The sequence below is a fragment of the Rhodococcus sp. DT1 genome (genome assembly GCF_049844875.1).
GTDB lineage: Bacteria > Actinomycetota > Actinomycetes > Mycobacteriales > Mycobacteriaceae > Rhodococcus.
In genome coordinates, this window is sequence record NZ_JBNCLW010000003.1 from 412,009 (window position 1) to 469,679 (window position 57,671).

30 protein-coding genes (2 of these 30 only partly in view) are annotated in these 57,671 nt (G+C 65.2%); 16 read left to right on the plus strand and 14 right to left on the minus strand.

Annotation, left to right across the window (positions count from 1 at the left end; all coding sequences use genetic code 11):
* On the minus strand, positions 1–744 hold the beginning of the coding sequence (locus ACLQ3J_RS09660) for an alpha/beta hydrolase (protein ID WP_425902975.1). The gene continues 918 nt to the left of window position 1, outside the view; the window shows 744 of its 1,662 coding nt (coding positions 1–744); its start codon is at positions 742–744; its stop codon lies off the left edge, out of view.
* Positions 745–1,241: 497 nt separating this feature from the next.
* Here ACLQ3J_RS09660 and ACLQ3J_RS09665 point away from each other — a divergent pair, with 497 nt between their 5' ends.
* From ACLQ3J_RS09665 to ACLQ3J_RS09740, 16 genes are all read left to right on the plus strand, one after another.
* On the plus strand, positions 1,242–2,294 hold the full coding sequence (locus ACLQ3J_RS09665; protein ID WP_425902976.1) for a zinc-dependent alcohol dehydrogenase family protein: 1,053 nt from the start codon (positions 1,242–1,244) through the stop codon (positions 2,292–2,294).
* 159 nt (positions 2,295–2,453) lie between these two features.
* A complete protein-coding gene (locus ACLQ3J_RS09670; RefSeq protein WP_425902977.1) occupies positions 2,454–4,295 on the plus strand; it encodes a TerD family protein in 1,842 nt (613 codons plus the stop codon).
* A gap of 33 nt (positions 4,296–4,328) precedes the next feature.
* Entirely contained in the window at positions 4,329–5,981 is a 1,653-nt protein-coding gene (locus ACLQ3J_RS09675; protein WP_425902979.1) for an NERD domain-containing protein, read from the plus strand.
* Between the two features lie 188 nt (positions 5,982–6,169).
* Entirely contained in the window at positions 6,170–6,667 is a 498-nt protein-coding gene (locus tag ACLQ3J_RS09680; RefSeq protein WP_425902981.1) for a hypothetical protein, read from the plus strand.
* 161 nt (positions 6,668–6,828) lie between these two features.
* Entirely contained in the window at positions 6,829–7,353 is a 525-nt protein-coding gene (locus ACLQ3J_RS09685) for a hypothetical protein (protein WP_363741841.1), read from the plus strand.
* Positions 7,320–10,121, plus strand: a complete 2,802-nt coding sequence (locus ACLQ3J_RS09690) for a vWA domain-containing protein (protein WP_425902983.1) — start codon at positions 7,320–7,322, stop codon at positions 10,119–10,121. The genes ACLQ3J_RS09685 and ACLQ3J_RS09690 overlap by 34 nt, the downstream gene beginning before the upstream one ends.
* A 45-nt stretch (positions 10,122–10,166) precedes the next feature.
* On the plus strand, positions 10,167–13,736 hold the full coding sequence (locus ACLQ3J_RS09695; protein ID WP_425902985.1) for a tubulin-like doman-containing protein: 3,570 nt from the start codon (positions 10,167–10,169) through the stop codon (positions 13,734–13,736).
* A 16-nt stretch (positions 13,737–13,752) separates the two neighbouring features.
* Positions 13,753–16,455, plus strand: coding sequence for a magnesium transporter (locus tag ACLQ3J_RS09700; protein WP_425902987.1), 2,703 nt, complete (start codon positions 13,753–13,755; stop codon positions 16,453–16,455).
* Between the two features lie 15 nt (positions 16,456–16,470).
* Positions 16,471–18,480, plus strand: a complete 2,010-nt coding sequence (locus tag ACLQ3J_RS09705; RefSeq protein WP_425902988.1) for a hypothetical protein — start codon at positions 16,471–16,473, stop codon at positions 18,478–18,480.
* A gap of 2 nt (positions 18,481–18,482) precedes the next feature.
* Positions 18,483–21,218: a hypothetical protein gene (locus ACLQ3J_RS09710; protein WP_425902990.1), complete on the plus strand. Its 2,736-nt coding sequence runs from the start codon at positions 18,483–18,485 to the stop codon at positions 21,216–21,218.
* A gap of 46 nt (positions 21,219–21,264) precedes the next feature.
* Positions 21,265–22,257 (plus strand): hypothetical protein, encoded by a 993-nt coding sequence (locus ACLQ3J_RS09715; RefSeq protein ID WP_425902991.1) that lies wholly within the window; start codon positions 21,265–21,267, stop codon positions 22,255–22,257.
* Positions 22,254–23,417: a TRAFAC clade GTPase domain-containing protein gene (locus ACLQ3J_RS09720; protein WP_425902993.1), complete on the plus strand. Its 1,164-nt coding sequence runs from the start codon at positions 22,254–22,256 to the stop codon at positions 23,415–23,417. Before ACLQ3J_RS09715 ends, ACLQ3J_RS09720 begins: the two co-directional genes overlap by 4 nt.
* Positions 23,418–23,543: 126 nt before the next feature.
* On the plus strand, positions 23,544–25,217 hold the full coding sequence (locus tag ACLQ3J_RS09725; protein ID WP_425902995.1) for a DUF262 domain-containing protein: 1,674 nt from the start codon (positions 23,544–23,546) through the stop codon (positions 25,215–25,217).
* Between the two features lie 190 nt (positions 25,218–25,407).
* On the plus strand, positions 25,408–26,130 hold the full coding sequence (locus tag ACLQ3J_RS09730; protein WP_425902996.1) for a hypothetical protein: 723 nt from the start codon (positions 25,408–25,410) through the stop codon (positions 26,128–26,130).
* 469 nt (positions 26,131–26,599) lie between these two features.
* A complete protein-coding gene (locus tag ACLQ3J_RS09735) occupies positions 26,600–30,874 on the plus strand; it encodes an AAA domain-containing protein (RefSeq protein WP_425903174.1) in 4,275 nt (1,424 codons plus the stop codon).
* A gap of 185 nt (positions 30,875–31,059) precedes the next feature.
* Positions 31,060–31,428, plus strand: a complete 369-nt coding sequence (locus ACLQ3J_RS09740; protein ID WP_425902998.1) for a nucleotide pyrophosphohydrolase — start codon at positions 31,060–31,062, stop codon at positions 31,426–31,428.
* Positions 31,429–31,569: 141 nt separating this feature from the next.
* Here the strand turns inward: ACLQ3J_RS09740 and ACLQ3J_RS09745 are convergent, their stop codons facing one another.
* From ACLQ3J_RS09745 to ACLQ3J_RS09805, 13 genes are all read right to left on the minus strand, one after another.
* Entirely contained in the window at positions 31,570–32,457 is an 888-nt protein-coding gene (locus ACLQ3J_RS09745) for an HNH endonuclease (protein ID WP_425902999.1), read from the minus strand.
* 173 nt (positions 32,458–32,630) lie between these two features.
* Entirely contained in the window at positions 32,631–33,392 is a 762-nt protein-coding gene (locus ACLQ3J_RS09750) for an ankyrin repeat domain-containing protein (RefSeq protein WP_425903001.1), read from the minus strand.
* A 143-nt stretch (positions 33,393–33,535) separates the two neighbouring features.
* Entirely contained in the window at positions 33,536–34,588 is a 1,053-nt protein-coding gene (locus ACLQ3J_RS09755; RefSeq protein ID WP_425903003.1) for a 5-methylcytosine restriction system specificity protein McrC, read from the minus strand.
* A 392-nt stretch (positions 34,589–34,980) separates the two neighbouring features.
* Positions 34,981–36,795 (minus strand): McrB family protein, encoded by a 1,815-nt coding sequence (locus ACLQ3J_RS09760; protein ID WP_425903004.1) that lies wholly within the window; start codon positions 36,793–36,795, stop codon positions 34,981–34,983.
* A 148-nt stretch (positions 36,796–36,943) separates the two neighbouring features.
* Positions 36,944–37,840 (minus strand): hypothetical protein, encoded by an 897-nt coding sequence (locus ACLQ3J_RS09765; protein WP_425903005.1) that lies wholly within the window; start codon positions 37,838–37,840, stop codon positions 36,944–36,946.
* A 122-nt stretch (positions 37,841–37,962) separates the two neighbouring features.
* Entirely contained in the window at positions 37,963–38,847 is an 885-nt protein-coding gene (locus ACLQ3J_RS09770) for a GIY-YIG nuclease family protein (RefSeq protein WP_425903006.1), read from the minus strand.
* Entirely contained in the window at positions 38,844–40,934 is a 2,091-nt protein-coding gene (locus tag ACLQ3J_RS09775) for a DEAD/DEAH box helicase (RefSeq protein WP_425903007.1), read from the minus strand. Before ACLQ3J_RS09775 ends, ACLQ3J_RS09770 begins: the two co-directional genes overlap by 4 nt.
* Before the next feature lie 3 nt (positions 40,935–40,937).
* Positions 40,938–42,233 (minus strand): BREX system ATP-binding protein BrxD, encoded by a 1,296-nt coding sequence (brxD, locus tag ACLQ3J_RS09780; protein ID WP_425903009.1) that lies wholly within the window; start codon positions 42,231–42,233, stop codon positions 40,938–40,940.
* Positions 42,230–45,040, minus strand: a complete 2,811-nt coding sequence (gene pglZ, locus ACLQ3J_RS09785) for a BREX-2 system phosphatase PglZ (protein WP_425903011.1) — start codon at positions 45,038–45,040, stop codon at positions 42,230–42,232. The genes brxD and pglZ overlap by 4 nt, the downstream gene beginning before the upstream one ends.
* Positions 45,037–48,864, minus strand: a complete 3,828-nt coding sequence (locus tag ACLQ3J_RS09790) for a DUF6079 family protein (protein WP_425903013.1) — start codon at positions 48,862–48,864, stop codon at positions 45,037–45,039. The genes pglZ and ACLQ3J_RS09790 overlap by 4 nt, the downstream gene beginning before the upstream one ends.
* The gene (pglX, locus tag ACLQ3J_RS09795) at positions 48,804–52,406 is read right to left on the minus strand and encodes a BREX-2 system adenine-specific DNA-methyltransferase PglX (protein ID WP_425903014.1); all 3,603 of its coding nucleotides are present in this window, start codon (positions 52,404–52,406) and stop codon (positions 48,804–48,806) included. The genes ACLQ3J_RS09790 and pglX overlap by 61 nt, the downstream gene beginning before the upstream one ends.
* Positions 52,406–56,524, minus strand: coding sequence for a protein kinase domain-containing protein (locus ACLQ3J_RS09800; protein WP_425903015.1), 4,119 nt, complete (start codon positions 56,522–56,524; stop codon positions 52,406–52,408). The genes pglX and ACLQ3J_RS09800 overlap by 1 nt, the downstream gene beginning before the upstream one ends.
* Positions 56,525–56,865: 341 nt before the next feature.
* Positions 56,866–57,671 carry the 3' end of a DNA/RNA helicase domain-containing protein gene (locus ACLQ3J_RS09805; protein WP_169652706.1) on the minus strand. Its footprint extends 1,066 nt past the window's final position, so 806 of the gene's 1,872 nt are visible here — the last part of the coding sequence; its start codon lies beyond the right edge, outside the window — the gene reads right to left on this strand; its stop codon occupies positions 56,866–56,868.

Sequence of the window (57,671 nt, forward strand, 5' to 3'; positions counted from 1 at the left end):
GATCGGCATCATGGCCGGCCTACCGGTGACCGCACCGATCTCCTCCGGTGTCGGTCCGCCGGCGACGAACGTCCGGCCTTCGCGTCCGAGCGAGTCCCACGGTTGTTCCGACGCGTCGGATCCGGACCGGTCGGGCGACTGCGGTTGCACGACACCGGCTGCGGTGCCCTCGTCGACCACCTTCGCCGACCCGTCGGCGATACGCGTGATCCCGGCCGCGAGCAGGCCCTCGAGCGCAAGAAATACGACGGCTCCCACCACCACGACACTCACTGCCCGCGCGACGGGCACCGGCAGAATCCGCACGACCTGCCGAGTGATGAACTGCGCGACACGACGCAGACCTCGCCCTATGAGAAGGAGGATCAGCGAGAGGAACAGGGCTACGGCCAGCACGCCGGGATAGTCCCAGTTGCTTCCGCTCTCGATGCCCACGAGTTCGCGGCTGATGTTCTGCCAGCGCGACCCGAGCGCGAGGAACGTCGGCACCACCACGATCGCGACCAACGCGAGCAGTATCCAGAGGACCTTTGCGGCTTTCGGTGGCACTCGGACGTCGAATCCGCATTTGCGTATCCCCCATGCCACCAGGACGCCGATCCCGTAGCCCGTCACGATGCTGATTCCGGTGGCGACCCCCTGCAGATACCACGCACGCGGAAGTAGCGAGGGCGTGAGCGACCAGCAATAGAATAGCAACGCCACCACCAGCCCGAGGAAGCTGAACCGACTGAGCCACTTCATGATTCCATGCCGCATTCGCATGGGAAGGGAGACGCGTTCATGAGGCGCGGGGGCCGGAGTGGTGTCGGTCGTCGTCGTCACGGGCGGGTCGCTTTCGTCGTAGGACGTTCTGCCGGCGGGCTGTAGTTCGTCCATTCCGTTTCGACTTTTGCGCCGGAGCCACGTCGAGGGGACGGAATTCGATGCCGTGCGACGAAAACTAGCAGAATGAGGGGGTAATTCTCGGGAGAAGAGGCCATGGAATTCCGATCGACAGCGACGGTTTCCGGAAGGCGCGTCCCGGCACAGTTCCGCGCGGCGATGAGGACTGATCTCGTCCGCACCGGGTCGCTGCGTCTCGATGCGGACGGAAGCGGCATATCGGTTGCTCCGGACCGGATTCGGCGTGATCGGCATGCGTGCGGTCGCGGCGTCCGAAAGCCCGGATATGCCCCGGAGACGTCCCGGCCGGTGTCATTCTGGAGAGTGAATCGCCATCGATCGGCGGGAGGCCGAGGATGAAAGCACTGGTATTTCATGGTCCGGGACAACGCGCGTGGGAAGACGTGCCCGACCCCACGATCACCGAACCGACCGACGCGATCGTGCGCGTCGACGCGGTGACGATCTGCGGCACCGATCTGCACATTCTCGGTGGTGACGTTCCGGCGGTGACGGACGGACGAATTCTCGGTCACGAAGCCGTGGGCACTGTCGTCGAAGTCGGCTCCGGCGTTCGCAATCTCATGGCCGGTGACCGCGTACTGGTCTCGTGCGTCTCCGCCTGCGGCCGATGCCGATACTGCCGCGAGGCGCGGTACGGCCAATGTCTCAACGGAGGCGGCTGGATTCTCGGACATCTGATCGACGGAACCCAGGCCGAACTGGTGCGAGTTCCGTTCGCGGACAACTCGACCTACAAGATCCCCGAGGGGGTCAGTGACGAGCAGATGCTCATGCTCGCCGACATCCTGCCCACGTCGTACGAGGTGGGAGTACTCAACGGGTGTGTGCGTCCGGCCGACGTGGTGGTCATCATCGGCGCCGGGCCGATCGGTCTCGCCGCGATCCTGGGCACCAAGTTGTTCAGTCCCAGCCATATCGTGGCCGTCGACCTCGCCGACAGTCGCCTGGAAGCCGCGAGATCCTTCGGGGCGGACATCGCTCTGAACGGTGGACGCGACGATGTTGCGGCGATCGTGCGGGACCTCACCGGTGGGCTCGGAGCCGACGTCACGATGGAAGCGGTCGGCGTGCCGCAGACGTTCGAGCAGGCGGTGGCGCTTGTCCGGCCGGGCGGACACGTCGCGAACCTCGGCGTCCACGGTTCTCCCGCGACACTGCATCTCGAAGACATCTGGATCAAGGATCTGACCATCACGACGGGCCTCGTCGACACGTATTCCACTCCGACGCTCATCGGGCTCGTGGAGAGTGGACGGCTCGACACGTCGCCCATGATCACCCACAGGTTCAACCTCGACGACTTCGAAGAGGCATATGACGTATTCGGCCGGGCAGGGGAGACGGGTGCGCTGAAAGTGCTGCTCACGGCCCATTCTTCGACCTGAGTGGTGGTCGGTGGAACCACACATATCGACGGGATGAGCGACGGCGTTACAGCGCCGGCAGAAGTGCGGGGGCGAGTTTTCAGGCGCCTGATCCTCCGGTAAGAATGTCCGATCGGACCGAGTTTCAGCTCGGCCGGGAGGACATCCGGAGGGGTAGACGTGATCGATCTTCGTGCGCCGGCAAGTGGAACCGTCACGCTGCCCCGAGGGCATCGCTGGGTGGTGGTCGATGTCGAGACCTCGGGTGTGCGTGCAAACGCCCACCGCGTGCTCAGCGTCGCCGCGCTCGCGTTGCGCGAGGACGGTTCGGTCGAGCGGGAGTTCTCGTCGCTCGTCGACCCCGGTTGCGACCCCGGGCCGGTGCACATCCACAACCTCACCCGCGAGCGGCTCGCGGGAGCGCCGCGCTTCGAAGACATCGCCTCGGAACTGGCAGACATTCTCGACGGCGGCACCGTCGTCGCCCACAACGCGTCGTTCGACTACGGCTTTCTCGACGCCGAGTTCCGGCGGGCGGGAAGGACACTTCCGGTGCAGCAGCGGTTGTGCACGCTCGCGTTGTCGCGCCGCCTCGACCTGGACCTTCCCAACTACCGGCTCGCGACGCTCGCGGAGCACTGGCAGATTCAGCAACTCCAGGCACACGACGCGTACGACGACGCTCGTGTGCTGACCGAAATCTTCCTGCGCAGCGCCGGAATGGCACAGACACTGCAACTTCCGCTGCCCGTCGTGAACTGTCGGAGCAGCAAGTCGGTGTACCCGGCATCGGTGACCCGGGTTCCCTGCCGGTGGAAGAACCCGGGCAAGCTCACGGACACCGGTCTCGTGCAGGGTATGAAGGTCGTGATCAGCGGGTCGACCGCCACGCCGCGGACGGCACTCGCCGAGCGCCTCACCGAAGCAGGGCTCGACGTCCTCAACCAGGCGAGCCGGCAGACCAGTGTGCTGGTGTGCAACGACCCCGTCGTGCAGACCGCCAAGGTGCGCAAGGCGATGGCCGAAAGCATTCCCGTCATCAGCGAGCGACACCTCGACGACCTTCTCACCCGGGTCGCTCCCGGCGAGCCCAAGGTCGCCACCGTCATCGATGTCGTGCCGCAGGCACAGATCCCGGTGGAGACTCCGCAGGTCGTCACCGCCCCCGCCCCCGACGGCACGGCGCCGGCACAGGGCTGGGCGCTGCAGGGCCACAAGCCCAAGTTGTGGTCGGGCCGAAAAGTACTGTTGCTGGGCGGAACCCATCTCGAAGCGGTGATGATGCGGTCACGCATCGCGCAACTCGGTGCCAGGCCCGCCCTCAACTTCACGGCCGCGGTCACCGACGCGCTGGTCCTCGGCGGCGGCGAAAGCGACAAGCGGATGCCCCGGGTGCTGCAACGCGCGCTGCCCGTCCTCACCCCCGACGACGTCAACGCCGCGGTGGAGAAGGGTGTGATCCCACCGCACATGCGGACCGAAGCCCGAATGACGGCGCCGGTGCTGTCGCTCGGCGAGGTGACCGACCTGCCCGCGAAGATCACGTCCTGGTCGGTGAACATCGCGTGGAAAGCCGAAGCTGTCGACGACGAGTTCGACATCGACATCGTCGCATTCCTGCTCGGTTCGGACGAAAAAGTCGACACCGATGACGATTTCGTCTTCTACAACAACCCCGTGTTCGACAACGGGGTGGTGGAACTGACCATCGACGGCAGCAGTGAGCAGTGCGTCCGCGTCGACCTCGCGTCGCTGCCCGCCGAGTGCGAGCGCATCGCCATCGCGGCGGCTATCGACGGCGACCGTACCTTCGGTGACCTCGGCGCCGTCTCCGTCAGCGTCGACAGCGACGACGGCACTGCCGCGACCTTCGTTCTCGACGCCGGGACCACCGAACGCACGATGGTGCTCACCGAGATCTACCGCCGGGCAGGCAAGTGGCGTCTGCGGGCGGTGGGGCAGGGCTACGACGACGGCCTTGCGGCCCTTGCGGTGCGGTACGGGGTCGACGTCGATGCCTGAACGGTCACGGGTACTGCCGTCGCGAGATCTGCGATGAGCATTCGTATTCCCCAGGAGCCGAGGTTCGCGCATGTCTCCGAGGAAGTGGTGTGGCGGGCGCTGATCGACCAGCTCGGGCCGAACGACCTCGTGGTCGCGAACCAGCGCGTCACCGACCACGACAAGGACCACGAAATAGATTTCGTCGTTGCGCTCGAGGGCTACGGTGTGATCTGCCTCGAGGTCAAGGGCGGGGGAGTCTGGTACGAGAACGGCGCGTGGTATCAGCGTCGCCCGGGCGGACCCGCCGTCATCGATCCGGTGGGACAGGTGCGGGGCGCAATGTACGCGTTGCGCCGGTACGTCGACGACGATCCCCGTCGTCCCGTCGGCTACGTGCGCTGGGATCACGTGGTCGTGTTCCCCAACAGTTCGTTTCCCGCAGGCTTCGCCTTGCCGGAATGTCCCCGCTGGAAGGTGGTCGACCGCGACGATCTGAGCGGAATCGTCGGCAAGCTCATGAAGGTGCTCATCGATCAGCACGTCGCGAGAACCGGGATCGACGCGGATTCGATCCTCGAACTCGCAGATGTGCTGTCGGGGCGTGGATTGCCTCAGCGCGACGTGGTCTCGCGCGCGCTCGAGAACGAGGACGCCGGCAACCTGCTCACCCAGCAGCAAGCCGCGGTACTCGATGCGGCGCGTCTGCTTCCCCGCGTCGAGATCCGCGGAGGAGCGGGAAGTGGCAAGACCTTCCTCGCGATCGAAAAGGCTCGCAGGCTCACCAAGGAGGGCAAGCGTGTCGCGCTGGTCTGCTATTCCCACGGGCTCGCGTCCTACCTCGAACGCGTCACCAGGGCACTGCCACGGAAACAGCGTCCCGCCTATGTCGGTGAATTTCACAAACTCGGCCGACGCTGGGGTGCCCCGGAAGGTCCGCCGGAGAGCGTGCGCACGGAAGAAACCGTGGCGTTCTGGGAGCATGTGCTCCCGGCGCGGATGGCGGAACTCGCAGCCGAACTTTCGAACGGGCAGCGGTTCGACGCCGTGGTTGTCGACGAAGCGCAGGACTTCGCCGACGATTGGTGGCGGCCGGTTCTCGCTGTATTGAGAGATGAGGATGCCGGCGAGATCTACGTGTTCAGCGACGAAGGGCAGCGGGTCTTCGATCGGGAAGGTGTTCCCCCGGTTGCGCTGGTGCCGTTGGTGCTCGATCAGAACCTCCGCAACACCAAGCAGATCGCCGGGTGTTTCACACCGCTCGTCGGGCAACGGATGCGATTGCTCGGCGGCGACGGACCCGACGTCACCCTCGTTCCGTGCGCACCGGAAGATGCGCTCGATCGCGCCGACGATTCCATCGAGACGTTGCTCGAAAGCGGTTGGCGGCCCGAGGATGTCGCGCTCCTCGCGACCGGGAGTCGACATCCGGAGCAGGTCGAGAGGCAGCAAGCCGGGCCTGAAGCGTACTGGGAGAGTTTCTGGGACAGCGACCAGGTGTTCTACGGTCACGTCCTGGGATTCAAAGGACTCGAGCGTCGGGCCGTCGTGCTTGCCGTGAACGAATCGCGGCCGCAGGAGCGATCGCGGGAACGATTGTATGTGGGGCTGTCCCGGGCCCGCGACCAGTTGATCGTGTGCGGGGACCCGACATTCATACGGACGGTCGGTGGAGAGGAGTTGCTGAAACGGCTGGGCGGGGTGTGATATCCGCGCGCGGGTGTTCTGCGGGCAGCCTTCGGGGAAATACGTTTGCCGGCCGGAAGATATCCCGGCCGTGAGATAGCCGACGTCGTATTCGGATGTGAAAACGGTCTCGCTACAAGATGTGTAACAAAGGGGCGTCCGGTCCGATACGTAGTCGTATCGCTTCCCACGACTTTGGAGTCTGCAGAATGAACCGTCTTCTTTTCGGTGCAGTAATGGCGGTAATTCTGGTGGGGAGCGTGTCGGCGTGTGGAGCCGAATCGGACTCGGCTGCGGAGATGCTGCCCTCCTCCGGCGCGGTCGCGTCGACGACGACGACCAGCACCATCCCGGAGACCACGACTGTGAAGCCCTTGCCTGCAACGACTTCGAGCACTCCGAAGCAGACGCTCCCGCCCGTCGAAGCCGAGCCCGCCCCGGCCGCGGCTGTGCCCGCCGCGGCGCCCGAGGTGACATCGGTTCCGATGCCCCCGGTCGTATGCATGGATCTGCAGTCGGCGCAGAATCTCATTCAGGACCTCGGCGTCTTCTATTCACGCAGCGTCGATGCCACCGGCAAGGGGCGCAAACAGGTGCTCGACGCGAATTGGATCGTGGTCGGCCAGACGCCGGGCGTCGGAGTTCCGATCGGTGAAGGGGATGCGGTTCTCTCGGTCGTGAAGATCGGTGAACCGAACCCCTGCTGACACGCGCGTCGTAGCCGGAACGGCGTGGTGGACACTCTCTGCTCGCCAATTTGCGAGACCCCTGTAACGCGGTCGCTCCTTCCCCCGATTGACCGTTCGACATCATCGAAGATGATCTTCATCGTTGAGTGCGCGGTAGCGCCTGATCCTGAAAGTCGCCCGTGCATTCATCGTCCGATCCGTTCGATTTCAGCGAGTATTCGAGCTCGCGGGACGGCACCGACACCCCGCCGTCCGATTCACCGTGGTCCGCCGGACCACCCGCAGGCGGGGGATTCGGCATCCCGAACGACCCGTTCTCCGGGTTCGCCACGCAAGGCGTCCCCACAGGGGATTCCTTCGCGACGCTGCAGCAGCCCGCACGCCCTTCGGGTCTGGAGCAGGGCAGGACGCCGCTGGGATGGGTTCTCGGAGCGTTCGTCGTCGTGCTCGTCGGCATCGGCGCGACCCTGCTCGCCGTTGCCCTCGGGCCGGTCGCGTGGGCTTTCCTCGGATGGTCGATGGCAGGTCCCGTCGCGGCACTGCTGCTCGCACAGCACATGGTCGCGGATACCAAGGAGCGCACACTCCCGACCTATGATGCGTCGGCCTTCCTGCAAGGAACCTATTGGCTCTCGGTGGCATTGGCGGCCGTAGGCATCGTGCTCGGTGCATGGCAGATCGCGGAATGGGCGGGCCGGCTGTGAAGAAACTTGCGATACTCGTCGCCGTACTGCTCGGATGCCTCGTCTTGACTCCGGCGGCATCTGCGCAGCCCCGTGAGACCGCGATCGCCGATTTCGGGGGTTGCCTCGCCTCGCAGCGCGAGGGCGACCTGCTGTTGATGATCGACGAGTCCGGCAGTCTCCAGCAGTCCGATCCCGACGCGGCCCGCGTGTCCGCTGCCAACTACCTGCTCGAACAACTCCAGTCGTTCGGGGACTCCGCAGGCGTCGCGCTCGATGTCGCCGTGGCGGGGTTCTCCGCAGATTTCACCGTGCACGCGCCGTGGACCAGGCTCGACGGCACCACCCTTTCCACCCTGCAGAGCGAGGTCGGCGAGTTCCGGTCTCGCACCGCAGGTCTCGACACCGACTACTGGACCGCACTCGACGGAGCCCGAAGCACGCTCTCCGAGCATGCGTCCGGCGGACCCGCGTCGTGCCAGGCCATTGCCTGGTTCTCCGACGGCAAGCTGGACTTCACGGCCCGCGACGGAGAGAAGCCGTACGCACCGGGAGTCCCTCTCACCACCGACGAAAGTGTGCAGCAGGTCGTCGCTGCGGCACGCGAGTCGATCTGCCGTCCCGCTGGTGTTGCCGACCAGCTGCGTTCGTCCGGGATCGCGACCTTTGCGGTGGGCCTCGCGTCCGGTACCGCAGAGGCTGCGGACTTCGACCTGATGCGGTCCATCGCCACGGGTGAGCCCGCCGCCGGACAGGCATGTGGCGCACGGACCGTGCCTACGCCCGGTGACTTCTACCTGGCGCAGAACATCGACGACCTGCTGTTCGCGTTCGACGCCTTCAGCAGTCCCGGACAGGCGCCTCTGGAAACGGAGGCCGGCGTCTGTGCGCTCGAGGTGTGCGAGGCGGGACAGCACCGTTTCGTTCTGGACGATTCGATCGGGGCCGTCACGGTCCTCGGTTTCGCGGACGCCGAAGGTCTCGTTCCCACCCTCGTATCGCCCAGCGGTACCGAGCTTCCGATGCCGTTCAGCACCACCGCGGTGACTTCCGGGATCGGTGACGTCTCGGTCGACCACCGCTGGCTCTCGGACCGGTCGGTGTCGTTCACCATGAACAAACCCGATGCTGATTCCGATGACTGGCAGGGTATGTGGGCGCTGGTCTTCGTCGACGAGGACGGGTCCGATCCCGCGGCGCGCTCGAAGTCGAACATCCACATCTCCGGAAATCTGTTCCCGGCGTGGCTCGGACAGGACGTCACCGCCATCCACTCGGGCGAGGTCACCTCCGCGGTGCAACTGGGGATTGTCGACTCGGACCGCGTGGAAATCGATCCGTCCGACCTGCTGGGATCGGCATACCTGTCGGTATCGCTGACCGATTCGGCGCTGGTCGACCACGAGCTCGCGAGCGGTATTCCGAAAAGCGCTATCGCAGCTCCCGTCGAGCTCGACTTCACGACCGTCGCTCCCGGTGAAGCGACACTGCGTCTCGTCCTCGAGGTGACCACGGCGGACGCCACCAACAGCTGGGGTGGAACCATCGCTCCGGGAACCGATCTGGCGCCGCAGTACGTCGACGTCCCGATCACTGTCGCCCCGCCCATCGGTTATCCGACTCTGCCGAACCGGATCGACCTCGGAACCATCGAGGGCGCGGGCACATTCCCCGGAGAGATCTCGATCGGTGGACCCGGTTGTGTGTGGGTCGATCCGGCCGGCTCCGTCCGCATCGATGCGGCACCCGACGGCGTCGGCGACATCGCGCTGACAACCGGTGGCGCCGGAACGGCGGACAGCTGCCTGACGGTCGAGGAAGGCGCGTCGGCAGCATTGCCCCTCGAACTGACCGTCCCCGAAGCGGGCAACGGTGCACTCAACGGGTCCGTCCGCCTGATGATGTCGCCTGCCGGAGAACCCGACCGCGCGATGCCCGTCGACGTGCCGTTCACGGCCGAGTTGCTCAAGCCGCTCGACAGCGGCCGTTTCTGGTCGGTGTTCCTGCTCGTCTTCCTGCTCGGGATCGCCATCCCGTGCGCCCTGCTGTACCTGCGCAAGTGGCAGACGACGCGCATCCCCGCGGAGATGCCCGTCGCGCAGGAGTCCGCGGTCACCGTGTCCGACCGCGGACTCCTGCGCGACGGGCAGCCTTTCGTCCTGCACGACAACGACCTCACCGAGATCGTCCGCGGGCTGGACAAGCCTGCCCGGCGACTGAGCGTCGACGGTGCCGAACTCGAGGCCCGTACCGGAGGGTCTCCGGTCGGCAGCGGCTACGTGCTGGTCCGCGCGCCCGGCCTGCTGGGCGCGTCCGACGCGACACCTGCCACCGACCGGCGCAGCGGTGACGCCCGCCTCCCGCTGGCCGTGCACAACCACTGGGTGCTGCTGCACGACCCCGAGGGTCCGGCGGACCAGGCGCAACTGCTGTTGCTCGTCGGTGGCGGTGCATCGCAGGAACGGATCAAGCGACTCGTCGACGACGCGGGACGTCGCGCGGCGGGAGCGATTGCCGAACTGCGCCGACGTAGCGACAACGCGGACCACGGCACATCGTCGCCGACCGGAACACCGGTACCGGTACCCGCTCAGCGGGCCGCTGCGTTCGATCCGTTCGGGATGCCGAACTCGTCCCCCGCACCGACCTTCGGTGCGCCGGCCCCGTTCGGCGGCAACACGGCATCCGGCGGCAACACCGGCTTCGGCGGGGTGCCGGACCTCAATCCGGGCCCGGCTGCACCGGCACCCGGTCAATCGTTCGACCCGTTCCGGCCCCCCGGCTCCTGACGGTCGACTCGTCTTCAAAATATCTCTCGATGTGGAAGGACCGGCATGAGGCGGTTTCTCGTAGTGGGCTGCGGCGGATCCGGCGCTGTCACGCTCGCGTACATGATGGATCAGCTGCGGTCCGACCTCGCGTCGGCGGGCATCGACAAGATCCCCGGTGGCTGGCAGTTCGTCAGTGTCGATGTGCCGACGGCACCGGAGACCGGGCCCGACGGTCTCGGCAATGTGCGGGACCAGGGCGGCCGCTATTTCGGTAGCGGACCGCAGGGCGATTCGTACGCGGTGCTCGACAACGCACTGACCAACCAGCTTGCGGCCAAGGGCAGTCTCGACGAGATCGCCACCTGGGCGCCGCGCGACCCGTCGTCGGTCACCGTGCCCATCGGCTCCGGCGCCGGCCAGTACCGCGCGCTCGGCCGCATGATCACGCTGAGCAAGGCGGGCGGCATCCGCGACACGCTGCAGAACGCGTGGGACCAGCTGTTCACCGTGCAGACCGCCACGGAGATGTCCGCGCTCGACATCCCGGGCGGCGGCGGGTTCGAGCAGGAGGAGTCGCCGATCGTCCTCGTGGTGTCCTCGATGGCGGGCGGCGCCGGCGCGTCCATGGCATTGGACGTATGCCGTTTGCTCACCCTCATCCCCAAGCTCGACCCCCGCCTGATGGGCGTGTTCATGGTCGCACCCGACATCTTCGACGGGCTCGGGCGCAGCGCCACCACCGGCGTGCGCGCCAACGCCCTCGCGATGCTCGGCGAGATCGTCGCGAGCCAGCTGGGTTCCGCCCGCGAGCACGACGTCGAGATCCTCCGCGCTCTCGGACAGCAGCAGGGCGCGGGCGAGAAGGTGCCGTTCGCGCGCGTCTTCCCGGTGGGGCGACGCGTCGGTGTCGAGGGCGCACCGTTCGGCGACGGCTCGCAGAAGGCGATCTATCGCGGCCTCGCCCGCGGCCTCGCCGGCATGATGATGTCCGGTGCCGCGACGCGCCAGTTCGTGCAGTACGACCTCACCAACGGTGCGGGTCTGTCCGGCCAGCGCGACAACATCGGCTGGGGCGGCCAATGGGACAACCTGCCCTGGGGCACCTACGGCTTCTCGAGCCTGAGTATGGGGCGCGACCGGTATGCCGAGTACTCGGCGCAGCGCCTCGCTCGCAGCGCGGTGGACCGTCTGCTCGACGGGCACCGCAGTCACGCCAACGTGGCATCCGACGAGGATCAGGTCAACTCGATCCTCGACAGCCAGTGGCAGTCGCTGCTCACCTCAATGGGACTTCCTGTGCTGCAGGCGGATCCGCGCGGTGCGCAGGTCGGCGTCGGGCCGTGGCTGACCCAGGTGGTGCTGTCGTCCACCGAGGGTGACCGGATGGCCCGTCAGATCGTGGACACCGAACTGCGGCCCTACCTCCCGTCCGGCAGCGGGCTGACCGCGAACCAGTGGGTGCCGGGAATCCAGCAAGCTCTCGCCCGGAGGCGACAGGCGCTCACGGCATCGGCCGAGCAGCACGCACTCGGACACGCCTTCCAGTGGCACCGCACCCTCGCCGACACCATCGAGGCCGTGGTGGTGAAGGCGATCGCCGACCTGGGGCTCCCGTACGCGACAGCGATCGTGAACAGGCTGTCCGTCCTCGTCAAGGATCAGGTGCGCATCGGCGCCGAGGAACTGGCCAAGCAGACCCCCGCCGACATCACCGCGCAGTCCTCCGACACCGCGCAGATGCTCACGGCACTCAGAGGCACCATCGAGAGCGACGCAGACATCCTCGAACGGGTGCTGGCGAGTTGCAGTCAGAACGTCTACCGCCACTTGTACGCATCGCTGTCCTCGAAGGTGGCCGAGGTCGCCACCGCGCTCGTGCCGGAGGTCCTCAAGCCGCTGCTCGACGGGCTCAACGAATCGCAGACATCGCTGCGCAAGGCCCGCAGCAAACCTGCGAACGACGTCGGGCTGGCCCGGCTGGCAACCGATCAGTACGGCGCGTGGCCCGCCGACAAGAGTGACCGGGTGCCGAAGCGGTTCGCGGAGGCCAACAACGAGGTGATGCTCACGCCGTCCGCGGATTTCATGGTGCAGTACCGTGCCGATCTGCCGCTGGCCGTGATGTCCGACGCCGCGGGACCCCCGCCGTTCGAGACCGCGGTGCAGCAGGCGGTGGGCAGCGTCGTGACCGGTCTCTGGTCGACCGTCGACGGCAGCAAGTCTCCCGGGGAGGAGCACCCCGTCCTCGAACGGACGTCGGCGTGGCGTTCACGGGCCTTCCCGTTCGATCCAGGGAGCCGCGAAGCGCTCGTGCCGTCCGCCGCCCGGTACGACGTGCATGTGCGTCCCGTCGAACTGCTCGGGCGTTCACGGCAGTTCGTCGCGCGTACCGGTGAGTCCTTCGACCGGTTCTGCCGCGTGTCGCTGCGGGAATACATCGAGGACGCCTCGGTGCCCGAGTACGCCCTCGACGAGCGCCGCGCGCGCCTGCAGTCAAAGTTCACCGAGGCACTGTCACTCGCCCGCCCACTCGCCAGTGTCAATCAGCAGGCACTCGAGGCTTTGCATCCGGGCCAGCAGGTCGAGTACCGCTACAAGTTCACGTCGGTGCCGTTCCTGAACCTTCCGGTCGCGGATGCGCTGTCGCAGGTTCTGCGGAAGAACACCATGATCGATCAGGAAACCGACGCCGAGTTCGGGCGGTTGCTGACCGAAGAGGACAAGCTCACCCGCATCGATATCTTCGGCTCGTATCCGAACTACTCGCCGCTCGCCTACGACTCGGTGCTCGGTCCCGCGTCGAAGCAGTGGGCCGATTCGACTCCCGCGCAGCAGGAATCGTTCTGGCAGTGGCGTCGTGCGCGTCCGCTCGCCGCCTCGTTGCCGATGCACGAGAGTGAGCGTCGTGCCATGACGGCCGGCTGGTTCCTCGGACTCGTCGTCGGGTGGCTGCGCCTGCCGCCGGAGCCCTACAACGAACCCGTCCGGGTGTGGGACGCGGGAACTTCGGGGTGGGTCGACTTCCCGAATCCGCTGCTCACCCCGCCGGCCCGTTTCCTCGCCAACAACGATTGGCTGCCGGCCGTACTCGAATCGGTGCTGATCGCGATGGCACGTTCGCACGAGTCGCCGGTGATGAGCTCGATGCTTCCGTACCGCGCGCTGCGGGCCGTCTACGACGCGTCGGCCGAGAAGCCGGCGGGCGGCATCCTCGAGGTGTCGGCGAAGGCGACGCTGACCGAGTGGCTTCGTACCGGCGAGACCGGCACCGGCTGGCAGTCGCAGGTCGCCGATACCGGTCTCGCCGGTACCTCGATCGATGCCCGGGCCAAGAACGCCATCACCTGGCTCAACGGGGTCCGCGATCTCACCGGAACGCACTACCTGGCGCCCGGCGACGTGGGTGCGCCCGGTGGCGGTGTCTTCTCCACGATCACGGTGCGGGAGCAGGCGTCGCAGACCCCGTTCTTCCGGGATATCGCCCCCGACGTCTACTGGGCGACAGGCGAATTGATCGATCTGGTCGAGGAGTGCAAGCTCCGCGCCGAGCAGCCCGACCGCGCGATCGTACCGAACCCGCAGGTCGCGGCGGCGGCGCCCACCTTCCAGATTCCGGACATGGGGCAATTCTGAGATGGCGGAGACCGAAATGAATGTGCTGACCGTCATCCTGGCCTCGGCCGGTGTGGCCGACGGCGTTCGCGACGTGTTGCGCGACCTGTCCGCGGCAGACCTCGTCGGGCCGTTCCTGTGGGTCGACGACGCGCAGATCCCGTTGGACGGCACTCGCATCCCGACCGTCGAAACGGTGCGCGGCACCGACCGCGCCGCGACCCTGCAGGACGTGCTCGCGTCCCGCCGCGTCGATCTGGTGCGGTTGTGCGTGCTCGTGCCCACCGCCGCAGGATCCGTGCCGGTCCGCGCGAAGTCAGAGCGAATGTTCGCCGAACTGCTCTCCTCCAATGCCGGCGGCGCACGCCTGGTACGGATACGGCTGCTGCTGCAGCGACCGGGCGACCAGCGATCGGGTACCGCCGTGCCTGCCCTCGCAGGCTGGCACAACCTGCTCATCGCACCCGAGGATTCGCGCGGACCCGGCATGGGCCACGAATCACTCGTGCTCAGCACCGACGCGATCGACGTGGGCCGCCACGCTGCGCCCGTCGTCGCCGGGGTCGCGGGGCTGTGGGCCGACGTCGATCACGCACCGTTCGACGACGAGCCGGTTCTGCCGGGCAACTCGTTGCGAGTGGTCCGGTCGTTCTACCGTCGTCTCGACACCTCGCGTGCCGAACACCAACTCCATGCCGAACTCCTGGATTTCGGTGGCCAGTTGCCGCTTCCGCGCGACGCCGGCACTCCCGTCGTCTACGTCGACGACGTACCGGCCGCGTCGAGCGAGATGGCTCGGGCACTGTGGGCCAAACACAGGCATCTGCTGCAGAGTGGGCGCGTCCCCACCCCCACAGCCCGGCCCGCGCGCGTCATCACCTTCGGTGATGCGCTGAGAATGTTCGGCCGATTCCTGCTCGCCGTGCTCCTGAATGCGCCGTCGCGGCTGATCACCCGCGTGTCGTCGACCGTGGCGTCGGCAACGCAGACAGCCCTCTACGGGGCTGCACCCGGCGCGTACCGCGTGGTGGTCGGCGGCGTGGACTCCGACGGACGAAAGGTGGCGTGGACCGACTACGCGTCCGCGTCGCGTCAGATCGGTGCCGCACTCGACAGTGCCACCGGTGCGGTTCATCGTGCAGCACCGGACCTTTCGGCACTGTGGCGAGACTATGCCCGTGCTGCCCTCACCCTTGCCGACGCCAGAGAGCGATCTGCCGGGCTGCCGCCGGTCCAGGTGGGTGCACATCGCGCGGTGCTGCGTTCCGCCTCCGACATCGTGCCCGGCCCCGCCGACGACTTCGACGACATTCCGGGCGTCGTCTCGGCGACCCTGCACGCCCACACGGTGGAAGCCCCGGACATCCTGGGCCTCGACGAGTTCCGTGAACAGCTTCGCGGACTCGAGCAGGATCCCGTGATCGGACTGGACGCGCGCCGCACGAGTTCCGCAGTGAAGGCATGGATGGCACGGGGACGTCGCAGCTTCGCGGTCGGCTTCGGCACGATCCTGACCAACCGCCTCGCCGCCGACGTCTCCGAGGCACAAGCAATCCTGAAGCGGCTCGAGAACGCCGAGGAATTGAGGGATCCGGCCGAGGAAAGCGCCGAACACCAGCGCACGATGTTCTGGCGCGTCCGCATCACCACGATCGTGCTCGTCCTCCTGGCCGTTCTCTCCGGAGTGCTGGCGTGGCGACAAGTGATCTCCTGGTGGTACGGCGGGCCGGCGATCGCGTTGTGTGTGCTCGTCTGGGCCGGCATGGTCGCATGGATCTGCCAACGCGCCCAGCAGAAACTCGAAGATCTGCTCGCGCGGCGCGAAGCGGTGACCGCGGCCGTCGAAGCCGATCGCGTCAACCTCCGTGCTGCACTGCGGGAGATCGACGACCTGACAGGCGCCTACCGCCAGTACCTTTCCTGGAGCCGCGCACTCGGCGCCTTCCTCGCACAACCGCTCGGCGTGGCCGAGCACACCCTGACGGTGCACCGGCGCATCGAGTGGGGACTTCCGTGGCACAGCGCAATCGGGTCGGGTACCCCGGAGACGGAGCAGGTGGCGCGCGTCGCCGACGAACTGCGTCAGGACCTGTTCACCGTCGGCTGGCTGACCGACCCCTGGGACACGGTGGTCAGCGGCGCCGGTGCGGCACTCGGCGGTGCGGCCCAGGACATCGACCGTGACCCGAGCCTGCTCGCGGTCAAGGCAGGAGCCGGTTCGGACTCGCCGCTCGACGAATGGTCGCAGCGGTTCCACGACGGCCGGGTGCGGTCCACCGGCGCGGCGCTGCTGTGGGAACGAGCCCTCGGTGAACTGACCGGGCCCCGCTCGGAGCTCTCTCGCGAACTCGTCGCCGTCGTCGAGCATCGAGTGGACGGGACCGTCCGGCGGGCCGGGGTCGACGAGTTCCTCGCCGGAGTCGGTCGCCCCACGTCGGGCAGCTTCTTCGACAGGTCTGCGTTCAGCGACACCGCCACGATGAAGGGCTTGACCGCGGTGGTGGGCGAGGTGCCCACCACGGTGCGTGTCGGGTGTGGACTTGTCGCGGTCACCACGCAGTATTCCGAGGGCATCGCCGCGGAAGACCTCGCCGCCCGCGCGGACACCAGTGCCGCGCGCATCGACATCGCGCACGTACCCGATATCGAGTTGCACCCCGCCCAGCCGGCCGACGCACGATCGGATCGCACGACGCGCGGGTCCTTCGTCGCCCCCGTCGTCGACGGCATCAACTTCTGAGAGCGAGTCAACACCGTGTCGGAAGACCTCTTCCAGGCTTTGCAGCAGTGGCGGCAACGCGAGATCGACGCAGCCCGGTTGCGGCCGGGGCTGATCAAGGATACGAACCTGCAGCAGATCATCCGGTCCAATCGGCGCACCGTCGAGGAGATCGAACCGATGCTCCCGCGCCACGCCAAAGCACTCGTTGCCAGTCTCGTCGAGGTACTGGAGGCCGCTACTGCGACCGGCGCAGCCGACGATCGAGTCCGCGGCGACGCGCGGGAGCCGGAACCCACGCCGATCCCGGATGTGGAGGCGGGCGAGCCGCTGCCCGGAAGCGAGTTCCTCGTCGACCTGCAGACGGAAGATTTCTGCGAGTACCTGCACGGCGAGTCCCAACACCCGATCGGGCCGATCACCGCCACGGCGGAACCGGGCGGCGGACACCGTCTGGAATGGGAGCCGCTGGCCGAAAGGCCCGGCTACATCGTGCTCTACAGAGTCGTTGCGGGGGAGACCCACCGCGCCTACAAGCCCGAGGCGGGACGACTCGTGGGGGTCAGCCGAGGCACCGTGCTCGTGGACACCGCCCCACCCGCCGCTGCCGTGCGGCACCTGCAGGTCTGGGCGCACCTCGGTGCGGATCACCGGGATGCGGCACAGCGCCAGCCGGTCCTGATCGCCGAGACACACGTTCTCAGTCCGGTGGCCGATTTCCTGGTCATCGAGGACGACGGCGCCGTGATCGGTCAATGGAGGGCATGGCCCGGGGTCACCCGGGTTCGGGTGCTGCGCATTCCTCTCGACGGACGCACCCCGGTGACGAACGACCCGCGCCACCGGATCCTCGGGGACCAGCCCAATCTCGGCGGGTTCGTCGACCGCGACGCCCAGCGCGGCCACCGGTACCTGTACCGGGCGATCTGTGAGGTCGACGTGGATGGCCATACCCGTTTGTCGCCGGCCGCGCAGGCCGAGGTATCGGTCTCTGCGGTGCTCGAACCGGTCGCCGATCTGCATGTCACCACCACGGGCAGCAGCGACGATCTGCACTTCGATCTCGGCTGGACGCCGCCGGGTATCGGCGCGGTGGTCATGTACAGGACGGAAGCTGCCCCGCGCGCCGGCATCGACCGAACATTGCTGTCGGCCGGTGCGCTCGCCGTCTCGGGTGGCCTGCCCGAATCCGCGCGGCTCGTCCATCCGGTCGAGGCCGGGAACGACGGCGTGCACCGCATGACGAACGTGTCGTGGCCGCGCGGCTGGGTGCGGGCCTACTTCACGCCGGTCACGGTGCTGGACGGCCAGGTTCAGGTGGGACGCACGGTCATCGCGACCAGGCCACTGGCGGCACTCACCGATGTCAGGATCATCGAGCGGTGCGCGGAGCAGGTCATCACCTTCCCGTGGCCGGACGGTGCGGCGTCGGTGTCCGTGTACCTCAGCGCCACACAGGTTCCCGCCGAGCATGCGATCGAGCAACGCCCCGTCACCGAAATCTCACGCTCCCAGTACGACCGGGACGGCGGGCTGCATCTCGCGACCCCGCTTCCCGAAGCCGGGTGTGCGGTCCACGTCGTCGCGATCGCGTACACCGCCGGGGAGCGGATCGTCGGGATCCCGACCACGGTCGACTACAGCGGACTCCTGCGCATCCAGTACAAGACCGAGGTGCGGCGCGGCGGCGGAAGAACGTCGCTGGCGGTTCGTCTCGCCTCCCAGATGGACCTTCCGGGTTCGCCGCCGTTCGTCGTGGTACACAACGAGACTCGTCTTCCCTTGAGTGCGCGTGACGGTCAGCCCCTCGAAGTGCGTGGCGACGGAGCCACGAAACCGGGAGCGCGCAGCTTCCACCCGAAGGGGCTGCGACGTGAATGGTCGCAGCCGTGGACCGTCGACGTCACCGACAAGAAGGGCTACGTCCGTGTGTTCGCGGACGTGCCTCCCGAGCGTGCGCGCACCATCGCGTTGCTCGACCCGCCCGTCGAGCAGATCCGGCTCGACCTCATCGAAGCATCGCTGCTCGAGGAGCAGGTGTCCTGACCGTGGCCCAGGACGAATCCGAACTGCCGCGGTTCGGTCAGCTCACCTACACCTCGTTCGACCGGCCGGGCGAATCCTCGGGTGGTGGCTGGCAGGTCAAGGAGTCCACGGGAGGTCTCGATCCCGAGGAGCAGGAGGCGCTGCGCGTCGGCGTGGTGACCCGGTTCGAGTCACCACAGTCGTTTCCGCGTTTCCCGACACCCGAGGAAGTCCGAGACCGCCCGCGCCGACTGATGTACGTGCCGGGGGAGAACAGTCGCGGGCTCTATTGGCACACCGCCCCTGCCGGTGCCGACGCCTCCGGGCGACCCGGAAACGTCTTCGCCCATTGCCTGCTCGACCGTGGTGACGCCGCGGATTCGGTCCGCCCGATCGAGCGCTGGCGGTCGCGCGACTGGCTCGTGCCGTACGGCGCCGACGAGGTCGCTGCCACCGTCCTCTCGGACGAGGCACCGCGTCCCGCCGAACACGCCTGCCGGACAGCGGTGCTCGACTTCCTCCTGGACTCCGAGACCTGGAGGATCGGGGTGTTCAGCGTGCTTCTCGACGGCGTCGCACGGGCACTCGACGGTGGCTCACCCGTCGTTCTGGGCTGCCGCGCCCCGGACGACGCGGCGTTGTGGATCGGGGCCGTATCGCACTTCATGTCACCGGGCACAGCCATGTTGCTCGGCTGGTCGACGTTCGACCGGTTGTATTCCGTCGACGACGCCGTTGCCCGCGGTGCGCATCTGGTCACCGTGCCGCTCGAGGATCTCCCCGGCGACGTTCCGGGGTGCGTGGTCTTCGGTGAGGACGAGTCGCCGGAACTGGGGGAACTGGACGGGGAACCGCACCTCACGGCGAACGGCGACACAGTGCCCGTCACACCGTGGTCGCTCCTCGCACAGACCGCACTCATCGACCGCGCGATCGCGGCGAATGCATTGGCTCGACAGGACGAGATCGCCGCGAGCGTCGGAGACCGCGCCCTGAACGCGATGTGGCCGTTGGCAATGGCGGTGGTAAGCGATCCGGATCTGCACGATGCCCTCGACGAAGCGACCTCCGTGCTGCTCGAACACACCCCCGACGGGGTCGACTCCACCGACTTCTCCCACCTTGTCGACGGCATCGTTCACGGACTGCTCGGGGACACCCTCGAACAGGCCGCGGACGCGCTGGCGCGGTGGCGTGCGGACGACACCCTCGCACCGGCCGTGTGGCGGATTGCCGGCGCGGTCTTCGGGTATCGGGTCCTCGACGACCCGTCCTCGCTGCGCGACGGCGACCGCGCCCGTCTCGAACTGCTCGAATACTGTCCGCGCACAGAGGATCTGATGGGCAAAGCGGCTCGGATGCTCGCCGACCTGCGCCAGCGCGCACGGTCCGGCCACCGCCGGCGTGAGACGGCCGTCGAGGCGTACGCGACTCTGGACGTGCTGGTTCGCGCGGATCTGCTGGGTGACGCCGGCCTCGACATCGCCCATGAAGTCCTCGAACTCGCCGTAGTACCCGTGCTGTTCGACGAACAGTCCGGCAGTGATTTCGTCGCGGAGGTCGGCGCTGTCCGGTCGCCCGCACTTGTGCGACTTCTCCACACCGCAGTCGTGACGCACCCGGCTTTCGCGATCCGGCCGATGGGCACTCGGCTTTCGCACCGGGTCATCGCCTGGCTCACCGGGACACCGGTGGCAATCCCCACTTTCGAGGACATCCGCACCGATCCCTCGCTGGTCCTCGACGCGGCGAACATTCTCGTCGCCGAAGCCGGCGCCGCTCATATCCACACCGGGGAAGGTGATCTGCTTCGTCGCGATGTTGCCTCCGTCGCCCTGTGGCGAGCCTTCTCGGAACTCTACGAGGGCGGATGGCCGGGGAGCGACGTCGCCGCGCTCGTCGAGCACGCCGGGTGGACAGCGACGCAGTGGAACCAGGTGTGCGAGATCTTTCCGCACGTCGCGGCCCCGCGCTTCCTTCAGGACGCCGTGGTCACCGAACCGTGGAACACCGATGTGGAGGCGCTCGCGCATTATCTTCGGCGTGTTCAGATCGGTGACATCAGTGGGCGGTGGGTTCCGGATCCTCAGCATGACGAGCTTGCGGGGTCGTGGGCGCAGATCCGGATGAGCGATCACTGGACCGGCATTTCCGCGACCGCGCTGGGGAACGCGCTCGAACTGCACGCGCGTCCGGTTCTCGAGGATTATGCCCAGAACTACGCCGCCGACCTGCCCGACGACCTGCGTTCTCGTCTGGCGGTCTTCCTCGTGGCGTTCTGTGCGCCTCTCGGGCGCGATGTGCCGCAGCTTCCGCCCGACCACGAAGACGCGCTCGTCGACGCAGTGGACCGCGACGCGCAGTACGTGGTGGACGCGCTCGTCGACCTTGTCCGCTCCGGTGCTCTCGACGTCTACTGGGTCATCGTGAACGCGGTCTTCACGTCCCTGTCCGCGCCGCACGTGCGTTCGGTGCTGGATCGCCGCGACCTCCTCGCTCGCTTCGAGGTCGGCCCGCCGTCTGCACGGACAGCGTTGCTGGACGCGGTCGCGTCGGTTGTCCTGACCGCACCGGGATACCGCGGTCCTCGCGATGCACGCGAGCTGATGGACGCGATCCGCACCGAGCTGCACGACCGCCGTCACCGCGACGTCGACTATGCCTGCGACATCTACGCGGGCTTCGTGGGGCGATGGCTCGAAGAACGACTGCTGGACCACGACGAGATGTCGTGGGATCGCGAACGGAGACGACGGTGACCACACTGCTGGGTTGCGCGTCGCCGATATGGGAAGGACAGGCCTGATGCCCGGATATGTACTCGACGGTGCGGGGTTGGTGGAACTGCCGCGGCAGCCGCTGGCGGTGACCGTGACTGCGCTCGACCTGCCGGTGGCGGTGCGTGCGATGACCGCGGACGGTGAGCCCGCCCCCGGCGCTCTGTATCCGCGCCCCGGATTCATGGTGCTGCCGCATGTAGGCGGGGAGATCGTGATCGTCGCGCGCCCCCATGCCGAGGGCACGGCATTCCCCCAGGGCACCGTCCTGCAGGCCACGCTCGGCGTGGACAGCAGCCGCACCGCCGACCCCGATCGTGCAGAACTGACACCACTCGACGTATCCGGCTTGCACCACGTCGAACTCGCCACGGTGACTCCCGCCGGTGAGCGTCTCGCGGTCGCGGCCCGGAAGACGGCAGTGGACGTGCCGCTCACCGAATTGGGCGCGCGCGCTCGATCGGCCGCGCGCGGCGTGCTCGGCGTCGACCGGCTTCCGGTGAACCGGCGCGTGGACGTCGAGGTCGATATCGACACCACGATGTCGATGCTTCCCCTCATCGACGACGGCAGCGTGCGCGACGTGGTCGATCTACTCACCGGTGTCGCATCCGTCATCGGCAACCGGGAAGAACTGCGCGTCACCATGATCGGCCGCTCGGCCACGCCGTTGCCTGCTCACGCCCTTCGCGAGGTCGCGGGACAAGTGCAGCACGTACTGAACTCGGCGGGCCTCGGCGTCGGATTCCGGTCGGCGTCCGTCGACCGCTCCGGGTACACCACTCCCACGCTGGTCTTCACCGTGACCGACGCGGTCCCGGCCGATCACGCGGCGACCGGTGTTCCCGGGGTCCGCCGTCGCCCGGTGGTGTTGTCCGGTGAAGGAGCGGCCGTGGTCGACGGCAGTCCGTCCGGCACCCGGAGACAGAAACTCGACGACCCGGATCAGCTTTTCGCGACGGTGAAATCACTTGTCGCCGGCCTGGCGGTCGCCGGCGAATCGGAAGGAACACGGCGATGACGAAGTGCCCCCGCTGCTTCACGAACCTGCCCACCGACCGCACCGCATGGTTGCCGACCGCACCCGACGAAGTGGACGTCGACGAGGTTGCCACCGCGTATCAGGGCACACCTGTGCGCTCCGGCAAGGTCGTCGCGCTCGACCGACCGGCGACGGGCGGCGACCAGTGGACGCCCGACGCGGCCGTGGTGGAAGAGAAGGTCGGCGGACCCGCCGTCGAAGTGTGCCCGACATGCCATTACCGCCTGCCGGTCACGTGGCGCGGAGCGCAGGCCACGTGCATCGCGATGGCCGGTGCCCGCGCTACCGGCAAGACGGTGTACGTCGCCGTTCTCGTCAAGACGCTGCAACTCTTGGGCGAACGCCTCAATTGCGTCGTGGAACCTGCCACCGCCGAAACGGAAATGGTCTACCGGGAGTTGTACGAGAAGCCGCTCTACGAAGAGCGCGGCATCCTCGAATCCACGCCCGCCGCCCACACCAGCAACCAATATCAGCGAGAGCCGCTGATCTTCTCGCTCGGTGTGTGGAACGGCGTGCGGCAATTCCTGGTTCTGCGTGACGTCGCGGGGGAGGACCTCGAAAACCCCAACAACGTCCACGTGCAGCACCTGCGGTTCTTCGCACACGCCGACGGCGTGGTGTTCATGTTCGATCCGCTCAAAGTCGAATCCGTGCGGCAGCAACTCCACGACCTCGTCCCCGTCCAGGAACGCGTCGGCGGCGACCCGCGCTCGGTACTGCGCACCGTACTGACCATCATCGGTGACGCGACCCCGAACCTCGCAGTCGTCCTCTCCAAATTCGATGCCCTGCAGTCCCTCCAGCACGTCGACGGCAGTGACTGGAGCGAGATGATGTCGCACCGCGGTGCCGGATTCTCCCGCGACCCCAGCCTGCAATACGCGCCGTACAACGAGATGGACGGCCGTCTCGTGCACGAAGAAGTGCGGAGTCTGCTCGACAAACTCGAGGCGAAGATGATGGTGATGGCGGTGGATCAGCCGCACACCGGCGTGGTGCTGAACAGCCGGTTCTTCGCAGTGTCGGCACTGGGCGAGTCGCCGGTGGGAGACCGGCTGCATCACAACGGCATCTCGCCGTTCCGTTGCATGGATCCCGTGCGGTGGGTGCTGGCGCAGAAAGGGGTATGGGTGTAGGGCGACGCAAGGCGGCGGGCATTCCGAATCGCCATTCTCGGGCACGCGTTCGTCGGTCGACATCACTCGGGTCATATTGGGGGGCTGTATGTTTAAGCATTCTGTGGGTGCTGCATGATGGGCAGCATGCAGCAATTAGAAGCGCGTGAAGTGTCCCTGAGCAAGGTCTTTTCCGGGGATTATGACTTCCGTATCCCGGAATACCAGCGTCCGTACGCGTGGCAGGTGGAACAGGCCTCGCAGTTGCTCGAAGATCTCGTCGAAGCGATGGACCGAGGTGACGACGAGCCGTACTTCCTCGGCTCGGTTGTTCTGGTGAAGCTCCCTACGACCGCGCGCGCAGACGTCATCGATGGCCAGCAGCGCCTCACGACACTCACAATTCTGTTGGCTGCACTTCGTGACGCGACGGAAAACCCGCTCCTGGCGAAGCAGTTGGACGAGATGCTCCAGGAACCCGGAAATCTCATGCTCGATCTCGAAGCGAAGCCTCGGCTTGCGCTCCGAACTCGCGACCAGTGGTTTTTCTCCAGCCATGTGCAGGCTTCAGGTGGAATGAAACTGCTTCAAGACATCCACCCGCGGACATTGCGCACCGATGCGCAGCGATCTATTCATTCGAACGGGCTGGTCTTGTTCGGAAGGGTCGCGGCATGGCCGGAGGATCGTCGCTTGCAGCTGACCAAGATGCTTGCCGCACGGACATTCCTGGTTGTCGTCACCACGCCGGACTTGGCCAGCGCGCACCGGATCTTCAGCGTGATGAACTCGCGGGGCCTGGATCTGTCCGCTGCCGACATCTTCAAAGCGAAGGTGGTCGGTGACGTACCTGACGACCGCCGCGACGAATATGCCGATCGCTGGGACGACGTAGAAGAGGCCCTGGGTACGGACGACTTCGCCGACCTGTTCCTCCATATCAGGACGATCGTCGTGAAGGAGCGCCCAAAGCGCGAGCTGCTCAAAGAGTTCGAAGACCTTGTTCTCTCCGCCTACGTTCCCGGCCGCGGCACGGAGTTTGTCGATGACGTCGTGGTGCCCTACGCCGAGGCATACGGAATCCTCCGGGATCAGAATTACGCAGCCGTATCTGGCGCCGATCAGGTGAATGTTTGGCTGAAGCGACTCGATCAGTTGGACAACAGTGATTGGCGCGCACCAGTTTTGTGGGCTCTGAGCAACAAAGGCAATGACCCGGACTTCCTTATCCAGTTCCTGCGCTCGCTCGAACGGTTGGCGGTAAGCATGCTGCTGCGTCGTGTGTACGCAACTCCTCGTGCATCTCGCTATATCCAGGTGCTTCGTGAACTCACAGCAGGGAAAGGGCTTTCATCTCCCGCACTTCAGCTGTCTCCCGAAGAGTCGACCGAAACACGCCAGCGCCTCGACAGCGAGCTCTACAAAGTTGCCCCCGTCCGAAAGTATGTCTTGCTTCGGCTTGACGAACTGCTTTCGGGTGCATCCGGAGTGGCCTACGACCACCCACGGATCTCGGTCGAACATGTGCTCCCGCAGAATCCCAAAGTCGGATCGCAGTGGCTCGAGTGGTTCTCGCCGTCTGAGCGAGAATATTGGACACATCGACTGGCAAATTTGGTTCTTCTCAACCGCACCAAGAATGCTTCTGCCGGCAACTACGAGTTCGAACGCAAGAAGAAGCAGTATTTTACGGCAAAGTACGGAGTTGCATCGTTTGCTCTTACGACCCACGTGCTGCAACAATCCACCTGGAACGCAAAGCTTCTCGCGAAGCGTCAATCCGAGCTGGTCGAGTTGTTGGCTCAGGAATGGGCCTTGTAGGGGATTGCTGATCAATTGGCCTCGCGTCGGAGCGGAATTGAAGTCTGCCGACGTAGGCGTGATGGATGGCATTTCGTAGGGTGGCGGACCTTGGCCGTATGGGCGGTTGCTTCACCTCCGACCAAGCTCTTTGAACGTCGGTCGGGTTCGCCCACCTAGTTAACTGACGATCAACCAATGAGGGGGAGCAGTGTTCAAAGATCAGGCTAATGGTGTGGGGGATACGGGCGGAGACCGCGTTGCTGACGAGCTACCGGATTCGGATGCCGGAGGCGATCCGTCGAAACTGATGGCGCTTTTCGACCGGTCGCTGATCGGGGCCGGGCATCTCATGAGGGAACGAGTTGCGCGACTGCAGGAGCGATTTCCGGATGCAAGCGAAGAGCAGTTGCTCAAAAAGCTCGAAACGACGTTCTTGTCGTCGGTAACGGTGAGTGGTGCCGCCGCCGGTGGCGCGGCGGCGGTGCCCGGAGTTGGTACAGCAGCCGCGTTGGCGATGACGGCTGGGGATACGTCGTGGTTCATGACCGCCGCAGCCGGCCATGTTCTGGCGGCGTTGCGGATCCACGGCATCCACATCACCGACCTCGAACATCAGAAGGCGATCGTGCTGACGGTCTTGGCTGGTGGGGGTGGATCCACTTTCTTCGGGAAGGCTGCGGCCCGAACGGGAGGCAATCTGGGTAAGCTCCTTGCCAATTCCGTGCCTCTCAGCACGATCCGCTCGATCAACCGCGTGCTCGGCTACAACTTCGTCACCAGATATGGGACTCGTCAGGGGATCTTGGTGCTCGGGAGAGTGGCTCCCTTCGGCATTGGCATGGCGATCGGAGCCGGGGGGAACCTTGTGATGGCCCAGACGGTTGTCAAAGCCACGCGACAGGCAGTGAAAACAACGCTGGATCCACGGTAGCGATTCTGTTGGCAGCCAGAATTCAAGTCCTGTTTTGCTGCCGAAGTTCAGCTCCCGGCTGATGCCAGAGACAGGCAGTCCTCGGATGAGGTTCGAGAACCGGCATGTCACTGCGAATCCGCGTTTGCCCTCGGGAGCGTGGGTCTCGTGGCGAGCGGATGACTCCGGTCTCGTCCATTCGTCTCAGCGCTGGCGGCTAGTTGGTGGAAATCAACATGTCGCGCCGCCCGCGGACAGCTCGTCACGTATTGGGGCCCACTCTGGACCGCCCGTTATAGAGGTGACCGGCGGAATGAAAAGCCCGTGTGCCGGTCGAGACATGGGGACCCGACGCGAACTCGTCGGAGACAGTTTCTAAGGTGGTGGGGTCCGTTGCCGTCGGCGGGTGGAAGCAGGGTGTGGAGTGGACGTCGCGTCGAGGGACAACGATCCCGAACTGAGGGACCGCGTGCAACGCCTGCTTGCCTTCATGGCAGAGCTCGTCAAAGCCCGCAGCGCACCGGTTCGCATCGTCGACAAACACCGTGCCGTGATGTCCCTCGAGGAGGGAAACATCAGGGCCGGCCTGAAAGCCCACGCCGCGTCGGGTGAGGTGTTCCTGCGCGCGCGTCGTGCTCAGCTCGAAGACCCGCCACGCCCTTCCGGTGAGTTCGCGACGTACGTTCGCGGAGACATCGGCGACTCCGACGTCGAACCCGCGCTCGACCCGACGGCCCCCGACACCGCGGCAGGCTTCGACGCCTGGCTCACGGAGTGGCGGACATGGGCGGCCGCCGACCGTGAACGACGAGCCGCCTCGCATCTGTACACGTTCCTGCAGCGAACGATGCTGGACCTCGAAGACCAGCCTGAATCGCTCGAACTCGTCGTCGCGTCGGGTTTGCTGCATCTGTCCGAGCGGGTTGCGGGCGCGCGGGTTCGCACGCACCTGATCACGCAGTCCGCTCTCATCGAGCGACACGGCGACTCCGGCGACCTGGTGGTCCGGTTGGATCCCGGCGCCGGCCCGTCGTTGGAGGACGTCCAGATCCTCACCGGGCTGGAGGTGTTCGACTCGTCGAGTGTCCGCGAACTGCACGACTCCCTTGTCACTCAGGTCGCGTCGCCCCTCGATCCCGCCGCGCGGGCGTTTTTGAAGAGCTGGGCCGAGCGTGCGCTCACTCTGCGCGTCGAGGTCGCCGAACGTGCGGAAGAAGCATCGTCGCCCGACGCATTCGTCACCCCGTCACCGGCACTCGTCCTTCGCAAGCGCGGTGCCCACGCACTCATCGAGTACTACAACCGCATGACCGAGGCCGCCGCCCACGAAGCGAACCCGGTGCCACTAGGTCTGGCGCAACTCGTCGAAGCCATCGAGCCGGCGGACCGTGTCGCATGGCTCGATCGCATCGGCACGCGGTCGGCCCTCTTCACCGGAGATCCGCTGCTTCCACTACCCGCGAACGAGGAACAACGCGAGATCCTCGACCGGCTCGCCGGCGACAGCGGCGTGGTGATCGAAGGCCCACCGGGCACGGGCAAGACCCACACCATCGCCAACATCGTGTCCGCGCTGCTGGCGCGTGGCCAGCGGGTACTGGTCACCAGCGAGAAGGCGCAGGCGCTGCGTGTGCTGCGGGACAAGCTCCCGGACGAACTCCAGGACCTGTGTGTGGCGGTGACCGACCCGGTCGATGGCGGGTCCGTGGAACTCACCCGCAGCGTCAGCGAAATCGCCATCCGCAAAGCGCAATTCAACGCGCGGCGCGCGCAGGAACGCATCGACGAACTCACCACGCAACGGAACGATGCACTCGGCCGCCGAGCGACGCTGATGGAACAGATCCGGCAGGCGCGAGCCGAGGAAGCATCGGTCCATGCCGAGGTCGCTGCCGGCTACGAGGGGACGGTTGCCTCGATCGTCCGGCGGGTCCGCGCACAACAACCCAAATACGAGTGGCTGCCCGCACCTCTCCTCACCGACACCCCGCCGCTGACGGTCGACGAGCTCGTCACCCTCCACGCGCTCCATCAGCGCTCGAGCGTCGAACGCGCGCGACGCCGGCACCAACGCTTCCCGGAACTATCCCTCCCCACCCAGAGGGAACTGCAGTACGCGTGCGCGGCCGTCGCACAGGCATCGAGCGGCACCGCGAACGACGAGATGCAGGGATTGCTGCGAATCCTCGAGGGGGCATCCCTCGAGGCACTCGCCCACATCCGTGACCGGTGCGAGCAGTTGCAGGGTGCCCTCAAGGATGCAGATCGCCTCGACGCTCGAATTCGTCGCGTCGCCGACGACGTCCTGTCGGGGAAGGCTCAGCATCTGTGGGGAAAGACCGCCGAGCTCGCAGGGCTCGTGCAGGCCGCGCAAAACGCCGACCGGATCGTCGGTGCCAGCTCGGTCCAGGTGCCGGTAGCGGGACCGCTCGCCTTCGAGGCGTACGACGCGCTCGCCCGCAAGCTGGAGGCCGGAGAAACCTGGCGCAACGGTTTCGCTCGGTTCCTGAGAAGCGACGAACAATCCGCAGTCGAGGCGCTCGGTGAGCCGGCGACCGTCGACGGCGTCGCGGCTACCACCGCCCACACGGTGCGCATCGTCGCCGAACATCTCCGTGTGCTCGAGGCGATCCGGGTGGCGGGGGTCGTCCTGCGCGATTTGGGCATCGACATCGAGCTCGACGAGTCGCGCAGCCGTGCTGTCGGCACCCTCGCCTTCATCGACCGCGACCGCGTCATCATCGACAGTCTCGTGGCACGGGTGCGAGACGTCGAATCGGCGCTACGCGATGTCCACCCCGGTGCGCCGCGGATCGCGAGTGTCGAACAGGCGCGGTCCATCGCGGAGTCGGCACGGGCCATCGCCGCGACTGGCACTGCGGAAGCAAGCAAGAACTGGCTCGAATCCATCGGAATGTATGTGCGGGGACAGACTGCCGGCGGAGCGTCACCCGAAGGACGCGCGCTCGCCCGGGCCTTCCACGAAGCGGACTTCGAGGCGATCAACGCGGCGTTGGACGCGTGGGACCGTGCAGTCGGTGAACAACGCGAGGAGCTGGAACTCGTAGCCCTGCAGGCGCGTTTGACGACCGCTGCACCGGCACTCGCGCAGACGCTCGGAGACAACCCGTTGAGCTTGGCATGGCCGGTTCGTCTCGCCCACATCGAGGATGCGTGGGCGTGGCGACGCGCAGACGACTGGGTGCGGCGCTTCCACGAACGTAGCGACGACGGGCAGTTCGAACGCGAACTCGACACAGTCGAGAAGGACATCACGCGTCTCACGACGCAACTCGTCGAGGAGAAGGCGTGGAGTACGTGTCTCGCACGCACCACGGCCGAGCAGGTCCAGGCACTCCATTCGTACCGCGACCATGTCGCGAGCATCGGTAAGGGAACCGGGCGCTATGCAGAGCGCTATCGTGCAGCGGCGCGCGAGGCCATGCAGGTTGCGCAGGGCGCGGTGCCGGCGTGGGTGATGCCGTTGCAGCAGGTGCTCGCTTCGGTTCCACCCGAACAGAATTCGTTCGACGTCGTCATCGTCGACGAATCGAGCCAGGTCGACATCAGCAGTCTGTTCCTGCTGTGGCTGGCGCCGCGTGTGATCGTCGTCGGCGACGACAAGCAGTGTGCACCGAGCGCGGTGTCGCTGGGTGCACTCGACGGCGTCTTCACCCGTCTCGATTCGTACCTGCCCGACATTCCGAATTACCTGCGTGACAGCTTCACTCCGCGGTCGAGTCTGTTTTCCTTGCTGCGGTCGCGGTTCGGAAGCATCATCCGGCTGCGGGAACACTTCCGGTCGATGCCGGAGATCATCGCGTGGTCCAGCGAACAGTTCTATGCCGACGATCCGCTGGTTCCCCTGCGGCAGTATGGGTCCGATCGTCTGCCGCCGCTATGCACCACATACGTCGAAGACGGTGCCGTCACCGGACAGAACTCCACGTTGGCGAACCCCGCCGAGGCCCATGCCCTCGTCGACACCCTTGTGCAGTGTGTCCAGGACCCCGCCTACGACGGCAAGACCTTCGGCGTGGTCGTTCTGCAGGGACAGTCGCAGGTCGACGTCATCCAGAACGAACTGCTCGACCGGCTCACCCCGGCCCAGTGGGAGGAACGCAGGTTGCGCGTCGGCACGCCCCCGGACTTCCAGGGCGACGAGCGAAATGTGGTGTTCCTGTCGATGGTCGTGGCACCCGACCAGAACATCGCGGCCATGACGCGGACCGAGTACCAGCGCCGTTTCAACGTTGCGGCGTCGCGTGCTCAGGACCAACTGTGGTTGTTCCATTCGCGGACGCTCGACACGCTGCGGCGGACCGACCTGCGGTATTCGCTGCTCTCCCACATGCAGTCGACGTCGACGACGCCCGCCGCACCCATACCGGACGGCGTGACGCGCGACGAACGACACGAGGCGTTCGACAGTCTCTTCCAGCAGGAGGTGTTCCTCGACATCGTGGCCCGGGGATATCACGTGAACCCGCGGGTCGAGGTGAACGGCCACTTCATCGATCTGGTGGTGACCGGAGCGGCGGGCAAGCTCGCGGTCGCGTGCGACGACGGGCAGTGGCACACCAGCGCTGACCGGCAGCGCGCCGACCTCGAGCGGGAACGTGAACTGCACCGGAGTGGGTGGAAGTTCTGGCGGGTCCGGGAATCGGAGTACTACCTCGACCCGGTCGCGGCGATGGCCGGGCTGTGGGACGAACTCGAGCGGCGTATCTCGCCTCGTGTCTCGGATGTGCCTGCTCGAATGTGACTCGTCGCGCGTCGCAATGACCGCCGTGAGCATGCTTCGTCGCCTCGGTGCGTTCGGCGGCAGGCAGTGGTAGTCGGCTTCGTCCAAACGGAACGGTGCGGACCCTTCCGCTACCACTGCCGCGCAGGTCTGGGAAGCTGGATTACGAGGGGCACGGAATTAAGAGCGCAGGGACGGAGCTGGAAGTGACGACCATCGACGAGTTGCAAGCAGCGGTGCGTGCCTTCACCGACGAACGCGAATGGGGACAATTCCACACTCCGAAGAACCTGATCATGGCACTCACCGGAGAACTCGGCGAGCTCGCAGAGATCTTCCAGTGGCTTACTCCCGAGCAAGCGGATCAACTCGATCCGCAACAACGGAAGCAGACCTCCGACGAGCTTGCCGATGTGTTCATATACCTGCTCCGGCTCGCCGACGTCCTTGACATCGACCTGGCCCACGCCGTTCGGAGCAAGCTCGCCTCCAACGGCAGCAAGTATCCCGTCGACCAGGCGCGCGGCAACGCCACCAAATACACAGAACTGAGGACCTCGTCAGGTACCGACTGATAAACGCGGTAAGGGGCGCGATCCGGAGGTGTGAATGCGCGTCGATCCGTTGCCCTGACGATCGAAACCGAGGAGACCCGACCGGTTGCGTTCCGAAGATGCACACCTACACGATCGCCCGAGCTGTTCAGCGAGAGTTGCTTAGGCGTTCTGCGTTGTCCATTGGCAGGCTTTTCGGTGCCGGCCGAGGGCGGCACGGTCTGGACGCTGCCTCGGATTCGCGGGTACCCGGAGTGGTCTGCCATCGAACGATGCGTACTCGCTGCGTTTCAGCATCGGTGAAACTTCGATGGTGAGCAGATCCGTGACAGTCCACATCTGCAAGTCGAAGAGAGTGTGGAGATCAGCGCGAAGCAATATTCCATTGGTGACGTGGTTGCTGTGATCGCCGAAGTATCGGTCGATGTGTGCTGCTTCGAGAACCGATTCGACGTTCGATCCTGTTACAGCGCAACTGTGTTCGTACGCAACGAGGAGTGATTGGCGAAACCTACGCTGGCCCCGTCGGGCTGCGATCTCGCGTTTCGCTCGCTCACGCAGATCGTCGCCATGCGTATACCCGGGAGAGTACTCGAGCTGGGTGTCGTCCGGTAGCGGGAGACTCGCAAAGGCGATATCGCTCCGATTGTCGAACAGGGATCTAAGGTGCGATTCGGCTACCGGACCATCGATTTCGTTGGCTGGGGCTTGCGCGGCGTAGTTGCGTCCGTGCTCTCGTTTGAGCTCGCCCCACGTCAAGGAACGCTGGGGAACCTCGCTAATGGTCTCGAAGTCGAAGCGATGGGTGTAGCCGCCGTCGTCTCTGTCGATCCAGTGAGCCGAACGCGAGCCGGGGGTGAGTTCGTAGAGAGCGCTGGTTGCGCGAACCCTGCTGATTAGCCCGGTCCCTGACAGCCAGAAGTAGATATCGTCTCCAGGCTCGATGCGTCGGAAGAACCCGGGCTGGCGGACATCCCAGAACCCGTCGTCGCGCGCGAAATCCCAATGCTGTGGAGTGCCCTTGCCGATTTTGACGATCCAACTGGTCAATGCCCATGCGCCTTTTCAGGTTCGCATCGGGTGGGGGCATGTCCTGTGTCGGAAGCCCGTCGGGCCGTGCTCGTGAAGTGTTAGTGGTGAGGAGATAGTACTGGGCGATCAGGTCGCGTATCGCGTCCCGACCTGGGTTCTCGGCCGTGGATCGTGGATCGGGGTAGATGTGGCTATACGAACCCCTCCTCGACGAGGGTGAACCCTTCGGTGGTGACGACGTGTGCTTGCCCGGATCCTCCGGCGACTCGGCACCAACTTTCTACGAACAGATAGCTGCGCATAAGTCGGATGGAGAAGCCGCCGTACATACCCGGGATGGGGAACCATAACGCTTGGTCGGTGGTCTCGGCGAGTACCTCGGTGGCAGGGTGGCGGAGCCGTACAGGCAGAGCAGGGCGGATTCGAGATTCGACCAACCGCGCCAAGTGTTCGTCGAGCTTGCTGAAGACGTCATTGTCGACACGCTTGGATGTGGGTGGGACGAGCGAGTCGCCAAGCGTGATGTGTCCCTTCTTCACAGCAATATCGTGTGCAGTTTCGCCGGACGCGGTGCGTAATGACGGCCATCCGCCACGTTGGATGAGTTCCTCGACAACCGAAACCGGCGCGTTGTGCCAGGCGGCTTGGTGAAGTGGTGTGTACCAGGACTTTCCATACGCACGCCACGAGTTCGGCGACAGGGTGTATCTGTGGGTATCGAGCAGGCCGAACACAGCCTCCCAGTTTGCGGCTCTGGCTGCATCGGCAAGTGCGTTTCGAACCGCGATTTCCTCTTCGGAGAAATGATCGAGTCGCCCATCCCACACAGTCGTTTTGGGATGGTCGGGATTTTCAGCCCCGTCGAGGCGCGCAGGAGCGCTGGTGTCGCCCGCCGACGTGTCACCGTTTATCTCGGCCACTTCTGAACTCCGTTCCTTGATGTTCGCCTGCACTTTCAGATATCGAAGTGCCAGGACAATTGCAACCTCCGCGATGTGGGCTTGCGTGCCCTCAGAGTTGCGTGTTGGTTTGGAAGGTCGAACCGAGCAATAGCGTCACACGTAGCTGACATGCGAGTCAGCCGGCTCACTTGGTGTCATCTGGAGCTGTCACGGAGCTGCTTCGCGAGATCCATTCCGGCACGATCCAGGTACTGCGCGAACGCAGCGTCGGTCCGGACATCGCCAGGTTGAGGGAACGGAATGCTGTAGGCATCGAGCGGGATCGTGCTATCAGGTCCTCGATACCATCGTGCAGTCGGTCCAGTTCCTGGGTAGATGAGCATGACCCGGCTCGGACGCCGCCCTTCGTCCGCCACGAGGTGGCTGTAGGCGAACATTTGGTATTGGTCGTCGCGGCTCGGTGCCACGAGACTGCTACGCAACTTGTATTTCGCATCGATCACCACGAGATCGTCGCCAAACTGGGCCACGAGATCCGGGAATGTGCGGGATCCGCTGTCCGCCTTGCCGGACCAGGGGTCCGCCACCACCCCCGTACCGAGTCTGCTTTGATTCCGCACGGCGTCGAACCCCGCGCGTTGAAGCAACTCCTCGACAATGCGTTCCCACAGCTTGTCGGTGCGTGTCGACAACTCGAAGGCATCGGTTTCTCGGGAATGCGCCTTGCCTGCGATGTGCTCGCGTTCGCTCAGGACTGCCAGGCTCATCGCGAGCGCGTCGGACCACGGGCGATCCAGACGGGACAAGTGGAGGCGCGGCCCGTCTGTAAGTGCGGCACGAAGCGGTGTCGAGGTGACCTCGCTGAGAGTCCGCCGCAGACCGACGGCATCGTGCCGCAGCCGTGTTGTCGAGTATTCGGCAGAGAACGGGGACGGAATCGAGCCGCCATCGGAAATCCAGTCGAGCGCCGCACACACGATGCCCAGTAGGGCAGTGGATCCGGTCAGTTCCGCGTAGCGGCATTCGATTCTCGGGTCTCCGGTGGCGTGGTAGCGAGCCAGACCGGCCGGAACCACCCGACCTCGAATCGTTGTATGCGCCGCAACAACCGGGCGAAATCCGCGACGGGCGGAGGAGATACGACGTTGAACCTCGTCGAGAAGGCGGCGATAAAGCATAGGTCGGTGAAGCTGTGATCGAGTAAATTCGGCTGAAAGTGGTTCGGATTCGCGCCGGAGCAGATTCACACGGTTGCACAATCGGAGCAGATCGGTTGCCGCGTGAGTGTCGACCGCGGGGAGTGTGGCGAGCAGACCCGTCCGTAAAGGTGAGACGTCGGGGTGGAGTAATGCCTCTCCCCACCTTCGTTTCGACTTCTCTGATTCGATCACTGAACGCTGTAGGCATCGCTCAGTGAGGTTTTGGAGGTCGGGGTTGTCACGGACGTGAAGTCGGTCGGTTTCGTAGACGGTTGCGAGGTAGTGGCCATCCGCTCGTCGTGGTCCCGCCATGTGGAGCGTCCCCTGATGTTCAGGACGCCAGGCTTTCGGCGCGACTGTCAACAGCAGTTGTGTCCCGTCCACGCTCGCCGAGGAGAACCCGACGCGGGCGCCACGTGGTGACGCTGCAATCGTGACTGTCACGAGTCCATACCGGCCGCTGCGTCGAAGTCGTCGAGAACCAACTCGTCATCAGAGCCCGGGTCGCCGACCTCGATTCCCGCGATCCGCGCCCCTCTCGCCAGCCCGGTGCCTTCGACGACAAGCATGAGTCCGAACTGGGCCAGATAATCGTCCAGGGCGCCGAGAGCATCCATGGCACGGTCGAGAGCTTTTTTCTCGATCTCGGAATGGGTATCGAACCATGCGGGTCGGGTGTGGCTGTCGAGAATATCGTCGGCATTGAGTGCTCGGACCGAATCGATCAATTGGGGGAGGATCGTGTACCTCCAATAGCTTGCAATCACGTCTGCGGGATTTCGGGAACGATCATTGAGTGCGTCGGCAATCGAGTAGAAGTAGGAGTGTCCGAGTAGTGCGTCGGGGCCCAGGCAGGGCCGCAACGCATGTTCGTTCACATTCTCCAGAATCCGAGCCCCGCTGCGGAACAACTCGCGATCAGCGGAGGACAAGATGGATGGCGCAGTCACTTCGCCCAACTCGGGTTCCAGCCGGTGGAATGCGAACCGGCGACGTAACGCAGCGTCGAGCGGTGCCACCGACCGGTCCGTTGTATTGGTAGTTGCCACGACATACACGTTGTCCGGGACGAAGAACGTGCGACCGGAGTAGGGCAGTCGAGCTGTCGTCGTTGCCGACCAATCGTGGGCCGATCCGCTACTTGGTCCGGCACTGCGTAATCTTGCGCGACGGGAAGACTCCAGTGTCAGTAGCAAGTCGCCGAAGACGCTCGGAATGTTGCAGCGATTCAACTCGTCGAGCAGGACAAGCACGTCCTCGTGTGGCGCGCGTACCGCCGCACGGCACACCTCGACAAAGAAGCCGTCGGCGACTGCGAACGAGGTATCCCGAGCCGGAGCTTCGTCGAAATATCCGGGCGCATCCACGCGTACAGACGGGACGGGGCGCAACCCCTCGATGAAGTCCTCGTAAGAAGTACTCGGGTGCATCACTGTGGTGCGGTACGGGCGCCCATCAAAATCGTGTAGCGACCGACCGGTTCGGGAACGCCATTGACGTGCAATGTTCTCGATTGCGTATGATTTCCCCGTGCCTGGAACGCCTTCGAGGACGATGTTCTTGAACTGCAGTAAGGACTCGAGGATGGGATCGGATTCGTAGGAGCCGGCGAACTCGTCGGAGTGCTGATCCTCGTAGTGTGTCCGATGGGTGAAGGTGCCCTCGAGCAGGCCGGGTATGCGGGCGTCGAGGAACGCAAGCACGTCAAGAATATGGTCGTCGCCGATCGGGTAGAGATACCCCTGGTTGACCTTGCCGTTCTTGTCGAACGGCGCAGTCGCGAGAAGCTCCTCAGGGAACTCCGACGCGGAAATAGGGTTGGCGAGTTCCCTGTAGTCGATGGGGCAGAGGTATCCCGCAGGTGCGTATTGTTCGAAGAGATTCGACTCGGGATCCGTCGCCTCTCGCGGGTGCCCGTGAACAGTGCCGACGGCGGTGATCTGCTTGTTTGTGTAGTGCAGGACGAGTTGCCCCTCCTGCAGTTTCATGACATTCGACCAGGACGGGACGACCCTCCCGTTCTTCGCACGTTGCCCGGCCCACACGTATCCGCCATCACGCTCAGTTGCGTAGTTGGCGCCTTGGTTGACCCACCACAGCCCCTTGAACTTTACGACCGGTACGCGGAGCGCCTTGAGTTGGGCTCGGGCGTTGTCCGTGACAAAGTCGGACGCTGTGAGCGGGCGTCCGGTCGCATACTTGTGCGCGACGCCGATGAGTGCTTTGGGATCGTAGAATCGCCCGTTGAGATGCACGAGATACCCGGTGGAGACACCGAATCCGTAGGTGTCGAGCATCGCCTTACGGTCGGTCGTGTCGAACTCGCTGATGGCAGCGTCGAGGTGCTTTCGTTCGATATCGCGGATTGCCATGTGGTCGCTTTCATTGGACGTGATGTGGGCTTCAGGCGGGGTCGAGAACTGTCGCATCCAGAGCTGCTCGGGCCAGTTGAGCGCAGTGGGACCGGATCTGTGAGCTTCTGCCCTTGCGCATGAGCGCGAGATTCAAACTGGCCGCGGCACGCATGATCACGGGGTCTTCCGTCATTGTTTCGATTGCTTTGTGACCGCGGGCAATCAGTTGTTGCTGCGACGCGCCACCTGGTGCGTGCTTGATCTTGCCGCGGCGTATTCCACGCCGACGCAGATAAATTGCGCATCGGAATGCGCCGTGCGGAAGTTCGTCTCCATCGACGAAGAGTGACGCTTGAACCTGGCCGGACGGCGCGGTGAACAGTACAAAGGTTTCCATCCAGTTGATGGTCACGCAGGATAACCTTGTCGGGTTCGAAGTAGGTAGACAGCTGACTGACCAGAACTGCGCCTCGGTGCGCCGAGCGTGGCATACCGTGCTCTTCAGGTACTTGCCGACAATCTCGATGAGGTCCGTCGCGTCGGGACGACCACCGAATCGTGCCCATCTGTGGGCGTAGCTCTCGATTTGGTTAGCCGGCAAGTCCGGCGGTGCGCAGTCGAAATCCAGCGAGTTCCGGGCCACAGGTTCCTCGAGCCAGAGAGCCTGGTCGTCCGTTGTCACGACATCGTTCAATACCGAGGTTCCTTCGAATCGAAGGGCGTGTTCGCGGTTCCGTACGACGAGTCCGGACTTCTCCGCGTCGTGAATCAGTGAACGTTCGCGGTCCCTCAATGCGGAGTATGCACCGGCGAACCGCTGTAGGCGGAACCCGGTGATGTCGTCATAGGTCTTGCCGTGAGCAATCAGGCGACTGGCACAGTCGCTCCCGGAGATACCGATATAACACGCACCGTTGGCGAACTCCACCAGGTAGATGCCGCGCAACCCGCGAGGGCCACGACGTGAGCGTGGCACCGACATCGCCGCCGGCGTGTAGGGAACGTGAGGCCCGAACCCATTGGCAGTGGCCCACGAATCTGTCGAATGCACCTGAGTGTCCTGTCCGTTCAACCCTTGAACTGAGCTGCGGGCGCGCAGTTCAGATGAAGCACGTGCGCTGCGATGAGGTCGTTCTCGAGTTCCAGCAGCTGATGTGCCAGTCGATTCGGCGCAGCAACCCAGGAGACCTCCAACCTCCGCTGGGCCGCGAACATTTCACCCTGCGCGTGGCCGACTTTGGTGATCTTTGACAGGTGCGCAACGGGCCGGTTCGGAAGCACACCCTGCCCGATGTACAGCAGGGCGCCGTCGCAATCACCCCGTATGCGATACAGGCCGACCGTGTTCGAGGGGATTCTGTATCGAGCATCCGAGAGCGCGACCCACTCGCTCCAGCTGTGTCCACACCACGACTGGCTCTGTGCGGAGGGGGTAAGCGGACCGACCGGGGGCGCTCCGACCAGGTGCTCCGTCAGCGGGGATCCGTCGTACAGGCCACCACGAAACCTGGCACCCGCGGCTATGAGGCGTGAGTTGTTCTGCGATGAGGCGCGGTAGCCCTTCGGGACACGGCCGAACTGTACGGTGGGTGAAGCGCCGAACTCCTGGCGGTAGAGGCCGATCGCCAACGATTCCAGCCCCTTCCGAGCGTGCGAATCGCCAGCGAATTCTGCAAACGACGCCTCGAATTCACAGCCGGTTGAGTGGTGTAACGCCCACAGCGCGGGTGCCGCGGTGTGCGGATCGCGATAGGGCATCTCCTCGGCGTGGCACCGGGACAACGCACCCAAGCGCTCACGAAGACTCCGTCCGGTCTGCCCGATGTAATCGAGACCTTCGGAATCGCTGCGGCGGACACGGTAGATGCCCGGGAGTCGGGGGACAGAGGCATTGCGGGAGATTCCCAGCAGTGGAAACCAGCTGCTCCAATCTGGTGTTGAGCCCGTGATCATCCGATCTGTGTCTTCTCGCCGAGTACCGTGTCCGCTCCGGCTGCGTCGATGGCGCGGACAGCAAGGGTTGCCCGTGCCAGGTGCTCTGGCAACGCCGCCGAGAACTTCAACCCTCGCAGTGCGCCCGCGTCCACTGCCGGGAGAGGCCTCGAACGCCCATTGCGTAGTGCGGCGAGTCCTTCACGGATATCAGCGACCGTCAGGTCTGCGTGCAAACGCAGCGACTCGGCTCCGATCCGCTGCCGCGGCGGAACCAGATCCGTGGCCCACGCCGCGAGGGTTCGGTTCGCCTTCGAGCCTGCCCACGTCCACCAACGCCAATCGTCCCGATCGTCGCGAGTGATGACGAATGCACCATCGGTGACGTGGCCGGAGCGCTGCAGACGCTGGTCTTCCAACGTCGCTATGGCTCGTCGCGTCAACGTCACTCCGGAGGGCATTGCACCGAGCAGCACATCACGAATACCGCGCGCGATCTCGAATGAGGCACCATCGGGCATCGAACTCCACTTGGCGCGACCTTGGATATGGGTGGACTCGACGAATACGTGCCGTCGCTTCCAATCGATGTGAGTGACCTTCCATGACCGCCCACCGAGCAGCAGAATACGCGGTCCCTCGACGTCGTCGGTGAGCACACTGGTCTCTACCGAGCCGATTTCTTGTCGACCGGCCCATACCTTGAACTCTGGAGCGGCGGTGAACACCGCGAGCAGCTCCATGAAATGCCGCCGCCCAAAGTGTTTTTCGGCCTCAGGTCCAATGAATGCGCTGCCCGCATCGTGTTCGAGGAATCCTTCGGCGAGCAGGTGGTCGAAAACCTCCTGACCGTCGCAGTCGAACAGCGGCAGCGATCCCCATGCCCGCTGCCAATCGACGAGCGGAACGCGGCGGGTCTGCAACGCGGCGGCGAGCAACTGTTGGGCTGCGATATGCCGGGGTTGCGGCGTCGGTAACACCGGCTCAACCCACCCGCGAGACCAGCACTGCAACATACCGAGGGTGTCGAGTACTGCCTGATCGGTAAGAGCAAGGAACAGACAGTTGCGGGTGGTACCGGGGCGGCGGCCTGTGCGACCGAGTCGCTGGAGGAACGACGACACCGTCCGAGGAGCATTGATCTGGATTACTCGGTCGAGGTCGCCGACGTCGATACCGAGTTCGAGAGTGGAGGTGGCGACAATGACGCAGTCGCGAGCCTCGGCGAACGCTTCCTCCGATTCACGGCGTTCGGCCGCGGACAACGAGGAATGCGAGATGAAGGTGGTGATGCCACGTCGGCGCAGCTGGGTTCCCAATTCTTCGGCGAGCCTCCGCGAATCGACGAAGACGAGTCGCTTCTCCCCGGCGTGCAGCGCGGCGATCACTTTTGCGGCATTCTCGATACCATCTACGGAGTCGACGGTGATCTCGGGAACCACTGCAGCGCCTGAGACTGCGGGGGAGATGACGCGGCCGGGGGCGGTCGTGCCACCCTGCAACCAGCCGAGCAACTCGTCCGGATTCCCGACGGTGGCGGACATACCCACCCGTTGCAGACGTCGTCCGAGCAACGTTTCGAGTCGGGCTAGCACCGCCAGCAGGTGCCACCCGCGGTCGTCACCCGCGAATGCGTGTACCTCGTCAACGACCACGGCCCGCACGCCACCGAGTAGTTCGTCTGCGTCGACACTTTCGGAGACAAGCATGGACTCGAGCGATTCCGGAGTGGTCAGCAGGATGTCGGGTCGGTCGCGTTTGATACGACCGCGGACGGACTGACCGACGTCTCCGTGCCACGTCATCGCATCGCGGCCGAGCCACGTCGCGTAGTCCGCCAGACGCGGCTGCAGGTTGTTCAGTAGCGCCTTGAGCGGGCAGACGTACAACACCGAGATGCCGGTCCAGCGTTCGGACTGCATACGGGTCAGCAACGGAAATATTGCCGCTTCGGTCTTCCCGCCTGCGGTCGGAGCGAGAAGAATCGCGTCCGATCCGGTGACGATCGGCGCGACCGACTCGTCTTGTAGCGGCCGCAGACCAGGCCAGCCGAGCGAGTTGACGATGTGATGCTGCAGCACCGGATCGAGCAGGTCGAAGCCGGTCATGTGTTAAAGCTCCACGTCGTCCGCGGAAACCGCGGCGCGCTCGGTGTCCGTCAGCTCGGTCGACGCGACCGTCAACGCGTAGTGTTGTCGCGGATCGAAGTCGTCGAACTGGTCGACTCGGTCGAGCACGTCGAGCACAAGCTTCTTGAGGAAGAGCCGCGGTGAGATTCCCACCTGCCCTCCGAGTTTGCCGGCCACTGCGGATGCGAGGTCGCGCAAGTAAGAGTCGTCGACCAGGGCGCGAATCCGGTCGGGTGCCGAGGCACCATTCGCATACACGTCACGCACCCGAATGCCCACCTCGACGAGCTTCTCCAAGTCGAACCCGGCAAGACGGATCTGTGGAGCGCGCGGGTTGTCGAAGCGAGCGTCGGTGGTGAAGTCGGTGTGAAGGCGCTGCGCAAGTGGCGGCAGCGACTGGATGCCGAGTCGACCGTCGAAGAATGCAGGTGTACCGGTGATGAGCAGATACAACCCCGGATATCGACCCGAGTCGAGCTCGTCGATCCACTGACGCAGCGCGTTGAGCGCCTTGGCGCGACTGTCCGAGCGCATCCGCTGCAGCGTCTCGACTTCGTCGATCACCAGGAGCAACCCCGGGTGTCGCGCTCCTTCGAGCACTGCGAGCAAACCCTGAAGGAATCCCATGGCGAGGAAGTGGTCGACGTCTTGCCGAACGCCGGCAACCCGTTTCGCGGCGGCACCCACGTGCGGTTGCCCTCCGAGCCAGGCGACGAGCGCATCCGCGGTGACGGCGTCTTCACGGGCGAGAGCGGCGCGATAGGCGCGCAACACCATCGGATACACCGGTGTCACAGTCGCAACGGCCGCGAGGCGCTGCTCGAGCAGCGCGTCTATCTGTTCCTCGGTCGCTTCGTCCACTCCCGCCGCAGTCGCGGCGTCCTCCTCGACACCGAACAACCAAGCGTCGAGCACGCTGCGGAAGGCAGAGGGAGGGAACGCGGCGGTGCGCAGGGACTCGGTAGTCCGGCGATACACCGTTTCCAGCTTGTGGAGGGGTGTTTCGAGTTCGCTGATCTGGACCTCGGCCACCGCCAGGCCGCGACGCATAGCGCGCTGCTGTATCCACCGAGCGAAAAAGGTTTTACCCGAACCGTATTCGCCACGCACAGCCTTGAACACCGATCCACCGGCGGCGATGGCGTCGAGGTCATCGTCGACGGTCGGAGCAAACCTGTCGATGCCTACGGCAAGCACATCGAGGTTGCCGGCAGGAACGGTTCCCTGTCGCAGCGCCTGCAGGATCTCTCGCCGCCGGACCGGCGACAACGTGGTCACGGCGCAACTCCGTACTGCTCGAACAACAGCGCGGATTCGAGCTCGACCTCAGTGCCGTTGTCGGAGAGCACCACCACCCCGTCGGTGTTGAGTACCTGTGCGAGCACAGCAATCGCGGCGCGAGCGCGGGCCGGCTTCACGTCGAGGACGTCCGCAGCTCGGCTCAACGCCAGCCGACCGTTACCGTCGAGCATTTCCTGCAACAACTTGCCGATGACCGCCTTGGTGAACTTGGGTCGGAACTGCGCGTACTGCTGCTTGAAGAGCTCGCTGCCGAGGACCTCCGCGACCCGGTCGCGGCCCATGGGCGCCGTGGCGGCAGGGCGGCCGGCGGGCGTGCCGACGTCGAACAGCGCATCGGCCTGTGCAACGGGTTTCGTGGAGGCTGGCGGCTTCTTGCGTTTCGGAACCGGTGCCGCGGCGACAGGAGGGGCGGCCATGGGTGTCGGTGCGGCACGCGCCGTTTCCCACCATGCGGGTTGCGGCGCAGGGGCCACTTCGAGCCCGAGATGCTGTGGTAGCGCGCCGTTGACGAGGATGGACACGGGGATCACCGCTTCGGCCAGTGAGCCGCCGCCGTGGTATCCGGCCTTGAGGCCCGTGTAACGCACTTGTTCGTCCACGGCGAGGATCGCGCGCTGGTGTCCGGACAGGACCCGTTCGCCGATGACGAGCACTTCGTCCTCGCGGGGTTCGGGGTCGAGGTCGGAGGCGGACCGGTATCGCGCGGAGATTTGCTGTCCGCGCTGGACGCTCGGTTGCTCGCGGCGTTCGACGACATGCCCGTGATCACTGACCAGCACGACAGTTCTGCCCACCGCTGCGGCGGCAGTGAGCAGTGGATCGAGATGCTTGAAGCTTGCAGTGCTCCAGATGATGCCGATGGGATCGGACCGATCGAGCGCATCGTCGATGTCGTTCAGGACGCACGCCACGACCGGGCGATGCTCGGTGTCGTCCACCGCATCGCGGACGACGTCGGCAAGTGCGTGATTTCGGGAGACCAGATCCAGATCGGCCTTGTGGAACAGGACCTGTCCAGCGCCTTTCAACCCGTTGTGCTGCAACCATTTGGCAAACCCGGATCGCTCTTTGTCTTGCCCACCCTCGGCGAGATCTCCGGTCAGGAGCGAGCAGCGCGAGAAGCGGGTCACGGTGGGCAGTGCCGCGAGTGCTGCGTGCGGCTGGTCTGCGCCGGCGAACCGGCATTCCTGCCATTGTGGCCGGTGTCGCCGCAGTGCGTCGGCGACAACTTCATTGGCGACCGATCCGCTCATCCCGTCGGCGATCACGAGCAGTACAGGCGAGGGCTTCGGTCCGCCTGCGGAGACGCTGCCGAGCCCACCGGTGGGTCCCGGTGCCGGCACCGTCAGCGGTTTCACGATTCGGTCGAGCACGTCTTCGATATAGAGCGGGCCGCCCGAGCCGGCGCGATGGCCGCCGCCGGAGGCGAGTTGGCGCGCGAATCGACGATCCGCCTCGGACCGCTGGTTGCGCACCGCAGTGACTATTCGATCGGCCACCGTTGCCAGGGCTCGGTCGTCGGCACCGACGAATGCATCGTTGACGGCGTCGTCCACCCACGACAGGTCGCACCGGTAGTACGAGAGCCAGTGGGTCAAACCGGCAGGCTCCGACCATTCGAGGTTCCGTCGACGGAGCAGACGCAGCGCAGCTGCCCCGACCTGTACATTCCGTGGTGCATCGGCGGTGCCGACGTGCGCACTGCGGTGGGCGACAACGTCTGCCCACGCGTTTTCCGCTATCGCGAGATCACCGGAATCGACGGCTGCTCCGAGGGCCTTTGCGAATTGCGCAATGCGCGGGGCAAGTGCCATCGGTAGGACGTCGGACCGCGCGACCAGCGGCTCGGCGTGCAGGCGTCGCACTGCATCTTCGGCCCGGCGCAGCACCTCGTCGGGAACGTTGGTGCCCGACACCGCAAGTGCAGCGGCGTTGCCCCACGCGGTGAGCTGCTGCTCGGTGAGGGCACGATTTCCGAGCTCGACCTCGAGCAGGGTGCGGGCTTTGACGATGGTGTCTCGCGCCGCGGGGAACGCTACAGAGGCCGCGCTACCGTCGCCGATGAGCGCTGCGACGAGTCCGAGCGGGACGAGGTGCCCCGGGCCTCTGCTTCGCCACACTGCGACGAAGACCGGGCCGAGCGGGCCGAGCCGGGTCTCGATCCAGCTGTAGAACTGCTCGAGAAGCACCGGATCGGTGTGCTGGCGCCACACCTCGAACCGGGCGGTGATCGCGTCGTCCATCGACCACAACGCGATGTGATGAGGTGTGTACTCGGCTGGGCGTAATCCGAAGTTTCGGTCGGCCAGCGTCGCGAACAGGTGATCGTTCGTCAGTACCCCACCGGGCGCGGGGGCGCGCACGCCGTCGAGGTCGCGCAATGCGGCGCGGGCGGCATCGTTGCTCAGCGAGAGCAGCTGAAACTCTTGCCTGGCAGCCTGGAACAGCTCTCGCAACGCCGGCCACGGATCCAGATTCGACAGTCGTCCGGCGGTGAGGTGTTCGAGCACACCGGCGGGGAGTTCTGCGGCGTCACGATCGGTCAGAATCACTACCCAATCAGCACGGTGCCGCTCGGTGAGTGCGTCGCGGATCGCCAGAACACTCGGCGCGACACGCACCCGCACCGATTGGCCGTCGAAGTCGATCTCGTCCGGTCCCGACCATACGGGCGCGGCCGCAAGGGCAATGACCCCATGCGAGTAGTTCTTGCTGCGCAGTCCAGCGACGAGACTGCGTACTGCCGCGACGTCGGCCTCAGGAAATCCGGCAGCGACGGTCACGGCTCCACCTTGGTGATCGTGACGGTGTACGTGGCGTTCGGATCCGCATCGAGGAGTTCCCTCAAGCGGGCTTCGATCACCGAAAAGCTGCCGTGCGCGGTGAGAGTAACAGTCCGAGACGGTGGCGTAGACCCCTGCGACGCGGGATCGGTAGACCTGCTCCAGGAGGGCGCCGGCTCGGGTGTCGTACTCCCTGCGGGCTCGGACGATGTAAGCCACTTCTCGATCCAGCGGTCCCGTGCCGCATCAGCGGTTCGAAGAGCTCCAGCCAGCGGGCGCGCATACTCATGGTCGGCGAACGCGCCCGCAGCTGCGTCGATGATTGCAGCCGCTTCGCGGCCTCGCTCATCGTCCAGTGCTGCTGCGTTGCGCAGCACGGTGAACTTGTCGAGCGAATAGCGGCTGACTGCGTCGGCAACCGACACCGCCGTAGTAAGGCACTTGCCGGCCTCCAGGTCTGTGCCTGCGAGGGGAGCATGCGCAATCGCCTCGACCATGGCGATGTTGTCCAGGTGGTTGAGTTGCGCGTCGAGCATCTCGGTCAGGTCCCGCGCCAGATCGAAGCGCTTGCCGGTTTTGAGGCCGAGATAGGCGTATGCGCGAGTGAGGACATCGACGAGGCGCGACCGGTCGGCGCGTCCGCTTGCTGCGTGGTCGCGCACATGCTGAACGAACGCCGCGACGTTGGTGGCGGTGAGGTAATCGTTGACCGTGAGTCCGGTCAGTGTCTCCCACCGAGTGCACGCCCGGGTCCACACCTGACGGTCCGGAAGGGGCTCGAGGCGCAGTGTGGTGCCACGTCGGAAGTCGCCGATGGCCGGTTCGGTGATGGGAGACGAGTGCAGGAACCACGACCGTTTGCCCTGCGCTGCCCACGCGCCCGCCACCAGGTCGACCATGTCATCGGTCAAACCCCGCTTCGGTCCGCTCGCGACGATCGCATTGCGCAGATCCTCGATGTGAACGTCCCCGGACTCGTCGAAACCGCCGCGTGAGAGTTCCTGAGTGATGCGGTTACGCCAGCTCGCGAAATGTTCTGGGCCGAAAAGTAAATGAGTGTCATTGGTGCGGGCGATACCGAGGGATTCGACGACGCGTCGTACAGTGTCGCGTTCACCGCGGTCGAGGGGGATACGTCCGTCTTCTACCGCCTGGGCTTCCCGCAACCGTGTCAACGTCGTATTCAGCTGACGCCGGGTGATGAGCTGATCGGCAGGAGTGAACTCGGGGTGATCGGGATACAGCGCGGCGAACGCGTCGGCGATCAACCGGTTGGCGGCCTCGCCCAGGTCGTGTCCGATCGGAGGCTGCACGGCGAAACCAGCGTGCAGCGACCGCAGCGGCGGCTGATCGGGTGCGAAGGCCGAACCGGATCCGGCTGCCACTCCGTAGGCGACTTGAATGGCTGTCCCCAGCTGGCCACGCACCTGTGTCTGCTGCTGTTGCAGGATCGATCGGGCCGCGGCCCGGTCCGCGTCGGACAGCTCGTTCGCGTAGGACGCCCACCGGTCCCCGGCGAGCACGTAGTTGAGGATCACGAGCCGGCCGAGCTGCCGAGTTACCTTTTGGCTGAAGAAGTTCGGCAACCATGCCACGGTGAACCGATCCTGTCCGGTCCGCAGGAGTTGGTCGATGCGGTCGTGGTCCTCGCCGGTGGTGTGGCCGGCATCGTCGAACGGTAGGTCGACGACGAGCCGCAACGCCCCGTCGATCGAGGGCCGGAAGGCTTCGTCCGGCAGGTAGCCGTGGTCGCGGATGTTGCCGAACACGATCTCCACTTGCCGTTGGGTTCCGCGCCAGATCACCTGGCGGAGCAGTGCGTTGTCGACGGTGTGGTCGGCTCCGACCACACCCAGCTGCTCGGAGAGCATCTCGCGCATCAGCTCGCGGCGACGGCCGTCGGTGTCCTCGGCCTGGGCGCGGCGAACGATCCGCTCGTAGTCGACCGATTCGAGAGTCACCGAGATGATGGGGTTGGCGTCTGCCGTGACGGACAACTCGGGGATCTCCGCCGCCCACGCCTTGACCTTGCCGGTGATCTGTCCGATCTGGTCACCCGGGATGAGGCTGATGACGCTGCCGTGATTGAGCGAGGCCAACCGAGCGGCGTCGATCTGCTTGAGCGCAGGCACATTCGGGGCCACCGCCGACATCAGCAACGTCTTGGCGATACGAATATCTGCGCGCAGACCGGGCGGCACGTCCTTGTCCAGTGTGGACTCGGGAACATTCGCATTGCGGAAAAGCAACGGACGCAACTTATCGGTCCACAGCGAGCGCGCAGTCTTGAACGTCTGGGTGGCGGCTTCGTTGATGGGGGTCGCGTTGGCGCTGTCGATGATGTAGTCGAACGCCTCGCCGACAGGAATCACATTGTCGATAGTGAGCCGGTCGGCGTTGTCAGAGAGCATTTGCTGCATGACCTTCAGCGCGGTGCGCTCGCGCTGCATCTGTCCCGACAACTCGCGCAGCGTCGCGATGAGCGCAGGCGAGAACGGGTAGGTCAGCTTGAAAGCATCAGCATCGGAGCCGCGGTGCCGGTCATCGGTGTTGACACCGTCCAGGAGCACATCCCATACCTGCGGGCTGCGGTCGAGACGAGCAAACGCGGCGTCGAGGGCGGCTTTGGCATCGGCGTCTCGTGGCTGCAGCAGCCGCTTGTGCGCGATATAGGGGAGGTTCTCGTCGCCGAGGGTAACGAGCCCGAAACGGCCTTCCTGATGCGCGAAGGCACGCTCGACGGCCTGCTGGATGGCGCCTGCATCGGGCCCGCTGGCCACCCACTGGGCGAGGTTGTGCTGTCGGGCGACGTACGAGATGACTGGTACGGCGAGGCGCCCCCTGCTGGTCTCGACCAGTTTGGTGATCTTCTGCACCTCGGCGTTGAAACGTTCGCGTTCGGTGATGAGGAATGTCAACCACAGCACGAGTTCGTCGAGCATGAGAACGACGCCGTCGTAACCGAGCGATTTGGCGTGGTCGGCGATGACGGCGAGACCGTCTTCGAGAGAGAGCCAGTCGGTGTTGCGCGAGTAGCTGGTGAAGTAGGTGGACACCAGGGCCTGCTGCAGCCGAGCGCGCTCGGCGGGATCTGCACCGGGAGCACTCGCTGCTGCGTAGGTCTCGGGTGTCCACGCCCCGGTCGCCTGACCCAATGCGGACCAATTGACCGTGGTGCTGGCCTGCGGGCCCCCGGCGCTGTTGAGCGCGGCGAAGAACTTCTCGTCGCCCACCTCGCGGCGTCGGTTGTCTGCATCGCCGAACAGCCCACCCGCCGAGTGCAATACCGGGGGAAGCACGTCGGGGTGAGCAGCGGCGATCTGCCGCAGATACTGGTCGAACAGCGCCGATTCGACGCTCGTAGCGTCGAGGAAGTGGAACGTGAGTCGCAGCAGATTCGCCTGGTTCACCGTGGGGTGTTGGGCCACGATCGGCTGAAGCTCCGGTACGGACAGAGCCTTAGGAGAGTGTCCGAGGATGCCGTGTAGTACGGCCATGAAATGCGACTTACCGGATCCGAACGAGCCGTGGAGGAAGGCTGCCTTGTTTTCGCCGGAGCGCAGTGCCTCGTCGACTACCGATAGGGCCGAGTCGAATGCTTCAACGAGGGCGGGAGTGACGACGTAGGAGTCGACGGTCGCAGCGAGGTGGTCTTCGCCTACCGAATCGGACAGCCGCAACACGTAGTCATTGGTGCCGTGTGATTCAGGAATGTCGAATGTCTCGCGCAAGGTGCGCGCGGGAGTCGAGGCGCCGGGGAACACTACTGGCCTGCCTTTCCGGTTGCTGCCTTGCGGCCGCGGGTCTTCTTTTCGGGTCGCCACGCCGGCAGATCCTGCACCGGAACACCGACCGCGGCGGATTTCTCGGCGAGTTGGGCCGTCAGGTACTCAGCGAGGTCGACCCCGAGATTCGGGTCGACACCGGCGTGCCACTGTTGGACCCAGGGCAGCACCTCGGCGATGCCCGCGACGACAGGCACCAATGCGGTCAACGGTGTGCCCTCGGACTCGCGCATGGCATAGATGGTGGCGAGCGCCAAACCCTGCTGAGCGTGGTTCCAGCCAGCCCACCCGAGCAGCGGGGTCGGATCGGTGGCACGTCCCACATTGGGGTAGGCGATGAACCGTTCTTTCGGTACATCGAGCTTGCCGCGGTGCGACCAGTAGGACGACTTGAGGAAGTCGGCGCTGGTGTACTTCGGGGGTACAGGGATGTCCGCGGCTTTGATCAGCCCGGCGTCTTCCTCACGCTGCATGTCCCATACCCGCTCCCACTCGGCGCGCTTGCGCAGCCCGGAGTCCTTGTGGCGCAGGGCTGCAAGGTAGGGGACGGCTTGGTTGGCGAGCAGCTTGACGAGAGTTGCAGTGACGGGTGCGTCCTTCTGCCCTGCCCACAGATCCAAAGCTTCGATGAACTCAGGATTCTTTTCGACGTGTCCCGCCAGCTCACTGACCGACCGAGGGATCGGGGTCCCGTGCTGGGTGAACCACAGGGTCGGGTCCTCAAGTTTGTCGAGCAGCCAATCCCGCAGGGCACGCTGCAGCTTCACGTCCCACGAATCACCGGCCCAGCGGCGCTTGTATTCGGGGCGTTCGAGCAAACGGATGAACGGGTTGGATTCGATAACGGCGAGGCGCTTTTCGACTAGTGCCCGGTATTCGGCCGGCCAGTGCGCAGGGAGCTCAGTGATCGGTGTTGATCCATGGCGGGCGAACCATTCGGACTCACCTTCGTCGGCTGCGATCTTGCGTGCGAGGGCGATTTCGAACGCCCGCTCGCCCAGAGCGATGCCAGGTGCTTGTCCAGGCGGAAGGGCGAGATCGTCGTCGAACAGGCCGTAGTGGCGGTAGACCTCCCAGTCGAGTTCATCCTGCTCGGCGATCATCAACCCGCGAAGAAGGCCGTGTTCAGTTCGAGCGGTGTCGATGGTGGTGCGGGTGTGGCCGGGAGCTACGATCGCCGCCGCAGGTTCTTGGACGGTGAGTTGGCGCGCCAACGTGTCGAGGTAGCGGGCCCGTTCTAGCGGGACTTCCTTCGTCAGCGGGAAGTCCTGGAGGGTCGTGCCGGTGAACTCGTATGTATGTGACCAGGGTTGATCAGCTGCGCCGCCTCCGTGTCCGCCGCCGCCTTTCTTCTGGCTGTTCTGCTTGAGCCAGAAGCACGCGGTCGAGCTGTTGAGGGTGCCCAGGAGCCGCAGGTGATCGTCCTCGCTCGCCCCCTCCGGCAACTTGATCACCGGTGCGGAACGGTTGAACACCTTGCCGCCACGGTCGAGCACGAAGTGGTTGTGGGTGGCGACGAACGCGAAGGTGATGGCTAGGGGCGAGGTGCCTTCGTCGCGGGGAAGCTGGTGCCATTCCATCCAGCCGCGCTTCTCGGAAAAGTATGTTCCGCCGCCGAAGGTTGATCGGTTACCCAAGACCGTTCGTGATCGCCAAAGTTCTTGAGCAAGTCGGGCATTTAACATCGAATCATCAACGAGGTGCAAATGGACGTCGTACGGCACAATGGCAGCTTCGTCGAACTGTGCGGTCCAGTCGCGAACCGCGTCGCCACGAGTTGAGAGTCGAAGCTGGGCCGACAATCCGCCTAATCGTGAGACATGCTGCAGTGGGATGAAGAAGGCTTCGTCTGCGTGGCTATCCCCAAAAAACCCGATCCGCTTCTGGTAGTCCTTGATCGACGCTGATCGCTGCGCGTTGAGTGCCTCCAGTAGTTCGACGGCACCGCCACCACTGAGGCTCCAGGGGTGACGGCGGAGGTTGTTCCGCGGAAGGTCGAGGATCGAAACCCACTGGTCTTCGTAGCCGGGCTGGTCCACATGATCGACGATTGATGTCCACACCAGCCCCTTCGCTGGAGTCTCTGGCGCCCCAGGTTCACCCTGGATACCGAGCACAGCTCGGACGGAGTTGTGGATCAAGGACTGATTGCGACCGACAATAATGACTGTGGGAGTGCCGTGACCGGGAATATACGCCCCAGAGGTATCGGCGACCAAGCGGAGATCCTTGCGTGCGAGGAACTCCTCAATGAGGAGCACGCCGAAACGACGCTTCATGAAGGAGTTAGATGTGATCTGCCCGATCCATCCAGCTCGCTCACCGGTTTTGGCAAGATCGAAGAACTTCTCCATGAATGGAACAGTCAGTGCGTAGGTCCCTTTGCAGTAGTGGTAGATCTCCCGGTAGCGATCGTTGAGGACCCGGTCGCTGACGGTGATGTAGGGCGGGTTGCCTACGACTGCGTCGTACTGACCTGCCGCAAGAATTCGTCGCAGTACTCGCGCGTCTTCGGTGCTGTAGGTGAAACCGGCTGCGACAGCGTCTTTGTCGAACGCTGTGTCGCCGAAGTCGAACGCTTCCTTGCCTCCTTTCTCCGGTCCGTGTAGCAGGGAGTCGCCGGCGGCGAGGTTGAGTGTGAACTTCGGGGCATGCATCAGCGATGGTTCATTGCATGCCTTCATCGCTGCGACGATCAGTCGAAACTTGGCGATTGCGACCGCAAACGGGTTGAGGTCCACTCCGTAGATAGAGGCGAGCGCGTTGTCCACGCGGGTGCGGAGCTCAACGCCCGGGGCATGACGGTGCCAGCGTTCTACGAGCCGGTCGAAGGCGCCGAGGAGGAAGTGGCCGGAGCCGCAGGTCGGATCGATGAGTTTGAATCCTTCGAGCGGGCGGTCTCTCAGCGCAGGCTCGAGGGTTTGGTCGAGGATGAATTCTTCGACGAAGTCAGGGGTTTGGAGGAGCGCGTACTTCTTCTTCGCGAAGTCCGACAGGTCTTGATACAGGTCGCCGAGGAACCTTGTCGAGAGGCTCTCGTCGTTGAACGACCACACCAACTCGCCCACGTCGTCGGTCCGGCGCCAGAACCCGAGCAGTTGCTGGACGAGGTCGGAGGACGGGGAGATGATGTTGAGCGCAGCGTGTTCGTCGACCAGCGCTTGGGTGGCGGGGTTGCGGCGCAGCGCGTCGAAGGACTGTTCGAGCCACTCGCGGTAGGAGCAGTCCTGGTGTTCGCGGTAGAAGGCATTCTCGGCATCGATGGCACGTTGCCGCAGCAGAGGGGTGGGGCCGGCGATCCACACCGCGGTGTCGCCGAGCAACAGGTTGTCTTCGCAGAACCGCACGAACACGGAAGTAAGGAGCCAGCCGACGGCCGCCTGGGTGAGCTGATCTTCGGACCAGTCAGTCCATGACGTGGCGGTGCGCTGTTCGCGCACGGCCTCACGGTGGGTGGTGCGCCAGTTTTCGAGTTCGTGCGTGTCGGCGTTCAGCCGTGCCCGCATGTCATCGACCAGCAGGGTCAGTTGCGGCTTGAGTGCGGCCGTCAACTGGGCTCCGGCGATCGTGGCCAATGCCATCAGGCGTGCTCCTTCATTGTCGAATCCTCGGTCTGCGCTGCAGCGCTGAGTAGCGCTGATACTTCTGTATCGTCGATCTGCGCGAATTGTTCCGGGCTGTTGATCGGCAACCTCGTGCCGTCTACCTTCGAGCCAGGACGCCCGCCGGCCTCGTTACGCTGCGGCACCAGCGCCCACACAGCATGTGGAGGCGGGGTGGTCAGATCGGTCCATCTGCCGAGCACGTCGAGCTGCCCGTACGCGGCGAGTGTCGACAGGTCGGTGAGAACCACTGGACCGCTCGCTGCCGAGATCGCCTCGATGAGTGTCGGAATTGCTTGAGCGACAAATCCTTTCAGCCCTTCACGGTCGGCGGTAGCGCCTGCGTCTGCAGCGAGAATCATGTTCCAGTCGATGCCCGCGGTCGCGGCCTTCGATCGCAGCGAACCGAGTAGAAGCTCCGTCACGTCGATGTGGGTTGCCCCGAATCTCTCAACCAGCGCCGCAGCCACCGCGTCGGAGGTACCCAGAGGAACACCGAGAGCCCGGAACGTTCGTTCCTGCACGCTCGAGGCCAGAAGGTATTCGACATCGGACGTTCCGTGCTCCCGATGCACAGGAGCGGGGGTGCGAGTGTGGCGTGTGGGCACGTAGGAGGCCGCGGCCTGCTCCTGCACGAACTGGTAACGAGCGCGGGCGTCGTTCCACTCCATGTCCGGTACGAGAGACAGCACCACCGCGTCGAGTTCCGGGCGGCGGGGCAGGGACTTCGCCAACGCTGGGAAACGCGCTGCGAGACGCGATTCCAGTTCGGACCGGCCGAAGGAGTCCGTTGCCGAGAGGCCGCGCAGTAGCATACGCAACGCCTCGAGAATCGGCATCGATCGAGCGTGCAACTCGTCACGAGACGACAAGGCAACCTGCGTCGACGATGCTGCAGCCATACGCAGCAGCGCGTGGCCCGGGATCTCCACGTCGCTGGCAGCGACATCCAACAGTGCTGCTGTGGCGTCGCGCAGCGCCGACTCGGACTCCGCAGGTGCCACCAGCAGCGACCCCTGAGCCTGTGCGGCGTCCACCAGTGCCTCGGCACGTGCCGCCAGCACCGCGGGCAGCTTGCGTGAGACCCCGGGCAGCGAGATCATCGCGACTGTGCCCGAGCCGTGCCGCCGCACCATGTGCACTGCGGCGACGGCCGCGCCCCCTTCGTCGTTCTCGGCGTGTGGAGGCGACGCCAGTAGGAGCCGCAGCACACCGAGCGCGGTCCGCTGCGGGTTCTCGACCCCGTCGGTGTGGAGCGCGCCGGCGAGTTTCTGAGCAAGCAAATCCGGCGTCGAAGCACCACCGGACAATTCGAGCAGCGTAAGCATGCGCCCGTACAAGTCCTCCACGGTCGCCGCGAGCTGCGGGTTCTTTGCCCACAGCGACGGGAACTCACCGAAGATCTGGGCGATGCGACCCGAGGAAACTCCGGCGCGCGGTGCCACCATCTGATAGGTCATGAACGGATCGTCGGTGCTGTTCGGATGCGACCCGAGAACCAGCTCCACTACCTGTCGACGGATCGCCGAAGGCTTCGTCGCGGCCGCGCGAGCGAACTCGTCCGCCAGCGACGCGAGCGAGGTGTACGTCGCTGCGGAACCGATGGGTTGCACGGGTTCCGGAACGGGCGGCGGGGTGTGCTTTTTCTTCGGTGTCGATGCCGGTTCGATCGTCTGCGCCTTGAAGACTGCGGTCCAGGCGTCCCGCATGGTAGCGGCGGTATCGAACCGCTTCTTCACGTCGCGTGCCAACGCGGTCCGGAAGAAGTCCGCGAGCGCATCGGCGCGGGCGGCGCTCACGCCTCCTGCAGTGAAGTCTTCCGCCGAGACGGAAACGTCGTCGTCGAGAACACGTGGGTCGCTCAAACCGTCCCCGTATACGGGAGTTCCGGACGTTGCCATCTCGTACAGCACCACGGCCGCCGAGTATCGCTCCGCCGCGGAGTCATAGGAGGTGCGAATGCCGGTGCCCAAGAATGGATCCCGATATGGCGGAGTACCTGCGTCGATCTGCTCGACGGGGGCGCGTGACAACGAGAAGTCGAACAGCGCGAGCCTGGCTTTCGCCTTGGCTTTGCCTTCGGGCTTTGCCAAACCCAGGTTGGAGGGTTTGAGGTCGCGGTGGGTGATGCCGGCCGCGTCGAGCGCGACCACCACATCCAGCAACTCCTTGCCCCAGCTTCGCAGCTGCGTTTCCCCGAGCGGGGTGTAACGCACGACGTCTGCGAGTGTCTGCTCGCCGCAGTTGCTCAGCAGCAGCGCTGTGCGGTGCGCGAGCTCGATCGGTCCTTCGATGAGCTCCACCACGCCGGGCACCGGCGGGGACTGGCGGGCCAGCTCGGTAAGAACCAGTGCCTCATCGTGGAGGCGAGAGGTGGCGGCGTCGTCAAGTCCCACCTTGAGTACCCGCAGTTGGTCGTCGTGCTCCCGGTCGGTGACCAACACGCCGCGTGCAGTGGAACCGGCGCCCAGCACTCGCACCACGTCGAAGCGGCCCCCGAGGAGCGCACCAGGAGCGGGATTGAGCGGATCCGCCTCCGGGGCCGCCGACGTGGCCAATCGGTCGTGCCGGTAGTCGGAAAGTGCGGCGACAAACTGCTGCGCACCGAACTCGGGACGGCCGGTCTTGCGATCCGTCTTCATGCGCGTCGACACCGACGGAGCTGTTGCCTGCAGCACCAGCGCGCGCAACGTCTCGTCGACGAACCCGCCTCCGGACGCCGCCAGATCCAGGCCCTGTTCGAGCCGCAGTCGTTCGAGCAACGAGGCACGGTCGCGGGCGGGTGCCTGCCCACCCGAAAGCAGGTAGTACGCGAGTGCCCCGAGTGAGAACACGTCCAGCGCGAGCCGGTCGGCGTCCGGGGCCCATCGATCCTCCGGGGCCTGGTAGACGGCATCGGCCGGGGCACTGCCCGGCGCGACGGCGGTGCCGAGCATCGTCGCGGATCGGGTATCTCCGGTGTGCACCCGGCCGGCCCACGACCAGTCTGCGAGACGGACTCGTACCTCGCCTCGATCGAGAGCATCGGTGTGGACGAGCACGGTGCTCGGACCCAGGCCTCGGTGTGCGACGTGATTGCGGTGCGCGTAGGCGACGGCCTCGGCGGTTTGGGTGAGGATCAGCAGTTGCTGCTCCGCGGTAAGGGTGCGTGTCGCCAGGGCTAGATCCAGGGGTTCGTAGCCGGGGATGTCCGGGTAAACGATGACGGTGTTGCCGTCGTCGTCCTGAACCAGATCACGGGGCGCGACAATCGCGTCGTGCCGCAGCGAGGAGAGTAGCGAGAACTCCCGTTGCATTCGTCGGTGCGACGCCGCCCGTGCCTGCACTGGGGTGCCGCGGTGGAACGAAACGATCCGCGCACGTGCGCGTTCGTCTGTGCCCTTGTGGGTGGCGGCCCATTCCTGCCAGTCGTCGCCGCTGGCCAGGGGGGTGCCGGTGATCGTCCACGACCCCGCGTCGCGTTCGGTGCGGCGTGCGATGCCCAGGTTCTTCAGTGCGAGGGCGATGATGACCGACAGGTCCTCGTCCACGCGCTTGGTCTCGGTGGGCGGCTCCAGTAGCCGGGTCGAGATGCCGGGCAGACCGGTCTCGTCCTCGAATCCGTCCGGGCCGAACAGCCCCGATTTCGCCAGGTCCGGCATGTCGACCTTGAATGGGGCGCCGTGAAGGAACACGGACTCCTGCACGAACGGCAGGGCGCGTCGTACCTTCTCTGCGTTCAGGCCGGCTTGCTGCGCAACCTTGCGGGCCTCTTCTTCGATCCGCGTCGCCAACCGCTGGGCCTTGCGGCGGGTGATCAGCAGTGGGGAGCGTTGGGTACGGGTCTTGCCCCCGAGGGTAGTGCGCACCCAGCTGGTCTCTGTGCCCTGCAGGACGCCGGTGTAGTGCTTGAGTTCGACCAAATGCAGTCGGCGCCGGCCCAGAACCAGCGCGTCGATCTCATGCCACTGTCCGTGGTTGTCCATGAACTCGAAATTCGTCCACGCGCGGTAAGGGGACGCCTTGGGCACGATGTACCGGAGCATCGCCAGACCGTCGGTCTCGTGCGCGAACGCCGACTTCGAGACCTCGACCCAGCGATCATCGCTCTGTGCCACGTCACCGCCTACTTCTCGGTTCGAATCGCGGCCGAACGAGGGTCGCGCAAGTCAGAGCGGACTTTACCAACCAGTGGACACGTCCTCCGAGTCCACCACTGACGCCTCAACCCCAGAACCTCCCCACCCCGTTACTGCCGGACACAGGAGTGTCGTATGGGACTCGATGTGCGTTACAACCGTTGCTCCGGCGAGTCGGATTCCACGTCCGCGCCTGGCAGATCTCGTCGCGGAGGACTGCGTGACGGCCTGAACTCGGCACCACCTGCACCCTTACAGGTGCGTTCCGGTGGACCCTGTGTGGAGCGCATGAGTCGCGAACCTGCCACCCGTGCCAGTTGCTATTCCGAGATCAAATCGCGGAGAGCTGCTCGGGTCTCCGCGTCCGTGGAATAGATGACCGTACCGATCATGCCCCTGGTCAACAGGACCTTGTACACGTTGCGCACGAGCCGATCGAATCGCACGTCGGAGATCTTGGTGCGGTTCTTGAAGTCGGGGTCGCGGTTCGCGGCGCGGTCCGTCGTAAAACCACCGTTTCGCCACACCAGGTCGGGTCCCAGGATGACGCCGTTCCAGTCGTACTCGAATCCTTGTGCTGTGTAGACACACCCGACCTGTCCGAAGCCGCCGTCTTCGGTGGCCCACAACGGAGCCGGCGGAGCATCGCCCGTGCGCCGATCGCTCTTGCTGTTCCAGGGCCTCGCCCAGCTTCCGATCTGCACGTCGGGAACGAGGTTGCCGTCTTTGTCGGCGTTGCTCCAGGGCCAGCAGTAGCCGGCCGTCATTCGAGCCGAATAGCCGCGTTCCATCTGCTGCGAAAGCAGATGCTCCATCTCCTCGGGAGTGTCGGCAACGCGCACAATGAACTGAGGGTCGGGGGTCCACTGGAATGCACCCCCTTCGGTGAGGCCGAGGAGTCGCTTCACCCACAGGACGTATTCCTCGCTCCCCCCACAACGGAACTGTTCGCCCAGGTGGACATGCTGTGTTTCGATTCCGAGCGACGTCGCATAGTGCTCGATCTGCTCGAGCGACCCCATCTCACCGGGACGCACGACTTGATGTTCGTCGAGGAGAAACACAGGTACTCGTGCCGCTGCGATGAGTTCGTCGACCTGAGGTCGATCGGTCCGCAGTTCGGCCC

Excerpts from the sequence above, each read along its gene's own strand:
- ACLQ3J_RS09720 (WP_425902993.1), top strand. The coding sequence starts at position 22,254 with ATGACGAAGTGCCCCCGCTGCTTCACGAACCTGCCCACCGACCGCACC.
- ACLQ3J_RS09675 (WP_425902979.1), top strand. The coding sequence starts at position 4,329 with ATGAGCATTCGTATTCCCCAGGAGCCGAGGTTCGCGCATGTCTCCGAG.
- ACLQ3J_RS09700 (WP_425902987.1), top strand. The coding sequence starts at position 13,753 with ATGAATGTGCTGACCGTCATCCTGGCCTCGGCCGGTGTGGCCGACGGC.
- ACLQ3J_RS09715 (WP_425902991.1), top strand. The coding sequence starts at position 21,265 with ATGCCCGGATATGTACTCGACGGTGCGGGGTTGGTGGAACTGCCGCGG.
- ACLQ3J_RS09725 (WP_425902995.1), top strand. The coding sequence starts at position 23,544 with ATGCAGCAATTAGAAGCGCGTGAAGTGTCCCTGAGCAAGGTCTTTTCC.
- ACLQ3J_RS09665 (WP_425902976.1), top strand. The coding sequence starts at position 1,242 with ATGAAAGCACTGGTATTTCATGGTCCGGGACAACGCGCGTGGGAAGAC.
- ACLQ3J_RS09695 (WP_425902985.1), top strand. The coding sequence starts at position 10,167 with ATGAGGCGGTTTCTCGTAGTGGGCTGCGGCGGATCCGGCGCTGTCACG.
- ACLQ3J_RS09690 (WP_425902983.1), top strand. The coding sequence starts at position 7,320 with ATGGCAGATCGCGGAATGGGCGGGCCGGCTGTGAAGAAACTTGCGATA.
- ACLQ3J_RS09775 (WP_425903007.1), bottom strand. The coding sequence starts at position 40,934 with ATGACCGGCTTCGACCTGCTCGATCCGGTGCTGCAGCATCACATCGTC.
- ACLQ3J_RS09735 (WP_425903174.1), top strand. The coding sequence starts at position 26,600 with ATGGCAGAGCTCGTCAAAGCCCGCAGCGCACCGGTTCGCATCGTCGAC.
- ACLQ3J_RS09770 (WP_425903006.1), bottom strand. The coding sequence starts at position 38,847 with ATGATCACGGGCTCAACACCAGATTGGAGCAGCTGGTTTCCACTGCTG.
- pglX (WP_425903014.1), bottom strand. The coding sequence starts at position 52,406 with ATGGCATTGGCCACGATCGCCGGAGCCCAGTTGACGGCCGCACTCAAG.
- ACLQ3J_RS09680 (WP_425902981.1), top strand. The coding sequence starts at position 6,170 with ATGAACCGTCTTCTTTTCGGTGCAGTAATGGCGGTAATTCTGGTGGGG.